Genomic DNA, 56,068 nt, shown 5'->3' on the forward strand with positions numbered 1-56,068 from the left:
GTCTTGAATTTATTTGTCAAGTGACTGGAAAACTTTTTGAACTTCTCAGTTTTGAGCAACTTGCTTTTGCTGAGATGTCCCGCTTTCCGGTGACTTGCTTCGCGTTTCAAACTTGTATTGGAGCAGCGAAGAAACAGAATTATGCACGATCTATTTCAGCCTGTCAAATCATTTGCCGAAAAAAGTCACTTTTACACACACTTTTTGTCGCTTTTTTGTTGTTTTATCAACTAAAGCAAGCGATCTACTTCAGTAACTCTTTGAAATTTAACACGGTTTTATTTATTTTTGGTTTTATCACAATTTGGCAATATCCTTGCCCTGGATAGTTCTCGTAGTATGCATGATGTATTTTTTCAGCAACCCAGAACGTTTCTACCGGTAAAACCTTAGTCACAATCGTCTGCTCATACTCACCAGAGCGATTAAGTGCTTCTATCTTATGAAGCGCCTTCTGTTGTTGCTCGTCATTTTGCGCAAAGATCACGGATTGATACTGCGTTCCAACATCGTGGCCTTGTCGATTCGGCGTGGTTGGATCATGTGTTGCAAAAAACACATCTAACAAAGTGTCATAAGAAACAACATTTGAATCAAACTGGATTCGGATGACTTCTATATGTCCTGACTCACCACTGCAAACTTCTTCATAGGTGGGTGAAGCACTTTGGCCTCCACAATAACCAGGCTCAATCTCGACCACACCTCGTAGGCAATTAAATACGGCTTCTGTGCACCAGAAGCAACCGCCGCCAAATATTGCTGTTTCCATCTTTGCTTCCATAAGTCGCCTATTTTTATTTCTTATTTGCCTTCCTCTATATAGATGCTCCGATTAAACACATCTACTTAAGGCGATAAATTCAAAATCCATTGCGCGAGTTTTCTAGCATCTTCTTCTGTCACCCGTCGCTGTGGCGGCATAGCCACAATTCCCCAACGACCACGCGATCCCTGACGAATCACCTGCGCCAGATCGGCAACAGACGCCTCTTCATTTGGGTGTTTTTCTGCAATTGCTTTAAATGAAGGGCCAACTCGTTTGCTTTCCATTTGATGGCAAGACAGACAGACATTGCGCTTAGCAAGCGCAATGCCTTCTTCAGTACTTAACGCGGTGTCGCTGGCCAACGCCCATAAAGGCAGCCAGCACAACACCCAAGTTGCGATTGCCTTATTCGTCAAACGCATCCGTCACAGCACCTTTACTTGCAGAACTTGCCAAACGTCCAAACTTGGCCAGCACACCGCGCGTATAACGTGGGGATGGTTGACGCCAGTTTGCCTTACGACGGGCCAACTCTTCATCCGACACATTCAACTGCAACAACAGCTGATGTGCATCGATCGTAATGGAGTCACCTTCTTCCACTAATCCGATCGTACCGCCGACATAAGCTTCCGGTGCAACGTGCCCAACGACCATGCCCCAGGTTCCACCTGAGAATCGACCGTCTGTGATCAAACCAACGCTTTCACCCAAACCTTGACCGATCAATGCACCCGTTGGGGCCAACATTTCACGCATACCTGGGCCGCCTTTTGGACCTTCATAGCGAATCACAACCACATCGCCCGCCTTAATCTGTTGATCCATAATGGCAGCCATCGCCAAGTCCTCAGAATCAAAGACCCGTGCGGGACCCGTAATCACAGGATTTTTAAGACCTGTGATTTTTGCAACAGCACCTTCCGTTGCAAGGTTGCCCTTGAGAATAGCCAAGTGACCGTGGTTATACAGAGGGTTGTCCATCGTGCGGATGACATCTTGATCCGTGGGTGGAAGATCAGGCACGTTCTCCAGAACCTCACTGATGGTCTGACCCGTGATCGTCATGCAATCGCCATGCAACAGACCTGCGTTCAGCAAGATCTTCATCACTTGCGGAATCCCACCCGCTTTATGGAGATCAACCGCCAAATATTTACCTGAAGGTTTCAGATCACAAATCACAGGCACGCGTTTACGGATACGCTCAAAGTCGTCAATCGTCCAAGGCACCTCAGCGGCATGCGCAATCGCCAAGAAGTGCAACACCGCATTGGTTGAACCGCCTACAGCCATAATCACTGAGATTGCATTTTCCAATGCTTCCTTGGTGATGATGTCACGAGGACGACGATCGGCTTTCACGGCGTCAACGAGAACTTGAGCTGCACGGCGAGCGTTTTCAACGGCCTCACCATCTTCATTCGAAGCGGTACTGGAATAAGGCAAGCTCATTCCGAGTGCTTCAAATGCCGAGCTCATGGTGTTGGCGGTATACATACCACCACAGGAACCCGAACCTGGAATTGCGTTTTGTTCGATGGCTTTGAAATCTTCTTCACTCATGCGTTTCATGGTGAATTCGCCCACTGCCTCAAACACAGAAACAATGTTCAGATCCTGACCTTTGTAGCGTCCGGGTTTAATTGTGCCGCCATAGACATAGATACCGGGCACATTCATACGTGCTAACGCACTCATACCGCCTGGCATATTCTTGTCACAACCACCGACAACCACAACACCATCCATCCACTGGCCTTGAACAGCCGTTTCAATACAGTCCGCAATGACTTCTCTGGAGACGAGGGAATATTTCATTCCCTCTGTTCCCATCGACATCCCATCTGAAATGGTTGGCACCCCAAAAATCTGTGGGTTTGCCTTAGCTTCTTTAATCGCCTCAACCGCTGCATCGGCTAAACGCTGCAAACCACTATTACAAGGCGTAATCGTGGAGTGCCCATTGGCCACACCGATCATTGGGTTTTCAAAGTCACTTTCTTTATAGCCCATGCCATAGTACATGGCGCGATTTGGGGCTCTGGCCACACCGTGAGTGATATGGCTTGATCTTTCGTATTTCGACATAAATCCGTCCGACAATAAATTTACGAGTGTGCAAAGGTTAATATGACACACCTTGAGCATAACGCCTATAAAGACTATGTTGCAGCATCCACACTTTGATCCTGTCGCCTTTACCCTCGGTCCGCTTGCGGTCCACTGGTATGGTTTGATGTATATCGTCGGCTTTGCAGCCGCATGGTACCTTGGTCGGTGGAAAATTCAACGAGGTCTTTCCACCATCCGTTTAACCGATTTTGAAGATCTGTTGTTTATCTGCATGCTCGGCGCTGTCTTTGGTGGCCGTTTAGGTTACGTCTTTTTTTACAAGCCTGCCCAATTTCTCTCTGACCCACTGACAATTTTCTACTTATGGGAAGGCGGCATGTCTTTCCACGGCGGTCTGATCGGTGTCCTTCTGGCAATTGCCTTGTACGGCTATGCACGCAAATATTCTTTTTTCGTACTATCCGATTTTCTGGCGCCACTCGTACCACTGGGCCTAGCCGCAGGCAGACTGGGCAACTTTATTAATGGTGAATTGTGGGGTCGCACAACAAATGTACCTTGGGGTATGGTGTTTGCAGGACCGCAAGATGGTTTAGCCCGACATCCCTCACAGCTTTATCAGTTCGGGCTAGAAGGCATTGCGCTCTTTATTTTTCTATGGTTTTACGCTCTAAAACCTCGCCCTACCGGTCGGATTAGTGCTTATTTTCTAATGGGCTATGGTGTCGCACGCTTTATAGCTGAATGGTTTCGCGAACCCGATGACTTCCTCGGCTTGCTAACCGCTAATCTCAGTATGGGGCAGTGGTTAAGCCTGCCAATGATACTGGCAGGCGTGATTCTCTATCGTTTTAGCGCAACTCAATCTCGCCACGCACAGTAACTGCCACGGTCTGCTGACCTGGCTCAAAGTTCAGATGAGGCTCCGACGCCACAGCCGCATCGGATGCCATCATCGCCATCATACGAGGGGCAGGCATTTGTCCGCCCTCATCCACACTCAGCTTCTTGATGTTAAATCCTGAATAACCAAAAACACGTGCGACTGTGTTGGCCTTATCTCTGAATGCCTGTGCCACCGAATCCATCAAACGACCCTGCTCAACTTGGCGCGCTTGATCTGACAAAGAAAAACCGACACTTGAAATCGCCAAGAGATCAGTCACTTGATCTGCTGCAGCCGCGGTTGCGGCTATGTCTTTGGAACGCAACACCAGTTCTGAACGACCTTGCCAGCCTGAGATCTTGCCTTGTTTGTCATACTGGGGATACGTTTGGATGGCACCTGTACTGATGCGAATATCTTTTCTATCGCCCAAACGTTCACGGGCAGTCTGCATCACCTTGGTTAATTCTTGATTGACAACTGCCGACGAATCGCCTTGCACCTGAGCAGACAGCACAACTTGAACCTGATCCTGGTCTACTTGAGACTGTACAGTCGCGGACAATTCAACCAATGGTTTCTTTGAATCAGCTTGTGCCACACCGTTTAGGCCCAGCAACAATCCAGCTGCTACCAACAGTCCTACCGTGCGAACTTGCGCGAACTTAGCAATCATCGCCAGTCACTCCATGAAATAGTTTCGAAAATGAAATTGTATAGAAGCAGACAATCATGCCGACTAAAACGTGTCAATCAAAGCATGCAAATCAATTGGTGCGTATGCATTTTTGATTTGATTTTCTGATGTTTGTCTGTAAGGGATGCCCCCGCGTTTGCCGTCAAGACCGGCATCTCGAACCCAAAGGTTCAGATTGGTGACTTTGCGACTGATTTCGGGTACATCCAACGAGGGATGCGCTCACCTGTCAATCGACTCTGTCACCTGTATGCCATAAGCATCGGTTCAGAGACTTTAAGGTCGAGTCACGAACAACGCAGGGACAAAACTGATTCAGCGGCTAAACCGCCTATAAATTCTTCAATCAATCCAGAGTTTCTGTTACGACTGCATCGTATCCAGCACTGCATTGATACTGTCAATTCTACGCTTGAATTCACCAACCGACAAATCGGCTAGATCGCCACTCGGGACTTTCATATCCAAAAGCTCAGCGGCAACCTGAATCGCAACCATGATGGCGATGCGCTCATTGCCCACAACTTTACCTGATGCTTGAACGCGATCAGTCAACTGAGTGACATGGGCAACCGCACTTTCCAAAGTCTGCTTACCTTCAGGCGGACAAGCCAGCGAATACTCACGACCAAGTATTTTTGCTTCCACACGTTCCATCATCATTACTCCTGTGCGATCGCACCCGGCAAGCGCTCGAGCACATGATTAATACGGGTCTGAGCTTGTGAAGCCACTTCACGCAAACGCTGCACTTCCTGAGTTTTGTTTTGTAAATCTGATGTCAATGCAGACTTCTCAGCCACAAAAATATCCAGCGTTCCCTGTATTCGCGTCACTTCTTCTTTTGCAGCTAGCATTTCCTGACTGGCCTGCACTTGTGCAACTGTTGCTTTTTGGCGCAACTGCCCAAGCTCTGCGTCCACGTCAGAGAGGTTTTTAATTAATCCATCGCGTTCGTTAGATAACACCGTCACCTGGCGGCGCAAGGCATCGCGTTCGTCACGCACGGCCTGTACTTGCTGTGCGAGCACACGGATTCTTTGTTCGAGTTGATCAAGTTCTTCAAGCATGGTCACAATAGTATTTGAAAAAGACGCTGTCGTCAGCGTAAAAGTTGCGATTCACAAACAATACGCACATTCAACCCCACATTCTATGCCCGAATACACACTTTCATGCAATCACATGCGACGATCTGCTCAGTGATAAATTCGGTACACTGAATATCATTTCTAACCATATTACTCTGACACAGGAGCAATTTTCGTGAATACAGAAATCATCGCAACACGTTCTTATGAAACCGTCGCACCCATGAAAGTTGCGTTTCTTGGACTGGGCGTCATGGGACTCCCCATGGCTGGGCATCTAGCGCGCGCTGGACACCAAGTCGTGGTTTACAACCGCACAGAATCGAAAGCAAAGAATTGGTGCGAAGTCTTTTCAGGCCAGTATGCAAAAACGCCCCGTGAAGCTGCCAAGGACGCTCAAATCGTGTTTTGTTGCGTTGGTAATGATGAAGATTTGCGCAGTGTCACGCTTGGCGAGGATGGTGCATTTGCCGGCATGGCACCAGGCACAGTTTTTGTCGACCACACGACGGCTTCCGCTAGCGTTGCTCGTGAGCTTGCTGAGATCGCTGCTAAAAGCAACATCGATTTCATTGATGCACCGGTATCTGGTGGACAAGCGGGCGCTGTGAATGGCAAGTTAACCGTCATGTGCGGCGGCAAACCAGAGGTTTTTGAACGCATCCAACCACTGGCGATGCATTTCGCACAAGCCGTCACACTCATTGGTGAAACAGGTGCCGGACAGCTCGCCAAGATGGTCAATCAGATCTGCATCGCAGGTTTGGTCCAAGGCCTCTCAGAAGGAATTGCATTTGGTCAGGCCGCCGGCCTAGATATGAAGCTGGTTCTAAACGTCATTGACAAAGGTGCAGCACAAAGCTGGCAAATGGAAAACCGTGGCACCACCATGGTCGACGATCAATTTGATTTCGGCTTTGCGGTTGATTGGATGCGCAAAGACTTGAGTCTAGTGCTCGATGAAGCGCGTAAAAATGGCGCCCGCGTCCCTGTCACTGCGTTGGTAGACCAGTTTTATGCAGACGTGCAGGAAATGGGAGGCGCCCGTTGGGACACCTCCAGCCTCATTAAGCGATTGCGCTAAGAGCGGCGACGGGTATTCGTCCCGGACGGCAATTGAGTAATCACCCGTCCGGGCTGCGAACGCTCTGGTGACTTTGGAAATAGAAGAGGCGACAATTCGCTCAAGGCACGACGATAAACATCACGCTTAAAGTCAATCACCATATCCAGTGGTCCCCAATAATGGCTCCAACGCCATGCGTCAAACTCCGGTTGAGCGCACGCCTTTAGAGCCACATCGCTATCGCGACCCACCATTCTCAACAAAAACCAGATTTGTTTTTGCCCTTTGTAAATTCCACGCGAATCACGTCGAATATAACAATCAGGCACGTCATAACGCAGCCAATCCCGGGTTCTACCCAGTATTTTGACATGCTCCGGCAACAAGCCAACCTCTTCATGAAGCTCACGAAACATGGCTTGAGCTGGTCGTTCCCCATACTTGATACCACCCTGGGGAAATTGCCATGCATGCTCACGAATGCGTTTGGCCCAAAACACCTCATTTTTTTGGTTCACCAGGATAATACCGACATTGGGGCGGTAGCCTTCACGATCAAGCATAACCATACCCACAGAATTCAATACAATGTCATCAATTATACGTACTCCTCTTAACTGACAACCTGCGAGATAACCCCAAGCCATGCGAGCCAGTCAATTTCACATCCATACCACCAAAGAAGCACCGAGTGACGCGGAGATCGTCAGCCAACAACTGATGATTCGCACCGGAATGATCCGCAGACTCGCTGCAGGTCTCTATTCTCACATGCCCATCGGCTTGCGCGTCATTCGCAAAGTTGAAAAAATCATCCGCGAAGAAATGGATGCGGCCGGTGCAATTGAATTGCTGATGCCCGTCGTACAGCCCGCTGAACTGTGGGTCGAAACCGGTCGTTGGACAGAATATGGGCCTGAGTTGTTACGCATGAAAGATCGCCATAATCGCGATTTTGTACTGCAACCCACTTCAGAAGAAGTGATCACCGACATTGCACGTAGTGAGCTCAAAAGCTGGCGACAACTGCCAATGAACTTCTATCACATCCAGACAAAATTCCGTGATGAGCGTCGCCCACGTTTTGGGGTGATGCGTGCACGCGAATTCACGATGAAAGATGCTTATTCCTTTGATCGCGATGCACAAAGTGCACAAATCAGCTATCAAAAGATGTACGACGCATACCACCAAATCTTCAATCGCCTCGGTTTAACGTTCCGTTGTGTCGCAGCAGACACTGGCTCCATCGGCGGTTCAGCAAGCCACGAGTTCCAAGTCATCGCCGACATCGGTGAAGACTTAATCGTTTATGACCCAAACTCCGATTACGCCGCCAATATCGAGCTAGCCCAAGCACCCAACCTGATTGCACAGCGTAGTCCCGCATCTGAAGCCCTACAAAAAGTTCACACGCCAGACTGCACATCGTGTGAGGCCGTTAGTCAATTTTTAGAAATTGATCTCAGTCGAGTTCTTAAAACTCGTGTTGTCGCTACAGACAGCGAAGACGGCCAAACCACACTTTGGCTCTTATTAGTTCGCGGTGACCATGAAGTCAATGAAATTAAAGTCGGTAAATTGCCAGGCTTTGAGCACGGCTATCGGATGGCCACTGAGGACGAGATTCGCGAACACATTGACACAGAACCAGGTTCTTTAGGCCCAGTCGGCATCAGCAAAGAAATTCGCGTCATCGCTGACCTAACCGTTGCCAACATGCACGATTTTGTGTGTGGCGCCAATGAGACAGGCCACCACTTAACCGGTGTGAACTGGGAACGTGATCTGCCAGAACCCGATTTAATCGAAGACATTCGTAACGTCGTAGAAGGTGATTCAAATCCTGAAGGTACTGGCACTCTCTGCATTCAGCGTGGAATTGAGGTTGGGCACGTCTTTTACCTCGGCACCAAATATTCTGAAGCGATGAAAGCCACGTTCTTGGATGAAACTGGCAAACCCGCCATCATGGAAATGGGCTGCTATGGCATCGGTGTCACCCGGATTGTGGGAGCTGCCATCGAACAAAACCACGATGAGCGCGGCATTATCTGGCCTAAAAGCATGGCACCCTTTGAAGTTGTCATCTGCGCCGTCGCCTGGGGCAAGAGTGAAGCTGTGCGCAACGAAGCACTGGCACTCTACGAAACACTGAAGTCACAAGGAGTCGATGTCATTCTGGACGATCGTGACCAGCGTCCTGGCGTCATGTTTGCCGACTGGGAGCTCATCGGTGTGCCTGTGCGTGTCACGGTCGGAGAGCGTGGTCTTAAAAACGGCGAAATTGAAGTATTAAATCGCGCTGAGAAAACACCCAATACTGTGCCCGTTGCCGATGCTGCTCGTGTTATTTGTGAAACGCTGGCAACTTTAGCGTAGATTTCTGGTCGTAGATACAATCTGACTTTCCATATCGATCTGACATCCCCCTTCGTTAAATTCCGAAGGGGTCCGGAGCACACAATGACTTTTGACTCAGCAGCACCCAAACATCAGTTACCTGTCCGTGTTTATTATGAGGACACTGACGCTGGTGGTGTTGTCTACTACGCAAACTATCTGAAGTTTTTTGAGCGCGCCCGTACCGAGTGGTTACGTGACTTAGGCGTATCTCAAACACAACTTGCAGCAGACAAAGGAATTTTGTTTGTTGTTGCTGGATTAACGATAGAGTATCGCCAGGCAGCTAAACTCGATGATTTATTAACCGTTGAGAGTATGATCAGCCAGATCGGCAAAGCTTCGTTACACTTTGACCAACGTGTGTTGCGTGATGGAATGTTATTGGCAAGCGCAAACGTGCGTTTATGCTGCGTTCATGCTGAAACATTCCGGCCAACTGCCATACCCGACGCCTTACGTAACCAGTTTATTTCTAACTAATCAGAGAAAAAGATGCCCGTAGCCTCTGCAGACATGTCACTAATGTCGCTGATTCTGGAAGCCAGTTTACCCGTGCAGTTCATTATGCTGCTTTTGGTCGTTGCTTCCATTGTTTCCTGGACATACATTTTTTCAAAGCGACTCTTATTACGAAAAGTTCGCGTACAAACCCGCGATTTCGAAGATGATTTCTGGTCAGGTGGCGATTTAGCCCAATTGCACCAGACGGTCAGCAAACGACGCCAAGAACAAGGCCCGTTGGCAAGAATCTTTGATGCCGGTATGACCGAATATTTGAAAGCTCATCGCGTCTCCACTGGCACAGGCATCGATGGTGCCCGACGCGCCATGCGCGCATCCTTTCAGCGTGAGCTCGATGAGATGGAAACACACCTAGGATTTCTTGCGTCCGTCGGATCCGTCAGTCCTTACATCGGCCTGCTGGGTACGGTCTGGGGCATCATGCATGCCTTTATGGGACTGTCGAACGTCGAAAACGCCACGCTTGCAGCCGTTGCACCAGGGATTGCTGAAGCCCTGATTGCAACCGCCATTGGTTTGTTTGCAGCCATTCCCGCCGTCGTGGCGTACAACCGTTACACAGATGACATTGACCGAATCGCCACACGATTTGAAACGTTTATTGATGAGTTTCTGAATATTCTGCAAAGGCAATCCCGCTCATGAGATCTCTGCGCGCAGGCCGTCGTGGCTCTAGCAGACGGCTTAAAAACGAAATCAACGTCGTGCCATACATCGACGTGATGTTGGTGTTGCTGGTCATTTTTATGGTGACCGCACCCTTGATCACACCCGGTGTGATCGATCTGCCGCGCGTCGGGCAAGCCACGAGCGTACCGGCTGCACCCATCGAAGTTCAAATCGGACAAGACGGTGAAGTCGCTTGGCGCGTGCGCGAACCTGGTGTGCATTTTGAGCCTGTTGCACGCGACGCGATTGCACAAACACTGTTGTCAGTCCGTCAAGATGATCAACCCGTCGTGATTGCAGCACACGGCAAGGTTCCCTATGAATCGGTTGTAGAACTCATGGATAGTTTACGTGCCAACGGAATTGACCGCCTCGGACTCCTTGTTGAACAGCGCCAGGGCGAACAACCTGTTGATGTCACCCCAAAACCTGAGAAATAATGGCCTCGCGTTCTTTTCGCTCACTTCTTAAAGCAGATCGTCGTCGCGATGAACCACTCGCACGCAGCTTTGCGATCGCGTTGGGTTTACACGTCGCTTTGTTGATTTTTTTCATCTTGAGTTGGAGTTGGTCCGTTGAGAAGCCTGGTCCCGTCATGGTAGAACTTTGGATGGAAGGCGAAACGCAACAAATCCCACGCTCTCCTGACGCTCAAGAGTCCCCGGAGCCAGAGCCCGAAGTAGAACCTGAGCCGGAACCCCAGCCTGAACCCGAAGTAGAACCTGAAATCGAGCCAGAACCGGAGCCAGAGCCAGAACCGGAGCCGGAGCCAGAACCGGAGCCGGAGCCAGAACCGGAGCCAGAGCCAGAGCAGTATCTAGATCCTGAGCCGCAGCCAGAGCCAGAAACACCCTCAACGCCAGCCATCACACCTGAGCAACAAGCTGCGATTGACGCTGAAATTGCATTGGAAGAAAAGCGCAAAGAAGAAGCGCTGGAAAAAGAACGTCTCGCACAACTTGAACAGCAAAGACTCGAGAAAGAACGTCAAGACCAATTGGAAGCCGAACGACTTGAGCAAGAGCGTCTAGCCAAGCTGGAAGAGGAACGTCTCGAAAAAGAACGTCTTGAGCAAGAGCGGATTGAACAAGAACGACAAGCTCAACTTGAAAAAGAGCGGTTGGCGAAACTAGAGGAAGAACGCCTCGAAAAAGAGCGTCAAGAGAAAGAGCGTCAAGCCAAACTCGAAGCTGAGCGCCTCGAGAAAGAAAAACAAGAGCAAGAACGACTAGCTAAACTAGAACAGGAGCGTTTGGAAAAAGAAAAGCAAGAAAAAGAACGCCAAGCCAAACTCGAAGCTGAACGACTCGAGAAGGAAAAACAAGAAAAGGAGCGATTGGCTAAGCTACAACGAGAGCGGCTGGAAAAAGAAAAGCAGGAAAAAGAACGCAAAGCCAAGCTTGAGCAAGAGCGCTTAGAAAAAGAGCGACAGGCGAAATTGGAAGAAGAGAAGAAACGCAAACAGCTTGCAGAACAAAAAGCACGTGAAGAGGCCGCCAAAAAAGCGGCTGCTGACAAAGCTTTGCGTGATGCGTTCCGAAGTGACGTGATGGGTGCAACTGGCGTTGCTGGCGGTAAAGCGGCACAGAATCGTGAAGGCGGTGGCGCCGATGCCGTGTATGCTGGCATGGTGCGCGCTTGCATTCGACCCAACGTGTCATTCCCAACACCATTGCGTCAAGGTAAGGCAAATCCTGCCGCACTCTACCGAGTACAGTTAAAATCAGACGGCAGCGTCATGAGCCTGAACCTGCGTCGTAGTTCTGGAAACCCTGGCTTTGATCGAGCAGTAGAAATTGGTGTGCGTCGTTGCTCACCCTTCCCTAAACCACCTACAGGTAAGTATCCGTCGTACATTGATGTGAACTACCACATGTATGACTAAGCGGAGAGACAGCCCATGCAAACCGTTGTCACAAATTTATCACCTACATCATTATCTGAAACCATAATGAAAAAACTAACTCAGTGGCTAAGTGTATTTCTGACTTGTTTTCTAGTTTTCTCTGCGCCCTCTGCCAACGCACAATTACGGGTAGACATTTCAGGAACAGGTGCCAAACAATATCCGATTGCAATCGCTGACTTTACAGGCGACTCAACCGGTCGTTTAATTGCAGAAGTGATTCGCGCAGATCTAACGCGTTCAGGCCAGTTTCGCTTAATTAACGCAACAGGCGCAAAGTTAGAAGTGGACACCCCTATTGCCTACGAAGAGTGGCGTACCCGTGGGGCTGACTACGTCGCCTATGGCACAGTCACAAAAGAATCTGGTGATCAATACGAAGTCCGCTATCGATTGGCCGATACAATTAACGACACCAATCTCGATGGTGTTGTTTTCACGGGATCCGATCGTGAACTGCGTCGCATTGCCCACCAAATTGCCGATCGTATCTATGAGCACATCACTGGCATTCCCGGTGTTTTTGCAACACGCATTGCCTATGTGCTCAAACACGGCAACACTTACGAGCTTCAGATTGCCGACTCTGATGGTCAAAACCCACAAATCGCCTTACGTTCGCGTGAACCTATCATTTCCCCTGCCTGGTCACCTGACGGCTCTAAGCTGGCTTATGTAAGTTTTGAAACAGGTAAGCCCGTTGTCTATGTTCACGAACTGTCATCGAGCAAACGCACCCCTGTAGCTAATTTCAAAGGCAACAACTCAGCGCCCGCGTGGTCACCTGATGGCAATACCCTCGCAGTCGTCCTGACGCGTGAGGGTTTATCTCAAATCTATTTAATTAACGCACACGATGGCTCCAACTTGCGCCGTTTGACACGCTCACCGCTCATTGACACAGAACCCGTCTTTAGCCCTGACGGACAAAGCATTTTCTTTACAAGTGATCGCAGTGGACGTCCTCAAATCTATCAAATTCCCGTCAGTGGTGGGGAAGCTCGCCGCGTCTCCTTTAATGGCGATTACAATATCAGTCCACGTATTTCTCCGGATGGCAAAAGCTTGCTGATGGTCACCAGACGTGGTGGCGCGTTCCGCATCGCATCCGTTGATCTTGAGACCGGTACGGAAACCCTACTCACTCAGGGTCCCGATGATCAGTCACCGAGTTTCGCACCGAACGGCAAACAAGTTCTTTACGCTTCACGTCAGGGTGGTCGTCATATGCTCGCCGGCGTATCCAGTGATGGAAGAATGCGTCAGACCCTTTCGATCCATAACGGTGAAATCCGTGAACCAACCTGGGGGCCTTTCAATCAAAATGCGCAAAGCCCTCAGACAACAAACCCTTGATAATTTAAGGACTTAATATGAATTCCCGCCTTGCCCTATCCATAACAGCCATCTTTTTAGGTTTTGGGCTAGCTGCCTGCTCCTCTGTTGCACTTGACGACGCTGGTGCTGATTCGTCCGGTGCTCACGGTTCTGCGATGGATCCTTTCAATCCCAATAGTGTTCTATCCTCTGATCGATCGGTGTATTTTGAGTTCAACAAATACAATGTGGACGAGCAATACCGCCCAACTGTTGAAAACCACGCAAACTATTTACGTAGTCATCCGCAACAAAACATCGTCATTGAAGGCAACACTGACGCTGTTGGCGGTTCCGAATATAACTTGGCGCTTGGTCACCGTCGTGCAGAAGCGGTTCGTCGTGTTATGACGCTCATGGGTACGAATGACCAGCAAATCGAGACCATCAGTTTCGGTAAAGAAAAGCCACGTGCGCTTGGTTATTCTGAACAAGATCATGCAGAAAACCGTCGTGCGGATATTGTGTACGAACGTCGTTAAGCTTTTCAGTCTGTCACTGAGATAGAACTCGCAGGAGAAATTCATGAAGTGGTATGTAATGTGTGGCGCTTCACTCGCGCTGTCAACCTCGTTAGTTTCGGGCGCCTTTGCATTTTCCGCCGACAATGAGGCTCGCCAGGCGATCAACGAAGTGCGTCAACAGATGAAAGTACTGACCGATACGACTCAACGCATCAACATGCAAATGTCAGACCGTATCGACACACTCGAACTGGAGATTTCACGGCTTCGCGGCATGATTGAAGAGCTCGGTGGACCAAGCTACAACCGTTCTTCAAGTACACCTGAACAGGCTGGCAGCTCCGTGGAGCAAGATGCTTATGAAGGTGCGCTTGACATGTATCGTCAAGGCGATGCACAGGGTGCAATCGAATCTTTTCAAGCATTTCTAACAGTCTATCCGGACAGTGCGCTTGCACCTGCGGCTAAGTTCTATCTGGGCAGTAGCTTGTATGCCAATCGCAACTATAAGGAGGCCAACACCACATTACAAAATCTGGTGAAGGCCAATCCTGAGCATCCACGCTCACCTGATGCGCTTTTAGTGTTGGCAGCTAGCCAATACGAACTCAATGATCGTGCGGGTGCCAAAGCCTCTTTGCAAAAAATCACAAAAGATTATCCAGGCTCTGAAGCTGCCCAAACAGCTGAGCAACGCCTGAAGATGCTCTAATCGATTTTTAAACTAGCTCAACACCAAGGTGATCAGAGTCAATCTGATCACCTTTTCTTCTTTTTAAGAGTTCTGGTACAAGTCGTAGTCAAAAACGTTCAACGTTGCAACCATAGAAGCGCAACGACACCCAAGACGATCAGGAGCATACCAATACGTTCCTGACGAGACGTACTGCCATCAAAGAGTCTCTTTGAAAGCATTTGTGCAAAAAAGACTTCAACCAAGCCGAGCGTACGCACATTGGCTGCCGTCGTTAACGCAAAACCAATAAACCACCCTTGCGACGCAGCTGCGCCTAAAAAACCACCTGCAAGCGAAATCTTCCAAGCAGAAATACAACGTTGCCAGGCTGCAGGGTCGGTGATGCGCATCCAAACAGCCAGAACGAATGCTTGGATAAACAATCCACACACTAACGTCCAAGAAGCGCGAATGAGGAAGTTTCCTTCTGGCAAAGACAAAATGGCACCTCTGAAACCTACCGCAGCCACTGCAAAACATGCGGCCGCCAAAAGTCCAAAAAAGACTGGGCCATAGTCTCTTTTTGCACCTGATGTTTTTGAAACAGGCTTATAACCCATCCAAACCACTCCTAGAGTCGCCAGAACGATTGCTGTGGCCGTTCCTAACCCCAGCGGATCACTAAGCACCAAGACACCAAATAACGCTACCTGTACGGGCTCTGTCTTTGTCCAAACAGTCACCACCACAAAATCTCGAGATTTCATCGCCGCTAGCATTAAGGCCGTTGCAGCAATTTGTGCCAATGCACCCAACGTTACAAAGCCCAAAAACTTAGCATCTACGCTCGGCATCGCCGAATCTGTCGCAAACCACGCAATCAAAAAGAATAGACACGCAAACGGAAAGCCAAACAGGAAGCGAACTTGAGTCGCCCCCATTGTGCCCAGCTCTGCTGTCAAACTTTTTTGTATTGCATTTCTTCCCGCTTGTGAAGCAGCCGCAAAAATTGTTGCTGGCACCCAAAACCACGTCCAATCTGTCTCCACTTCGACCCCTTTTTATTTGACGAGCAACTCACAAACATTCAGTTTAAATAAAAAACAACCCCTGACCGTCTCCAGCCAGAGGTTGTTGTACTCAGGGGAATAATCCCCCGTGTGTGTGACACTGGGTTTCGATTAGAAGCCCATACCGCCCATGCCACCCATACCGCCCATGCCACCCATGTCAGCAGGCATTGCAGCCGGCTTCTCTTCAGGGATTTCGCACACAGCGACTTCGGTGGTCAACAACAGACCAGCCACGGAAGCGGCGTTTTGCAATGCGCTGCGGGTCACTTTCGTGGGATCCAGAACACCTTGCTCAACCAAGTTACCGTATTCGCCAGTTGCGGCGTTGTAACCAAAGTTACCTTCGCCTTCGGCCACTGCGTTCACAATCACGCTAGGCTCTTCACCAGCGTTTGCAACGATGGTGCGCAGCGGTGCTTCAATTGCACGCTGGATCAAACGGATACCGGCGTCTTGATCGGCGTTGTCGCCTTTCAGGTCAACGATCGCGGTACGTGCACGCAACAGCGCAACACCACCACCAGGCACAATTCCTTCTTCCACAGCAGCGCGTGTTGCATGCAGCGCATCTTCAACGCGAGCTTTCTTTTCTTTCATTTCGACTTCGGTAGCAGCACCCACGCGAATCACGGCAACACCGCCAGCCAACTTGGCTACGCGCTCTTGCAGTTTTTCACGATCGTAGTCGGAAGTGGCTTCTTCGATTTGTGCACGGATCTGCTTCACACGTGCTTCGATGGTTTCGGCTTGGCCAGCACCATCAATAATCGTTGTGTTTTCTTTGGCAACTTCGATGCGTTTTGCTTGACCCAGATCTTCGATCGTGGCTTTTTCAAGTGACAGACCGGTTTCTTCGGAGATCACGGTACCGCCAGTCAACACAGCAATGTCTTCCAACATCGCTTTACGGCGATCACCAAAACCAGGTGCTTTCACAGCGGTGGTTTTCAGGATGCCACGGATATTGTTCACAACCAGTGTTGCCAATGCTTCACCTTCAACGTCTTCTGCAATGATCAACAGAGGACGGCTGGATTTCGCAACCGCTTCGAGGATTGGCAACAGATCACGGATATTGCTGATTTTTTTGTCAAAAATCAAGATATATGGATCTTCCAGAGCAGCCACTTGCTTTTCTGGGTTGGTGATGAAGTATGGGGAGAGGTAACCACGGTCAAACTGCATACCCTCGACCACGTCCAACTCGTTATCCAGTGACTTACCGTCTTCAACAGTAATCACACCTTCTTTACCCACTTTGTCCATTGCATCAGCAATGATCTTACCGATGGATGCATCGCTGTTTGCGGAGATTGAACCCACTTGAGCGATTTCTTTGGTTGTGGAGCAAGGCTTGGACAGCTTGCGCAGCTCTTCAACGGCGACCACAACAGCTTTATCGATACCACGCTTGAGGTCCATGGGACTGATGCCAGCGGCCACGTACTTCAAACCTTCCACAACAATGGCTTGTGCCAAAACGGTTGCGGTTGTTGTACCGTCACCCGCTGTATCGGATGTTTTAGCAGCAACTTCTTTCACGAGTTGTGCACCGATGTTCTCAAAGCGATCTTTGAGTTCGATTTCTTTTGCAACAGACACACCATCTTTCGTCACGGTTGGGGCGCCAAAGCTGCGCTCCAGAACGACGTTACGACCTTTAGGGCCTAATGTCGTTTTAACAGCATTTGCCAATGTATTGACACCGCGCACAACGCGTGAGCGGACGTCTTCACCAAAATAAACTTGCTTTGCAGCCATGTAATTTACCTTTATTTATTCAATTCAACTTCAGATAACAGTGATAAGGTCAGTCAAATCAGACAACGACCGCGAGAATCTCTTCTTCGCGAATCACGAGAACCTCTTCACCATCCACCTTGACTGTTTGGCCAGCGTATTTGCCAAACAAAACTTTGTCACCAACTTTGACATCAAGCGGCTGAAGATTGCCATCATCACTACGCTTACCGGGACCAACCGCAACAACTTCACCTTGATCAGGTTTTTCTGCGGCGCTATCCGGAATAACAATTCCTGAAGCGGTTGTACGCTCGTTGTCCAGACGTTTGACGATCACACGATCGTGCAGGGGACGCAAGGCCATGTATGACTCCATTAACATAAAAGAGGTTGTACAAAAATGTGCGAGCGTTGCACTTGTTAGCACTCGCCCGCCTTGAGTGCTAATTATATGGGCTCTTTCTCTGATTTCAAGAGCAAGTACAAAATAATTTGTGTTTTTCTCGAAATAGCGCAGTAAATCAATCCTCTTACACTTTTAAATGAGGACTCATTGAGCCCCTTACCACCTAAAAACTCCTGCAGACCTAAACAACCTGCTCACTTCTTGCATTGAAACAATTCAATCAATCGGTATATACAATAATATATTGATGCGCATGCCTACCTAGAAGTTGACAAATTTTTTTTGTTTCTAAAACCGATGAGAGTGGAGTTGAACAATGAAAATCTTAATTGTTTTCAATCGTGAGCCCCATGACAATACCGACGTGACATGGAACGGTCTACGTCTAGCCGCTCAGCTTTTAAAGGAAGGTAGCGAAGTCAGGATTTTCCTGATGAATGATTCTGTCGATATGGCGCGCGACGTGTGCACGCCCCCAGAACACTACGATCAGGATTTAAGTCAGATGCTCAAAGATCTCATTGCACGCGAGATTCCGGTCAAAGTTTGTGGAACATGTATGGCTCGCTGCGGGATCTATAAAAACCATCCCTATTTCGATGGTGCACAAGAAGCAACCATGCCAGAACTTGCTAAATGGGTGATCGACAGTGACAAAGCACTCACTTTCTAACGAGTTACAAACATTTGAAGAATCCCGGATTTATTGGGATTCTTCATTATCTGTTCAAATCAAAGCGGTTTATTAACGCCCGGCCGCTGCCGCCGTGATACCGCCGGCGACGCCCAGATCTGTTTTAGGCGCATCCACAACCATAATCCGCGTATCTTGCTGTGACACACCGATCACTTTCTCAATCGTTTGCGCCAAAGCCTTGATCACTGCCGCTTTGGCCTCAGCCGTTCGACCTTCGATCAAAATCAGTTCAACAAACGCCATCGAATGTCCGAGCGTTCCACCCACAATCGTATCTGCAGGCGCAACTTCTTCCAAAGTGACTCGCACGTTTGCAAGTGGCGCTCCAATCGTCTCCACAACATCCTGACTTAAGGACTGAAGTAACGTAGTTTTTTGTTCTTGACTGGATCCGGTCGGAATCCGTGTGTGCATAATGGGCATGCTAGTGTGCTTCCTCTAAAAATGGTGATTGAATCAATCCAGTGTATTTTTGTTTCTTTCGACAGACTAACAAACTTTTTCACTTCGTAGCACAGACACCCGAAACATCGTGCGTCATCGATGCCACCTTCAGAACACCTTATCCACACACAGGCTGAAGTATGATGAGGATTCACTCATTTCTCACACGTCGATCCGAACTCCATGACAACCTCGTTTTTAGACAAACTCAAATATCGCTGGCAACAATCTGACTCACTCTTGATGGTCGGCCTTGATCCGGATCCCAAACGCATACCGGCCATCTTTGGGGATTCTCTAGAAGGACTTCGGGACTTCTGTTTAGAAGTTGTGCATGCAACCGCGCCTTACACCTGTGGTTTCAAACCTCAAATCGCTTATTTTGCAGCGATTCGAGCCGAACATATCCTTGAAGAAGTTTGTCACGCCATTCGTCAACAATACCCTGAACATGTTCTCGTCCTCGATGCCAAACGAGGTGACATTGGCAGCACCGCTCAACAGTACGCGATCGAAGCGTATGACCGCTATCAGGCCGATGCTGTCACCATTAATCCATACATGGGTTTTGACTCTGCCGAACCTTATCTAGAGCGTGGCGACAAAGGTGTCATCGTGCTTTGCCGCACATCCAACCCCGGCGGATCGGATTTGCAGGCGCTCGAAGTGAAAGATGAACCCTTGTATTTGCATGTTGCCCGCATGGTGGCCGAAGAATGGAATACGAACAATCAGTGTGCGCTTGTGGTCGGCGCCACATTCCCTGATGAACTGGCCAAAGTTCGTGCTGCTGTAGGCGATTTACCTCTATTAGTCCCTGGAATCGGTGCACAAGGTGGTGATATTGCGGCAACCTGCCAAGCGGGTTGCGACAGCCAAGGCATGGGCATGATGATTAATTCATCACGGGCCATTCTGTATGCCAGTCAGGATGCAGACTGGGCACAAGCCAGCGCTTTAGCCGCAAAAAACACACGCGACCTGATCAACCAGCACCGCAACAAACCGAGCTAACTATCTAATTAAGCAGTCCGACTATCCGTCAATTGCAGTACATGCTCAATTGCAAATCGGACTGCTTGCATTCGAACAGCTTCACGGTCACCAGTAAAAACCCGATGCTCTGCCGTCACCACCACGACATCATCTAAGCGTTGTGCAAAACCAAACCAAACCAAACCAACCGGTTTGTCGGCTGTTGCCCCACCAGGACCTGCAATACCTGTGGTTGTGAGTGAAAGCGTGGCTTCAGGCGCCATCGCTAGAACACCTGCCGCCATTTGTTTAGCAACCTGTTCACTAACCGCCCCAAAAGCTTGCAAAATTTCTGGAGACACACCCAGCTGGGTCGTTTTAGCGGCATTGGTATAGGTCACCCAACCCTGATCAAACCAGGCACTGCTCCCAGAGACCGATGTTAAAGCCCCTGCCAGTAAGCCACCCGTGCAAGACTCAGCTGTTGCCACAAAACGTGACTGAGCAACCAACTGTTCACCTAATTCAGCGACACGCTGCTCTAAAGTCTGGCTAACATCCATTTTGCTTCAAGCTCCTATACCGGCACAAACGCCAAGATGATGGCAATAACCACCCAAGCGTAAATGGCAGCCACGACGTCATCCACCATCACGCCTACGCCACCTGGCATCATGGCCTCTAGCTGATGAATGGGATAAGGCTTTGCAACATCAAAAACGCGAAAGAAAACAATCGCCAGAATAAAGGCTAGACACGTTTGCGGCAAAATCCATAACAAAAGCCACAAAGCGACCATCTCATCCCAGACCATCCCCACGTGATCGGCGGTCCCTAAACGACTGCCCGTGCGTTCACAAATCCAGCAACCAAACACAAACGCGACGGCAAGCGCAATCCCCAACCACACGGTCGGTTCAGGTTGTACTGCCCACCAAATGAGCGCAGCCAACAACGTACCCCATGTGCCTGAACCCGGTCGAACCAGTCCAATGCCAAAGCCAAAGGCCACAAACGCAGCGGGATCGCGCACTAATTCTGATAATGTCGGCCAGCGAACCTTATGACGTTGGCTGACTGACAAATGTGTCGCATCATCTTTTTTCATGATCTTTAAAGTGGTCAAAACCACCGTATGAAATTTTTATGGGCTGCGCAAACTGATCTAAAACTCGAAGACCAGAGGTTTGCTCAATAGCACCCACTCGGGTGACTTGAATATTCAATGCCTTACCAAGCGCTAAAACAGCGGCACGATTTGACTCGGGTGCTGTGAAACACAGTTCAAACACATCCCCTCCACTAAGCACCGCTTCTTGTTGCAACGCTAAGGGTATATCTAACAAAGCAGGATGGATCGGCATGGCTGCATAGTCAATCGTCGCACCACACACACTGGCCGTCAAAACATGACCCAAATCTTGCACAAACCCATCGGAAATATCGATCGCACTGTGTGCAAGATTTAGTAAACCCTGACCCAACGCCAATCGCGGCTGTGGCTTTTCCAGTGCATGACGAGTCTGCTCTAGACGTTGCGCAGAAATACGGTCATCACCTTGCAAGCCAAGTAGTGCGATATGGGCTGCACCCAAATAGCCACTCACCCAGATATCGTCGCCCACTTGCGCACCCGAACGCAACAGACCGGTCTGACCGCTTGGCAAAGCGCCCAACGCTGTCACACTAATGATCGCTAAGTCTTGCGCACGGACTGTATCACCGCCGACCAAGGGGCATTGAGCCGCTTGTGACAAGGACAAAAAGCCTTCTGAAAAACCTTGCAGCCAGACAGGATCAGCCTTCGGAAGGCCCAAGCCCAATAAGCAACCAACTGGAGTTGCTCCCATGGCTGCGAGATCCGATAGATTCACCGCTAGGCTTTTATATCCCAAAGATAATGGCTTCACATTCGGAAAGAAATGTTGCCCTTCAATGAGCAAATCTTTGGTGACAACAAGTTGCGCACCCAGTGGCATGGGCACGCGCGCGGCGTCATCACCGGGCCCAAGGACATTGGCTGGCATAGACGCCGTAAAAAACTGGCGGATCAGAGAGAACTCATCGAGCGCCATGGCAGAAACTCCGTAAAACGAATTAGCGTGAATGAACGCAAATCAACGTTTACGCCTTATTTCTGGCTCACGCACTTGCGCAGCGACCTTATCCAGCACTCCGTTAATGAACTTGAAACCATCGGTCGCACCAAACGATTTGGCCAACTCGACAGACTCATTGATTGCAACGCGGTAAGGTACCTCTTGCGCATGCACGAGCTCATAAGTTCCTAAAAGCAAAATCGCATGTTCCACAGGCGACATTTCATGCAAGCTACGATCCACATACGGCATGAAGAGTTCACGCAACGACTCGGCCTCGTCTTGCGCAGTCACGCCTCGCCAAATCGATTCAAACCACTCGGCATCGGCCTGTTCAAATTCGGCATCATCACGCACATGGGCTTCAATCACACCCAGCTCACCGATCCCTTTGGGCGCATTCAGTAACCAAGCGTACAAGGCCTGAACAACATATTCACGCGCACGACGACGGCTTTTGGGGCGCGAGCCCGTGCGCGCGCCCTTCACTTCAAGCGATTCGCTCATGGTTTGTCTGTTTCATCCTCTTCGTCTTCGAAGTCCACGAACTCGAAATCAGAGTCATCGAGCTCGGGCTCCAGTGCGATGAGCAGATTACTCATTTCAACGGCAGCTTGGGCACAATCTCGACCTTTGCCTTCGGCACGCTCATCCGCTTGCTCAAAGTCTTCCGTCGTCAACACACCGTTGATCACCGGCATGCCAGTTTCCAGCGACACACGGCTGATGGCAGACGCACTTTCATTACTGACCACTTCGAAATGATAGGTATCACCGCGAATCACCGCACCCAAAGCAATCAGGGCATCAAACTCACCTGTTTCAGCCAGATGTGCCAAGGTCACACCCAACTCAAGTGCACCTGGAACGGTCACAACCATGATGTCTTCTTCTTCGACGCCTAGCTCAACGAGCTCACGCACGCAGGCATCCAGTTGCGCCAAACCAATAGGCTCGTTAAAACGTGCCCGTACGATACCGATATGCAGATCTTCACCATTGAGATCCGGTGTAATTGTGTAGAGGCTCATGACTCATCCTGTTGTGTGTGAAATTGCGAACCGTCGTCATAAGAGACGACTTCAAGACCAAACCCTTGCATGATACTGGGCATTTTGCGTGGACGCGCCAGCAGGCACATTTTACCCACACCCAGATCTCGTAATATTTGCGCACCAATCCCGTAAGTACGAAGATTCGTGCGTGGCGGTGTTTTGCTGACAGGTGCTTCTTTTGCATCCTGATTGACAATATCATCAAACTGGCTGACTAGGTTTTGTGCATCCGTGTTTGCATTCAGAAATACGATTACACCTGAGCCAGCAGCTTTCAGCGATTGCATCGCGCTCTCAATACTCCAAGTGTGCCCACCGGGCTGATCACAAATAAAATCCAGCACCGTCGTTGGTTCGTGGACTCGCACCAGCGTGGGGGCCTGCGCATCAATCTCTCCGCAAGACAAGGCTAGATGAATGTGTCCATCCACCGTGTCTTGGTAGCCAGTCAACAAGAACTCACCCCAACGCGTGGTGACTTGTCGTTCACCAAGCTTGTCGACAACCGATTCTGTCTGACTACGATATTGAATTAAATCAGCAATCGTGCCAATTTTAAGTTGATGTTTCTGCGCGTAGGTCACCAAATCAGGCAAACGTGCCATCGTGCCATCATCTTTGAGAATCTCACAGATCACAGCGGCCGGTTCTAGACCCGCCATGGCGGTCAGGTCACAGCCCGCTTCTGTGTGGCCAGCTCGCACCAACACGCCGCCAGGCATCGCCTGAACCGGAAAAATATGTCCTGGTTGCACGAGATCCTGTGGTTTGGCATCTGGCGCAACCGCAGCTTCAATGGTTCGCGCGCGGTCAGCCACAGAAATTCCGGTGTGAACACCATGAGCGGCTTCAATTGAGACCGTAAAATTGGTTTCAAATACCGTCCCATTGCGGCTTGACATCAGTGGCAGGTCCAGCTGTCGGCAACGCTCTTCAGTCAATGTCAAACAAACTAAACCGCGCGCATGGGTCACCATGAAGTTAATGGCTTCGGGCGTGACAAACTCGGCCGCCATCACCAAGTCGCCTTCATTTTCTCGGTCTTCTTCGTCAATCAGAATGACCATTCGTCCTGCCTTGAGCTCTTTTACAATCTCTTCGACTGAAGAAATCGCGCCAGAAAAGTCTTGGCTATCTGCACTTGACTGCCCAAGCGCCTGTTCACTTGCTGCCATGCTTTTGCACCTCTGTCATTCTATTAATTCCTAATAGCATGGCATTATAGAGCCACGCGCGACACAACACCCACGATCTCCCTTAGTAAAATCCGATGAGCACACTTTCCGAACTTGAATTGCGACTTTACATCCCACCACAAAGCCAAACCAGCCTGTCCAATGCCGTCAATCAGTTGCCTGGACATCTGATTCATTTGCAAGCAAAATACTTTGATACGCCAGAACGTGATCTCGCTAAACGCAGCATTGCCATTCGGATCCGACGAGAAGATCAACAATGGGTACAAACCTTGAAAGCACCCGGCTCTCACGCAATTGAGCAACTGGAGCTAAACCATCCATTAAACACACCTGAACTCGATCTTGAGCTCTACAAAAACCAGCCTATTTACGATTTATTAAAACCCTTACAAGCAACCTTACAGATCCGCTTTGAAACCGACGTGCAGCGACGCATCGCCTATTTGCAAACTCACACAGGATTGGTTGAGCTTGCCCATGACACTGGCTTCATTCGCGCAGGCGCACATCAAACCTCAATATCAGAAGTCGAGTTTGAACTCAAAGAAGGCGACATCAGTGCAGTGCTTGATTCGGGTCTGCAATGGCTGACTCAACATCAATTGGCTTTGGAGTTTCGTAGCAAAGCCGAACGAGGCGATCGACTTGCCCGCTCAAGCTCACACAGTCAAGAAGTAACTACACGAGTCAGCAAAGGGACGTCTGACACACGCACACCATCGCACACGCCACCCCACAAACAAGCACTTCAGATCATCGAGCAACTTGCGCGAAGCAGCTTGCAGCAAATCCAATCTGATGACCCCAAAGCGCTGTATCCGCACACCCCTGAGATTGAACAGCAACTCATTCGTTTACAAACACTCTTGGCAAACACCAAAGACCTTTCTGCAGTGACCAACCAATCAGACCAAGCGCTGATAGAACGAGTATTAAAGCAGCTAGAGCAGTTAAAGGAATCCGATACTCATCAAACAAATACCGCAGACACACACAGCACACACAATATGCAAAGCCTCGTTGTCAGTACTGAGTTTCAGGGCTGGATGCTGTCATTATTTGCTCGATTGCTCACGCAACACGCTGGATCCAATCTCTCATGAGCCGAGCTTAAATTTCATTGGTGTGTTTTTAATCGGAAACAAGATGGACACAAAGCTTATAAAACCAGACAAAGATTCACACATTTCGAATTGTTATGTGCCCCATCAAGTCGTATCCATGATGATTGATTACGAATGGGGCATTGCTCGCGCTTGGCGAGAGCACTTAGGGATCAGCCAACAAGAATTGGCGCAGCGGCTGGGTGTTTCACTATCTACCTATTCACAGCAAGAACAGAGACATTGCCTGTCTGAGATAAATCGTCAAGAAATTGCCGCTGCACTCGGAATCATTCCTGAACAGCTCGATGTTTAAGCGGACGAGCCCTCACCCACCAGTGCTTGTGCAAATTCACGCGCTACAAATGGCTGCAAATCCTCAATCTGCTCACCCACACCCACCCAATACACAGGAATCGGACGACAGCCCTGTGCACCGGCTGCCAGTGCAGCAAGTACTCCGCCTTTAGCCGTTCCATCCAATTTAGTGACGATTAAGCCAGTGAGCGTCAAAGCCTCATCAAATGCTTTGACTTGTGCCAAAGCGTTCTGTCCTGTGTTTCCGTCCACGACCAACAAAACTTCGTGCGGGGCTTGCTCATCGGCTTTACGAATCACGCGTGCAATCTTTTTAAGCTCTTCCATCAAATGCAATTGCGTTGGCAAACGACCCGCAGTGTCCACCATCACGACATCCATGCCGCGCGCATGTCCAGCATGAACCGCATCAAAAGCGACAGCGGCGGGATCACCTCCAGTTTGCGCAATCACAGCCACGTTATTGCGTTCACCCCAAGCGACCAGCTGTTCACGGGCTGCGGCCCGGAAAGTATCTCCTGCAGCCAACAGCACTTTCTGGTTACTTTTTTGTAGGGAGAAAGCCAATTTACCAATGGAGGTTGTTTTACCCGCACCATTGACCCCGGCGATCATCATCACCAAGGGCTGCACATGGCCGACATCAAACGGCTTCTCTAGGCAAGCCAGATGCTCAGTCAGCACATCCACCAAAGCTTGACGCACTTCTTGTGGGGTTTGCAAACGTCGTCGGCCCACTTCTTTTCTGAGCTTGGCAATCAATTCAACTGAAGCCTGAACACCGGCATCTGCCATAATCAAGGCAGACTCAAGGTCTTCGTACAACGACTCTTCAATCCGACTGCCCACAAAAATGCCGCCAATGCTGCGACCTGTACGTGACAGGCCTTGGCGCAAACGCGACATCCATGATTTCTTGGCCGGTGTTTGTTCCGATGGGACCGACTGTTCTAGAATGACAGACGTCTCGTTCTCGGACGTAGAGTCTGACGTAGGCTCAGGCGCAACAGAAGGTGGGGATTCAAGCGGCTCAACAACCTCTGCCGAAACAGGTTCCGATGATTCTGCGACCGGAGATGGTTGAAGTTGAGGCTCTGGTTCTGGTTCTGACTCAGGCTCTACAACTGGAGCAGGCACCACATCCGAAGTGACCTGAACGGTCGACTTCTCCGTGATAGGCTCACTAGTTAACTGCGCTGAGACTTCAGTCTCATCCGTCGTATTCTGATCTGCTGTTTGCAACGATTCATCAACAACAACTTGTGTATCTTCAGTCTGTTTATCAGCCCGTTTTCTTCTAAAAAATCTAAACATGGTCAAAAAATCAATCCGGATCGTCGGTGGTCAATATCGCCGCAGCCGCATCGAAGTCCCCGACGGGCCTGGGCTTCGTCCCACGCCCGATCGAGTGCGTGAGACGTTATTTAACTGGTTGTCACACTTCTGGAACACTGATTATGCACAAAAGCGTGTACTAGATCTTTTTGCCGGGACGGGCGCACTGGGTTTTGAGGCGGCATCGCGAGGTGTCTCGCAAGCCGTTCTGGTTGAAAACAACCCGGCAGCCCTGCGCTGCTTACACAAAACACGTGAGCGGCTCCAAGCATCCCACGTGCAGATCATACGCGCAGATGCGATGAGTTTTCTGAACCGGCCTTCACCCCAGTGTTGGGATCTCATTTTATTAGATCCCCCCTTTGAAAACACCTGGTTCCCAGATCTGATCGAGAAAACCACCCCAATTCTGTGCGACGATGGTCTTGTGTACGCAGAAAGTGATCAAGCACTCAATGCACCGACAGGTTTTGTTACATTACGTCAGAATCGCGCCGGTGGCGTACACTATCATTTATTTCACCGTTCACCTTCTGAGTCAAGATGATTACTGCCATCTATCCCGGAACTTTTGATCCAATGACCCGTGGCCACGAAGATTTAGTTCGTCGCGCATCAGGTTTATTTGACGAAGTTGTCGTGGGCGTTGCGCACAGCCGCGCCAAACGTCCCTTTTTCACGGTCGAAGAGCGCGTGGAGATTGCCCGCGAAGTTCTCGGCCACTACTCCAATGTGCGAGTTGCCAGTTTCGCAGGGCTACTCAAAGACTTCGTTCGCGAACAAAACGGCCGTGTCATCGTCCGCGGTTTGCGAGCTGTCTCCGACTTTGAGTATGAGTTCCAAATGGCTGGCATGAACCGCCATTTGCTGCCGGATGTCGAAACTTTGTTTATGACACCTTCTGACCAATATCAGTTTATTTCCGGCACGATCGTGCGGGAAATCGCGATTCTTGGCGGAGATGTGAGTAAATTTGTATTTCCATCTGTCGAACGCTGGTTACAAGCCAAGTCGTTGGAACGACAACAAAACCCACAAAGCTAAGTCAGCCATGACCCATCGCTGGCTTTGCTGAACAAATCAAATCCAGGAGTTACATCATGGCACTCAGAATCACGGACGAATGCATTAACTGCGACGTTTGTGAACCCCAATGCCCCAACGAGGCGATCTCGATGGGTGAAGAGTTCTATGTGATTGACCCACACGCCTGTACAGAATGTGTGGGCCATCATGGCGAACCACAATGTGTGGTCATCTGTCCCGTGGACTGTATTGAACTAGATCCACAATGGAAAGAAGGCCAAGATGCGCTCATGGCCAAATACCACCGTCTCACTGGCACAGAGCCCGTAGAGCAGTCTTAACTCTCAGTGCCTTAAACCTTAAAATCGGGCATAGACGCATCAGGGCGCACCTTCATAAGTCGGCAGGGCCGCCCCAACACATGGCCAAACCATACCGCCGCTAAATCGCCCTCATCGACCACATCAGTCGATTGACCTGCGACTGTCGCAGTCATCCAGACGCTTTCATCATCTTCAATCACATCCAGTGGAATATCCATGCGCAGCATGCCCGGGGCTTTGAGCACTAGCATGCCGTGGCGCAAGTCAATCTCAATGGTGGATAAATCTGCGTCAGACAACCAAACTTGCTGCTCATCCACGACAAACCAGCGATTGGCATAATCAGCCGCTTTAGGGTGATCAATCTGTGGTCCGCCTGCAATAGGGCTACTCATAAAAACATCTCCTGAATTCCGCATTTCAAACAATTACTGGTCAGTTTCTGATGGCAAAGCGCGCGCGGATTCGCCCGCCTGAACCGAAGGTTGATTCCAAGATCCTGATATTTGCACTGGTAGCGTTCGCTCACGCAGTTGAATCTGAAATCCTGAAGCTGACGTCGATTGATTGAGCAATTCTGCATCTAGCTTGAACTGTAAAGACAGTGTTTGATCTTGCAGATTGGCCCAGCCTTTAAAATCTTCGGCTTGAACATTACCACCAATCAAATCAATCTGCCCAATCTGCACGACATTGTCCTCAACTGTCAGATCAGCCCGCAAGGTTTGAGCAAATAGCGCTGTCATCGAAGCCAAATCCCACTGTTGAACAAAAGGCGTCTCTATGCGCACATCATCAAAAATCATATTCAAGTCAGTAGCCTGCGAATCAGGATCAGCCTGAATCATCAAACGCAAGCGCCGTGCTGCAATCAACGGTTCGGCTTCAGAGCTTTGTTGTATCGAACGTATTTGAATGTTTCGCAAATCAGCAGCGTCAAGACTGACAGAACGATTGACCAATCCATCCTGAAACCACGTGAAGCCATTGTGTTGTTGGCGCTGCGCAGACGTTTGTGTCTGCCTTGAAACGTGATGCGCATCACCCACCAAGACATCTAATGCACCCAGCCCCAGCCAGTTCACCTGTATGTCACGATCCAGCAATCCGCCCCAAGTCGAGACAAACTCGACATCCGCGGCATGAACCTCATGGATAGACGCGACTTGTTCAAGCTGAGCACAGACCGATCGATTTTGTCCACACAGATGCAGCGTCTCAACTTGTAGGCGTATCTGAGGCCAAAGGTCCACTTTTACTTCACCTTGCGCTTGCACCGGTACCGACCACAGTCCACCTAAGCCTTGACTTAACACCCAAGCTGCACTCACAGACCACTGCAAACTGAGCCATAACGCGCCCAGCACGATCAGCAGTACTGCGAGGACTGTCCCCAATAAGCGCCTCAACCACCTCATTATTGATCTCCGCAAAACGCCATCTGTCACAACATCCATTCAAGACATTAACAATGTATCAGAACACGGGCATGGACAAGTGAACGGGCGTTTAAGGGTAATATGACCCCCTTGTGCACATTCTGTATCGTCGCTCTCTGATTTTTACACATGAATACACCCGCTGCTGCTATCCATCCATCGGTCGCATCCTCGATCACACCTTTGACGCGTCTGGACCGAGTTATTGGAGATTTGCGTCGTGGTGACTGGGTTCAGGTTCAATCAGACAATCAAGTTGTGTTGATTGCCAGTGCAGAGAACCTTGCGCGCAACACATTGCGCAGCCTCCAGGACTTTTCTGACGAATCGCCCAAACTGCTCATCACTGGGCAGCGTGCCAAACGACTGGGCTTTAAGGGGGAGGCGCATCAAACCGTCTGCATTTTGGAAAGCCAAACACCTTTATCGGCACAGACCATCACACGGCTGGCCAATCCGGTGGACAACACCGTGCTTCAAGATACAGATTTAGAAGGTTTGCACATTCAACCCTATACGCACGATGTACCCATGGCCACCGCGGTCATTGCGATGCTCAAACAAGCGGGTCTACTCCCCGCAGCTGTCATTGCAGCGGCAGATTTGACTCGTACCGACCCTGATATGCTAGCAATTTCGGTCGCTGACATTCAATCCGGTTTGGCACAAGCCACAACGGGTCTGAAAGTTGTGGCACAGGCTCAAGTGCCTCTGCAAGACAGCGAACAAACTGAAATCATTGCTTTACGACCACGCGACGGGCGTACAGAACATCTGGCCATCGTTGTTGGAAAACCAGATCTCAGTAAACCAGTACTGATTCGAATTCATTCGGAATGCTACACGGGTGATCTTCTCGGATCACTACGCTGCGACTGTGGTCATCAATTGCGCGGCGCCATCTCTCTGATGGCAGGCTCAGGGGGCGGAATCGTGCTTTATCTGGCCCAAGAAGGTCGAGGCATCGGCCTCATTAACAAACTACGTGCTTACGCGCTGCAAGACCAAGGGCTAGACACTGTGGATGCCAATCTGGACCTAGGCTTTGAAGAAGATGAGCGTGATTATCAGGTTGCGGCCGACATGTTGAACATGTTGAACATTCCCCAAGTTCGTCTACTCACAAACAACCCAAACAAGGTCGAGGCACTCAAGCGATTCGGCATTGATGTTGTTGAACGTGTCGCCCATGTTTTTGCGGCCAATCGTCACAACCGTGGATACCTGTATACCAAGGGTGCACGTAGTGGACACTTGTTTGATTTGAGCTTATTCGAAGAATCACAAAACGAACAAGAATAGGCCTGACTTTCATAGGTCCAACTTTCGTAGACTTTTTATCGAGTCATCGATCGAGCAGACATCAAGCGCATCCGTACTTTAGGAATTGGTCTCTACGTCGTGTGGTTGCCGAGGCACACATAATGAAAACACCATATCCGGCCCATCAATCTCACAAGTCAATCGACCACCTAAGATTTGTGTCAGCTGCCCACTCAGATACAAGCCTAAGCCTGAACCGGACAAGCCAGACGAAGACGCATCACGTGCGTATTTCTCAAAAAGCTTGCTGCAATCCGGTGGTTGAGGCCCCACATAACGGTTACGCACAACCAACGTCACGCCGGGACATTCAACATCTCTGCCATTGTGATCAAACGATTCTAAATCCAAACCTTGTGGTGTCGTGAGTTTCATTTCGATCGCGCTCTCAGGCGGTGAGTATTTCAGCGCATTGTCTACAAGGTTATGCATAATGACTGACAAGAGTTGCCGATCGGTCTCCAACAAAACCCCATGTGCCTGAACAACGACTCGTGAAGGTGTCAAACAGCGATCAACCACCTCCTCAATCAGCTCCTCAAAATCAAAAAGCTCGGGGGAAGTCGAACTCGGTTTTCTTCGATCTGAGACGACAAGCGGCAACGGTCAATAATATCCAACATCGAGTTTGCGGCACGATCAAGTCGAGCCCGCTTTATCGCTGGCAAATCAACTGTATCGAGCGTAATCTGCATCACACTCAAAGGCGTTTTCAGCTCATGGGACAGCATATCCATAAACCGACTTTGCTCTTCAATTTTGAGCTTATGGTCAGAAAGGCGCTGCTCCACCAATTCAAGTCGCAATCGATTCTGAATGCTTTGCTCCCCCAAAGCGTACGAGCGCCAAAAAAAGAAACAAACCGATCACAATCGCACTAAACACACCTTGTAACACCGTGCCATCACGATAAAGCCACAAGTTGTCTGGTCGTTTCAAAACAATCAGCACAACGGCCATCAGCAATAATGCCAACGTATTGTGCGCACCACCAACATGATGGAGCGGGTGAACCGAGAGGTTAGACGCAGAGAGCGTGTCATTGGGATTTTTCCGAATGATGAATCAGCCTGGCGGCTGATCGGTGCATTGCTGGCCGAGCTCAATGAGAAATGGCAAGCTCGACGGTATTTAGACACGGATGAATACCGTGATTGGGCACAAGAACAGGCGCGCGCTGCAGCAACACTACGTAGTGTTGCTGCAGCCTGATGGCCTACAACGTGTCAGCCAACTGAAAGGAAACGAAATTACAGCAAATTTGGGACTTGACTCGAACGCAAGCTCAAGACATTCCCCTCTTCTGACCAAGATACCCATCAGCTGCCTGAGACTCGGTTGATTGTGCAAGAGTCAGACAAACAGACAAACGCATGCAGAAAACAATAGATTGATTCCAAAAATATAGGCTAGCATGCACAAACGCAAGCTAGCCCACATCAACGATCAGTCCATCATTCTTTATGTGGCTTAGAAGCTCGAAACCCCGAAACCTATCGGATCATTTAGCACAAACTGATTCGTTCAAACAAACGTCATATTACGAGGCAATTTTGGCCGCATAAGTCACTAAACGTTGCGTTTGATGACGAATACTATCCTTCAATGCATCGCTCAAAGGCTCACCGTTGGCTGTTGCAGAAGCCCCGTAGGGGTTACCGCCTGATGCGAAAATCACTGGATCCGTATAGCCCGGTGGCACAATAATCGAGCCCCAGTGCATGAACGTGGCGTACATACTCAACAGCGTGGCTTCCTGACCTCCATGCATATTCTGAGCGCTCGACATGGCAGATGCAGCTTTATTGGCCAACTCACCTTTTGCCCAGATACCGCCTAAGGTGTCAATAAACGCTCTCATTTGACTGGCCATCACCCCAAACCGGGTTGGCGCACTGAATAGATAAGCATTGGCCCATTGCATGTCTTCGGCACTCGCAACAGGCATGTCGGCGGTCTTGTCGGCCTGCGCCTTCCAAGCAGGTGTGTTTGCCACAACTTGTTCAGGCGCTGTTTCTGCGACTTTGAGTAACCGAACCTGTGCACCCATTTTCTCGGCAGCTTCTTGAGCAGCCTTGGCCATCGCGTAATTCGTGCCGTAAGTACTGTAATAAACAATGGCTAAACGAACTGAATCCATGAGTTTCTCCTGTTGACTAAAAATGCTGAACAATCGTCAGCGTGAATACATTCACCATACTCGCAACCGGTCAAAAAGCCTGGATAGACCCATCTGACAACATGATTTTCAATAACTATTCGACTGACCCATTGATTTATAAATCACAGGTTTTAGGAGCACTCGCAAACCCACACCACGCAAACCATTAAACGTTAGAAACGCTAGCCACAGACCATGGTTACCCCAAAGGGGCACCAACACCCAGGACAACCCAAAAAAGATCAGAGCACAGGCCAACATAATCCACATCAACGGTTGCGTGCGTGTGGCACCCATATAAACGCCATCGTACATGTAGGCGGGCATCGAGACAAAGGTCGCCAACACCAACCAAATCAGATACTGGCTTGCAAGCGTCGCAATATCAATCTGATCTGTCAACAATCCAATTAGCTGCATGCCTGCCACACCATAAGTTAGTGCATACAACGCCGAACCAACCAAGCCCCAAACGAGCGTAACGCGAATCACACGACTTAACCGAGCCTGATTCTGGCGACCAACAGCCTCTCCACTTAAAGTTTCTGCGGCATGCGCAAAACCATCCAATCCATAGGCAGTAAACGCCAGAAAATTCAACAGTACAGCATTGGCCGCAAGCAACGCATCGCCTTGTTGCGCCCCCATGTGCACAAACCAAGCCATCGTTGCTTGCAAACACGCGGTGCGTACAAACAGATGGCTATTAATCTGAAATAAACGTTGCAATGCCTTTGATTCAAGCAAGACACGCCAAGCGATTTTCTTGAGCTCAGCCTGATACCAACGCCAAATCAATGTCAAACCAACCAAGGTTCCACTGATGTCAGCAATTGCGGTGGCACGACCAATCCCTTGCACACCCCAATCAAAACCATAGACAAAGGTCAGCACCGTCACCAAATTAACGATATTAATCAGAATCTGAATAGCCAACGCGACACGCACGCGCTGCACACCCAACAGCCACCCGGCAATGACGTAGTTTGTCAGCGCAAACGGGGCAGCCCAGATTCGTCCATATGCATACAAGCGCGCTTGTTCCGTGGCATCGGCTGATGCGCCTAAGAGGGCAAGTCCACCCTCGATGATCGGAATTTGCAAGATCCACAAAAGAACGCCGATGCCCCAGGCAATCAGCATGGCTCGACCAATGGTCAGCACAACTGCTGTCGATTCTTGACTTCCAAAATACTGAGCCACCACACCTGTGGTACCCATGCGCAAAAACCCAAAACCCCAAAAGACAAAGTTAAATAACAAAGCACCAAGCGCCACACCCGCCAAATAATGCGCGCCCGGCAGGTGCCCAGCCACAGCCGTGTCGACCGCCGACATCAAAGGTTGTGTCAGATTCGCTAAAATGATAGGGATCGACAACCACAAAACGGTGCGATACGTCGGATTCTGAGCCGTGTTCATGAACGCTTTTGGAAATAAATGAACGCCCGCACGAGATCTCCTCCTAGACGGCAGTTTTGTCAGGACAGGTTTTTAGTCGAAAAGGTCTTATCCACATGATGGCACGCAACCTGAGTATTGTGAACCATTCGTAACTTTGGGCTTTCTTGCCGACAGCGCTCATCAGCCAGTGGACAGCGCGGATGAAAGGTGCAACCAGAAGGTGGATTCAAAGGGTTGGGCACTTCACCGGCCACGGGAATGCGCTTCTCACCACTGCCACTCATATCCGGAATCGCACCCAGCAGCATTTGCGTATACGGATGTAGGGGCTGGCTAAAGATGTCGTCTCTTGAGGCAACTTCCACAATACGCCCCAAATACATGACGCCAACCCGATCTGCCACGTGGTGCACAACAGCAAGGTTATGCGAAATAAATAGATAACTCAAACCAAGCTCACGCTGCAGATCTTTCATCAGATTAAGCACCTGCGCCTGAACCGATACATCCAGCGCGGAAGTTGGCTCATCACAGACAATAAAATCAGGGTTGAGTGCCAATGCACGTGCAATCGAGATCCGTTGGCGTTGTCCGCCCGAAAACTGGTGTGGGTAGCGATGCCGGTCATCTGCACTTAAACCCACCTGCTCCAGCAATTCTGCGACACGTGTCTGCTGTGCTTCTTTGCTCAGGTTAGTATGAGTTTGCAACGGCTCAGCAATAATACGAGACACGCGCCAACGTGGATTTAAGCTTGCATACGGATCTTGAAAAATCATTTGCAAACGTTTGCGCAGCGCCAATTGCTGTGCGCTATTCATGCTGGAGAGCTCTTGCCCCTCAAAACGGATCGAACCACGGGTTAATGGATACAGTCCTGCCAGCATTCTGGCGACCGTCGATTTACCACAACCCGATTCACCCACTAGGGCCAGCGTTTCCCCTTGATTCAGCGTGAAAGACACGCCATCGACTGCGCGCAACATCACTCTGGGCTTACGGTAAATGACTCGCTCTAGCCAAGATGGTGACACGTCAAACCAGCGTGCTGCATCCGTCACTTCTAACAAAGGCGTTGTCTTAGTCGTCATGATCGCGCCTCTTCATCCACATGCAGCCAACAGGCCACTTGCCCATTCAGATGGGGTTGTAATTCAGGGCGACGCTGCGAACAAATCGGCATCGCCTGCGCACAGCGCGGATGGAACGCACAGCCCTTCGGAATGGCATTTAAGCGCGGCATGCTCCCAGGAATCTGCTCAAGACGCTCAACACTCGCATCAAGCGTCGGGATGGATCGCATCAGCCCACTGCTATAGGGATGAGATGGTTTCCGAATAATATCGCGTACCGGACCTATTTCAACGATGCGCCCTGCATACATCACAGCCACCCGATCTGCAGTTTCTGCAATCACACCCATGTCGTGCGTGATGAGCATGACCGCCGTGCCTTTAGAACGACACAAGTCTTTCAATAAATCAATAATCTGCGCCTGAATCGATACATCCAGTGCGGTTGTGGGCTCATCAGCCACAATCAGTTCAGGGTCTGCCGCCAAAGCCAGTGCAATCACGACTCGTTGACGCATTCCCCCTGAAAACTGATGGGGGTAGTGATCAATTCGTTCACGTGCTGCAGGAATCCCAGTCGATTCCAATAAAGCGATGGCACGATCACGCGCTTGCGCACCCGAGAGTGGCAAATGCGTCTGAATAGTTTCTGTTAACTGTCGACCGACTGTGTACAGCGGATTGAGTGAGGTCAGTGGATCCTGAAAAATCGCCCCGATCCGTCGACCGCGAATCTGACGCATTTGTTTTTCATTGAGGCGATCAATACGTTCGTCCTTCAGAAAAATCTCACCATGAGAAATACGACCTGGCGGCTCAAGCAATCCAATGATAGAAGCTCCGGTGAGCGACTTACCCGCTCCCGACTCACCCACGACACCCAAGATTTCACCAGCATCAATGGAAAAAGACACTTCATCAAGTGCCTTGAGCACTCCGCGTCGAGTCGGAAACTCCACCGATAACTGATTGACGCGCAACAGACTGTCAGTCATTAATTCAACCTCGGATTTAAAGCGTCACGCAACCAGTCACCTAGTAAGTTCACGGACAACACCAATAGCACTAGCATCACACCCGGGAAAATCGTAATCCACCATTCGCCTGAGAACAGGAAATCATTGCCCACGCGAATTAAGGTTCCCAGCGACGGCGACGTCGGCGGCACGCCTACGCCCAGAAAGGACAGGGTTGCTTCTGTAATGATGGCTGTTGCCAGGTGTACCGTTGCGAGCACTAAAACGGGCCCCAACACATTTGGCAACACGTGGTGAAACATGATGCGATAGCGCGACACGCCAATCACGCGAGCCGCCTGCACATATTCACGGTTTTTTTCAACCATGGTTGAGCCTCGCACAGTACGCGCATATTGCGGCCAGCCTGCTAAGGCAATTGCCCCAATCAGCACAGGAAAAGCGATGACATCAAGTAGGTTTTGAGGGACTGCAGCGCGTGCCACACCGTCGATCAACAACGCAATCAAAATAGCTGGGAAAGACAATTGAATGTCTGCCACACGCATAATCACGGCATCCACACGCCCGCCAGCATAGCCCGCAATCAACCCCAGCACAACGCCAAACAACATGGCCAAAGCCACCGAAGCAAACCCGATCAATAACGAAATTCGGGTACCGTAGAGCAGCGCAGAAAACAAATCGCGCCCCTGACTATCTGTCCCCAACAAATAAGTGGATGTCCCTTCAGTCTCCCAGACTGGTGGCAATAAAGCATCCATCAAATCCACAGTCGCCAAATCAAACGGATTATGGGGTGCGACCCAGGGCGCACCAAACGCACCAATCAAGAGTAGTACCAAAATAATCGTCGCCAGAACGGCAATCGGGGAGTGGCGCCAAGACCAGGCCACATCACTATCCCACCAACGCGTCAATGCACTCATTTAGTGTCCTCCTGCCTTCCCAAGTCCCACGCGCAGGCGAGGATCCACCACAAAATACAACAAATCGACAATGAGATTAATAATCACAAACACAAGTGCAATCAAACACAAATAGGCTGCCATCACCGGCACATCCGCAAACTGGACCGCCTGAATAAAGAGTAACCCCATGCCTGGCCACTGAAACACAGTTTCCGTCACAATGGCAAATGCGATGATGCCGCCGAGCTGCAATCCGGTGATCGTAATCACCGGCACCAGTGTGTTTTTAAGTGCATGGCCAAAATGAATGGCCCGCTGACTGAGCCCACGAGCGCGCGCAAACTTAATGTAATCACTGCGCAACACTTCGAGCATTTCTGAGCGCACCAAACGCAAAATCAATGTCAGCTGAAAAAGTGACAAGGTAATTGCTGGCAAAATCAAATGCTTTAAGCCGTCCCAAGTCAGTAATCCACTCGTCCACCATCCAAAATGCACCACGGCTCCACGCCCATAGCTTGGCAACCAGCCCAATTGGACCGAGAAAATCAAAATCAACAAAATACCGATCAGAAAGGTCGGTAATGAAATACCCAGCAAAGAGAACGCCAGAACTGCCTGCGCGCCCAATCCGTTACGGCGTAACGCCGTATAAATCCCTAGCGGCAGACCAATGAACAATGCCAAACAAGCCGCCACCACAGACAATTCGACCGTCGCGGGCAAGCGACTCTTGAGCAATTCGCCAACGCTTTGTCCTTGACGTAAAGACAAACCAAAATCGCCCTGCACGGCTTGTCCCACAAAGCGAATGAACTGGACAAATGCCGACTGATCCAGACCTAGGCTTTGACGAAGTGCCGCGCGATCCGCATCCGTGGCATCCTGACCGAGCATAATCGTGACAGGGTCACCGATATAACGGAATAGAATAAACGCCAGCAAGCTGACAACCAGCATGACCAGAACAGCCTGCAACAAACGGCGAATAATGAATACCAACATGAGTGTTTATGCCACACCGACCGTTTATTCAACAGTCGGCGTGGCTCCTGTCGTTAGGATAAGGTTGTGAACAGTTCAGAATTAATGCACTGTCACCCATTGTGGTGTCAGACGGTTGTCTGCACGGTGCACTACATCCACATTCTTACCCATGGCCCAGGGAATGACCTGATCATGCAAAGGAATATGCCCAAAGTCAGCCGCATGCAGTTTCAGCACTTCTTGAATTTGTGCGGTGCGCTTGGCATCATCGGTTTCAGTCTTAATGTTGTCGATGAGCTCATCCACTTTGGGATTTGAATACTGACCAAAGTTAAATGAACCATCAGCACCCTCACCTTTACTGCGAATCAAGCTTTGCAAGGTGTAAAGCGCATCAAACGTTGGCACACCCCATCCAAACAAGTAAGCACTTGAATCATAAGACTGAACTTTGGGGAAATACGTTGCACGCGGCATGGCATTCAGGTTGGCTTTGACGCCAGCTTTAGCCCACATACCAACGATCGCCTGGCAAATGGCTTCGTCATTGATATAACGGTTATTTGGGCAGTCAAGCGTGAAATCAAGTTCACCAGGGCCATAACCTGCTTCTTGCAACAAGGCTTTCGCACGATCCAGATTGGCAGGAACACGCTCAGACAACGCTTCGCTCCAACCATTGACTTGAGGCGCAATCATTGTGCCGGTGGGTGATGAAGAACCGCGCATGACCGCACGTTTGATTGCATCGACATCAATGGCCAGGTACAGGGCTTCGCGCACTTTAGGGTCTGCAAACGGGTTTTTACCTTTCACTGAGCTATATTTCAACTCAGGGCTTGCCTGGTCCAGACCCAGATAAATCGTCCGGTATTCGTTGCCTTCAACGACTTTGGCTTGTTCGCTCAGTCGTTTCAGATCTTGTGCAGGCGGATCAAGCACAAAGTCCACTTCGCCTGACAGCAAAGCTGCGGTTCGTGTGGCGTTTTGTTTAATGGGGGTATAAATCACTTCGGTGACGTTACCCTGTTTATTAGCCTTGTTCCACCAATTTTCGTTTTCTGAATAGACTGTACGGACATCGACTTCACGGCTATCGAGCTTATAAGGTCCGGTGCCATTTGTATTGCGCGCAGAAAATGTTTCTTGTTTGGCAGAGAAATCCTGAGGCTGAAGCACATTGTTTTTCTCGGACCAGTCTTTATTCATGATGAAAACGTTGGTCAGCTGACGCAACAAAATCGGATTCGGACCAAATGTCTCAATCTCGACGGTGTAATCATCAATTTTCTTGGCACCCTTGACGCCATTCACATAGGCTTTAAAGTTAGAAGTCGGTGCCATGGCGCGTTCAATCGAGAACACCACGTCATCTGCGGTAAAAGGTGCACCATCGTGGAACTTCACACCTTCACGCAGCTTAAAGCGCCAAGTATTGGGATCTGGCTGTTCCCAAGCGACGGCCAGTGCTGGGACCAGATTAAAGTCTTTGTCGTATTCCACCAAGGGTTCGTACACATAGCTACTGGCAGCAATGGTCATCCCTTCGTTTTGTGCATGGGGATCCAAGGTCAGAATATCGCCCTGACTGGCCCATCGCAAAGTTTTAGCTTGTAGCCCAACGGGCACCAACAGCGCAGCCGCTAACGCTGCTGTAAGTAATTTTTGACGCTTCATGACTAGTATCCTGTTCGTTTTCTTAGGAAAGATCGTTTGGTAATAGTGCCTGATGCGGATAGTACCCGTCAATCAACGCAAACACCAACCCCGATAAGCAAATATCTTTAAGCTATAACAAACGTTTTCTCACCAAATCGATGCCTATGTTCGCAACGCCATCAAAAGTCGCTCACGACTGTGGCGCGCATGAGCACGCATCAAATCTTCTGCACCATCTCCATCTCTGCGCTCAATGCAATCAACAATCTTCAGATGTTCATCATGGATTTCTGGACGGTCACGCCGTAGTTTCCCAGCTCGCATTCGACATAAGCGCATCAAAATATAGTAATCACGACACAGCAAATTAATAATCCACTTATTGCGACTCCCCAGAACAATCAAACGGTGAAAATCCTGTTGCGCTTCTACGCTAAAAATGGCTTCTGAAGCTTGAGTCCCTAATTGCTCCAAATCTTGAGCTGCCGCACGCAATTGCCGCACTTCATGTAAGGTCATATATTCAGCGGCCAAACGGGCGGCCATCCCTTCTAACGACTCCCGGATCGTCATCAGCTGCTCGATCTCATCAATGGATAAATCGACCACGTTAACCCCTGCGTTCGGCACACGAACCAGCAGGCCACGCCCTTCTAACGTGCGAATCGCCTCGCGCAAAACACCCCGACCCACGCCGAACGTATCGCAAAGCCTTTGTTCGGGCAGACGCATACCGGCGGTATATTCACCATGAAAAATCAAGTTTTCAATGCGATCAATTACATCATCGACTGACAGACGCATCATGCCCTCATCAATCGGTGAAAAACTCTGTGACATTCTGCATCTTCCTTCATCATTGACTTGTAATCGGATACACACTGTATTTGACGATTACCACTTAGATTTGTCTAAATACGTTCATGAAATTGGCATCTTGTGCTGTTTCAAACTGATAGCAATTTCAGGATAAAACTTGACGCCAACTTAGATAAATTTAAGCCAAACTCGCCCTTATGCCAACTTCCGTTTTAAGCACCAGAACAAGTCAGCGCCTTTTCATTGACGGCAAAATTGTTTGTCTACAATACTCCCAAATTGTCGACAATACAAAATAATTTTTCACAACCAATTCGGAGAGACACGCCATGACAATCAGCCGACGCCATTTCATCGCTTCATTGGGTGCACTTTCTTTAAGCGCAACAGCTCCTGCCATTCTGGCGCAAGGATTAGGTGATTATCCCAATCGTCCAATCAAAATCATTGTGCCGTTAGCCGCTGGCGGCGGTAGCGACCTGACCGCTCGCCAGATTGCCAAACTACTGACTGAACGCATGGGTTCACCTGTTATTGTTGAGAACAAACCTGGCGCGAGCGGCAGCATCGGTACTAACTACGCCTTACGCTCACCTGCGGACGGCTACACTTTGATCATGCTCTCGAGCAGCTACACCAGCAACGCGGCTTTACGCGAACTACCCTATGATTCGATTCAAGACATTGAGCCAATTAGTTTAGTGAACTACTCGCCGCTAAAGCAACGAGCTTCCAAAACAACAGCTAGGCTGCTATTTTTTCTTTTTTGACGCTTCTCTGGATGCTGCTAACATTGCTTTACGCTTTATTAGTCTGACGCTTTCCTCCACGTCCAGTATCAGAGAACGGAATTAGAACCCCTTTCTCTGACAACACCGTTCCAGTGTACTTAAATAACCTGATTGCTCTTTTCTTAATGACCATAGGTGCGTTGTTATCTGCACTGTCAGCGTATTCAGAGTTATCTGGATGAGTGTAGCCACACTGGGCGCACTCCTGACTGGTTTAGTTGAGAGCAATCTTAATTTACTAAGCATAATTTTATCAGAATAAAACCCATCAGTTGAAAACAAACTCGCTTGCTTGACTCGCGCATGAATGAACGAGGTTGCGCAAGCGGTTTGCTCAAACGTGAATCGCTCGTACTAGTCGGTCGAAACGGCTTACCCGTCAAAAACTTACCTGAATTACTTGAGATTGCCAAAAAAGATCCCGAAAGAATTACCTATGGCTCCTCTGGCGTCGGCGGCATTTCACATCTGAGTATGGAACGCATGGCCGACTTGGCTGGCGTCAAACTTAATCACATCGCATATAAAGGGACGGGACCCGCTTTGCAGGACATTCTGGGCGACACGATTGACCTGATGTTTTCTTCTGTTACAGCAATCGCCCCCATCATTAATGATCAACGCGCTCTCGGACTGGCGATCGCTGACCACCGAATTCCAGCTTTACCCAACGTTCCTACTTTTGAAGAAGTGGGCATACCCGAATTTAAATCAGACTTTTGGCATGCCATCGCCGGCCCCAAAGGCATTCCACGCGAAATCGTGCTCAAACTCAACGCTGAATTGAAAGCTGTACTCGAGACGCCTGAAATGCAAGAGCGTATTGCTGCAGAAGGCAGTCAAGCTGTCGGAAGTTCTCCAGAAGAACTTCAGCAAACAATTGAACAAGGCATTGCTCAATGGAAAGATGTTGTTCAAAAAGCCGGTATTAAAGCGGAGTAAGAGACACCCATGAACGATCACATCACGCCCATAACATCAGCCGAACTTCAAGCGTTTTGTGATCGCCATTTTCAGATTCCTCCGGGGAAGTTCGGCTGGCGTCATGATGCGCCAATCCAGAACGTAGCACTGGAATAAGTCACCGCCTTTTTATTGACGATAAAAAGTTTTGTCTATAATGTTATAAAATTGTCGACAAAATAAATAAATCCTCACAATCCAACTGGAGAGACAGCCATGACAATCAGCCGACGCCATTTCATTGCCTCACTCGGTGCACTTTCTTTAAGCGCAAAAGCACCTGCCATTTTGGCGCAGGGGTTGGGTGATTATCCAAATCGCCCTATCAAGATTATTGTGCCGTTAGCAGCCGGCGGGGGAGGCGATCTGACCGCCCGTCAGATCGCCAAGCTGCTGACCGAACGTATGGGGTCACCTGTCATTGTTGAAAACAAACCAGGCGCAGGCGGCAGTATCGGCACCAGCTATGCCTTACGTACGCCCGCAGACGGCTACACCTTACTCATGCTCTCCAGCAGTCACACCTGCAATGCAGCTTTGCGTGAATTGCCCTACGACTCGATTAAAGATGTCGAACCGATTAGCCTACTCAAGCGTGAATCACTGATCTTGGTAGGTCGAAACGGTTTGCCCGCCAAGAACTTACCTGATCTGCTCGAAATTGCTAAAAAAGAACCCGGAAAAATCACGTATGGATCGTCTGGGGTCGGCGGCATCACACACTTGAGCATGGAGCACATGACCGACTTGGCAGGCGTCAAACTCAACCACATCGCTTACAAAGGCACGGGTCCGGCACTACAAGATGTTCTGGGTGGCACAATCGATCTCATGTTTTCTTCAGTCGCGATTGTTGTTCCCATCATCAATGACCAACGTGCCGTGGGTCTAGCCATCGCCGATCACAGGATTCCGGCTCTACCTGATGTACCGACATTTAAAGAAGCAGGCGTACCTGAATTTAAATCAGACTTATGGCATGCCGTTGCGGGTCCCAAAGGAATTCCACCAGAAATCGTGGCCAAACTGAATGCTGAATTGAAAGCAGTCCTTGAAATGCCTGAAATGCAAGAACGCATTGCCGCGGAAGGCAGTCAAGCTGTCGGAAGCTCGCCAGAAGAGTTTCAACAAACAATTGAGAACGACATTGCGCAATGGAAAAACGTCATTCAAAAGACTGGGATTAAAGCGGAGTAAGTTAGGCACATGAACGATCAAACCACGTCCATCACACCAGCTGCACTTCAAGCGCTTTGCTATCGTCAGTTCCAGACTTCGCAAGGACAGTTCGGATATTACGATTTAAATATCTTGGCCGATCAGGCAAGCGCCCCTTTGTCAGCTATGCCCTATGCCATCCGCATCATTCTAGAAAACTTGTTGCGTCACGCGCAGCGCGATGATGTGGGTACAGAACTACCGATACAAATTCTGCAAAACTATGCGCAACGTGTTGGTAAAGACAATATCCCGCTCATGCTGGCTCGTGTGATGGCCCAAGACGTCAGTGGCATTCCTGCTCTGATCGATTTGGCGACCATGCGTGACGCCATGGCTCAGGCCGGCGGCGATCCAACCACCATCAACCCTCGAATTCCGGTTGAACTCATTGTGGATCACTCATTAGAAGTGGATTATGCCGGTCGTCATGATGCGCCTATTCTGAATGTCGCTTTAGAGCACAAGCGCAATCGCGAACGCTATACCTTCTTAAAGTGGGCACAAGGCGCCGTCAAAAACTTATCAATTGTGCCGCCCGGCGCAGGCATTTTGCATCAGATCAATCTTGAGGCACTGGCCCGCGTCGTGTTTGTTGATGAAACACAGAACCCACCGCTTGCTTACCCAGACACTTTGGTCGGCACAGACAGCCATACCGCCATGATCAATGCGATTGGTGTTTTAGGCTGGGGTGTGGGCGGCATTGAAGCTGAAGCCGCTATGCTTGGCGAACCTTTGCCATTCATTTTGCCGGCAACCGTTGGTGTGCGACTCATTAATCGTCCTAAACCTGGCGTCACCGCAACCGACATTGTGCTCACTCTGACACAACAGTTACGCCAAGCCAAAGTGGTTGAAAGTTTTGTCGAGTTCACAGGACCCGCACTAGACACTGATGCGCTGACCTTAGAAGACCGTGCGACGCTCTCCAACATGTCACCCGAATATGGTTCGACCTGTGGTTTATTCCCAGTCGATGCCACTACAATCGATTATTTACGCCGTTCAGGTCGAGACGAAGCCACAATTGAACTTGTCGAAACGTATTGCAAACTCCAAGGTTTATGGCGTGACGCAAACTCACCCGAACCTGCTTTTTCTCGCGTTATCGAGTTAGATCTTTCCACCATCGAACCTAGTGCAGCTGGTCCCCGCAGACCACACGAGCATGTCAACCTGTCGGGCATTCCAGCATCGTTTCTGTCAGCCTGTCCTGCAGCAGAAGATACACCTGCCCCAACAGCAAAGACAGTTCAACTGGATCATGGTGCAGTCATCTTGGCCGCAATCACCAGCTGCACAAACACCTCGAACCCCAGCGCCATGATTGCCGCTGGGCTGCTCGCCAGAAAAGCTGTCGCAAAAGGACTTAATGCACGTCCTTGGGTCAAAACCTCTTTCACACCAGGCTCGCGTGTTGTCAGCGACTATCTCGCTGCGAGCGGCTTACAAGACGATCTGGATCAGTTGGGCTTTCATTTAGCAGGTTATGGATGCGCCAGTTGTGGTGGTGGATCAGGCCCTCTGGCACCAGAGATTCAACAAGACATCGAAACACGCAAGCTCACCGTCTCCGCAGTGCTATCAGGGAACCGGAACTTTGAAGGGCGCATTCACCCACTCGCCAGAGCCAATTATTTGCTTTCACCTGCTCTAGTGGTTGCTTATGCGATTGCAGGTAGTGTGCGAATCGATCTCACCAAAGATCCGCTAGCTTACACCCCTGATGGTGCGCCAGTCTATTTATCAGATATCTGGCCTAGCAACACTGAAATCAAAGCCATTGAAAAACAGTGCGTCACTCCCGATCGATTCCGAACGCAGTATCAAAACATCACCGAGGGCGATGAAGGTTGGAATGCGCTACCCAACGAACGTGGCACGCTCTATGACTGGGATGCTGACAGCAGTTACGTACGGCGCCCGCCCTATGTTGAACAACGTCCACCCATCACAGGTCGCAGCCTACAAGGTGCACGCCCGCTTCTGGTTTTAGGTGACAGCGTGACGACAGACAACATTTCTCCGGCCGATGGTATTCGCCCAGAAACACCTGCAGGGCAATACTTACTTGCCAGTGGTGTGCCCAAATCCGCCCTACACACCTTCATTGCTCGCCGTGGCAATCATGAAGTGATGATGCGCGGCACATTCACCGGAGGACGTTTACACAATGAGTTGCTGCCACAGGGTCCAGAAGGCTGTACGCTCATCGAACCGCAAGGACAAGTCGCCTCGATTTATGATGCGGCAATGCACTATCTTGCGATCAAACAACCTGTTGTCGTCGTCGCTGGGATGGAATACGGCACAGGTTCATCACGCGACTGGGCCGCAAAAGGCACTCGTCTGCTCGGCGTACAAGCGGTTTTAGCGGGTAGCTTTGAACGCATCCACCGCTCCAACCTCGTCAACATGGGGGTTTTACCTTTGCAGTTTGAACCCGGTGTGACAAGGCAAAGTCTGGGCATCACGGCACACAGCACGTTTGATATAGAAATCCCAGATAAGCTCGCACCACAGAGCTGGCTGAACTGTCGTATACAAACCGATGGACAAACGCAAGACATCAAACTCTTGGCCCGTCTGAACACAGCGCATGAAGAAGCCGTTTGGCGTAAAGGTGGCATCCTACCCACCATGCTTGATCGCATCCTTCACGCTTAAAACTGAAGCCTCTCTACCCTAGTTGCAATTAACATCAAGCAATCAGGGTGAGAGACCCCCAGATGAGTTTCAGTATTTTCAGGCTAATGCCTCGATAACTGCCTTTGGATTTCGCTCAATGACGTTAAGCAATACCAATGCGGGGCCTCGGTGATTCCGATCACCACGTTCCCATTGTGTGAACTACTCGCCGCTAAAGCAGCGAGCTTCCAAAACAACAGCTAAGCTGCTATTTTTTCTTTTTTGATGCTTCTTTGGATGCGGCTAACATTGCTTTGCGCTTTGTTAGTCTGACGCTTTCCTCCACGCCCAGTATCAGAGAACGGCATTAGAACCCCTTTCTCTGACAACACCGTTCCAGTGTCCTTAATTAACCTGATTGCTCTTTTCTTAATCACCATTGATGCGTTTTGATCGGCATTGTCAGCATGCTCACATTGACCGCATTGAAACTTTGATTGAGTTTTGCGGTTGTCTGGGTGAGTGTAGCCACACTGGGCGCACTCCTGACTGGTGCTGTGGGGAGCAACTTTAAAAACTGCTTTACCTTCTTTGTGTGCTTTGTAGCTAATGCAGACTTCGATTTGATGCCAGCCGACGTTTAAGATCGCCTGATTTAAGCCGGCTTTTTGACTGGCATGATTCGGCAGATATTGACCGGCTTCATTTTGCTGAGGGCTGGTCTGCGAGTCATGTTAGAAGTTTTTAAGTCCTCTAGCACAATCACTGTTTCTTTTCCATCGACGATGGCTCTGCTCGTTTGATGCGCAAAGTCATTGGGAACGGCTAAAGCCGCTAACAAACCAAAAACTAATGAGCTTGCTTGACTCGCACATGAATGAACGAGGTTGCGCAAGCAATTCGCTCAAACTCACGGTAAGCTCGCAGTAAGGCAACCCAGAAGTAATTAAGCCAGGACTTAACGTCGTGCCGCCCCAGGTGCCATCCTTGCGAACTGGCTTCCAGCGCCCGCCCGCCTGCGGCATATAGCGGTACAGGAGGGTATGTAATTGCAGCACAACACCCTCGCTGAAGGGCATGTGCGTGGCGGACTCGTGGATCAGCGCCAGTGCATCACGGTAGCCGGCGATCTCCTGTTCGGAACGGCTCTTTGGTGTTGCGTTGCGGATGATTAGAGACTTCAGCCGCGAGGGCGCCACGACAACACCTTCCAGCCGATTAGACGACTCAGTGGACTCCACCACCGCGATCTGGCGTAGACCCTTGAGGGCTTCGGGCGACTGCACGACGTAGAGTTACTGCTTACCTTAATACTCACCCAGTGTGCGCAACGTGGCGGCCTGAGTGCCATCGAAGCGAAGTGCGGCAAGGTACTCGGGTGTGAGCGAGTGCATGGAAATGCAATCCTAAACCGTATAAATGAGGTATTCATAGATTATAAATGGGGTATTGTCTCTAAAAATACCTCTTTACCTATGTTTGACTACCTCATTTCCTGATCATTGGATCAGTCGTGAGAGGCTCGTATAGCCGACCAAGAAGGAAATGAGCGACATGAATCTCAAAAGGGGCAATCAATTCACAATTACCACATTTAATCCATTGTTTACCTCATTCCCCAGCAATCATCCTCGGGCAAAGGAAATGGCCTGCGTCGACAGCGGACTGACATGGTCACGCCTCGCTTTCATCTTCGCCGCAGGTCGACGCCAGAGTGCATCCTTAAAGTCGAACTCATCCCACTCGGCATCCGTCGCTTCGTCTGGACGGCAAGCGCAGCAGCCCGCGCAGACTGGGGGTCGGATTGGTCTCGACCAAACCACGCACCACCGCGAACTCGAAGATGGCCGAATCTGCTTGACGACAATGTCGCTCATCAGCATCCCATCGAACTTCGGCGACACGTACTTCCTGATGCGGGACTCTTTCGTGCGGTAGGATCTGAGCGCAAAGACTGGCTTGATCAGCAGGAACAGGCCCCCCGCCGTCTGAAAGTTTCCAATCTCGATCAGTCGATTTCGCCGACCTGATCTTGGCGTCGGTGAGTAGATTCTCGGGTATCGTTGGACTCCACTGTGGGGAGATGTACCCCCACGGTTGAACACGAGCACCTCCAACGCCCTCCGAATTTTTCAGACCTCGATAAACAATAGGAATGCTCAGCAGACCGTATTATTTATGCAACCCATTGATTTAAAACGGTCTAATCTGTCCACCAAGCGCTACTGAGCGTCACCGAGATCCAGCAAAAATCGTCAGACGTTAAACAAGAAGTTCAGTACATCACCATCTTTCACAATGTACTCTTTACCTTCAGAGCGCATTTTTCCGGCTTCTTTGGCTCCCTGCTCACCTTTGCAAGCGATGTAATCGTCATAACCGATTGTTTGCGCGCGAATAAATCCACGCTCAAAGTCTGTATGAATTTCACCAGCCGCTTGTGGTGCAGTGGCACCCACCGGAATGGTCCAAGCACGGACTTCTTTGACACCGGCGGTAAAGTACGTCTGTAAGCCTAAAAGACTGAAAGCTGCACGAATCAAACGGTTCAAACCCGGCTCTTCCATACCCATATCCTGTAGGAAGATGGCTTTGTCGTCATCATCGAGTTCAGCAATTTCAGCTTCAATCGCTGCACAAATTGCAACAACCGGTGCGCCACGCTCTTTGGCATAGGCTTCTAAGCGCTCTAAGAGCGGATTGTTCTCAAACCCGTCATCACTCACGTTCCCCACGTACATTGCAGGTTTTGCGGTGATCAAATGCAATTGTGACAACATGTCACGATCATCGTCGCTCAAATCCAATGCACGGATGGGCAACCCTTGATCGAGATGTTTCACGCAACGTTCGAGCACCGTAACCAATTTCTGTGCTTCTTTGTCGCCAGAACGAGCTGTTTTTTGATAGCGATGAAGCGACTTCTCAACAGTTTGCAGGTCGGCCAGCGCAAGCTCTGTCTCAATGACTTCGATGTCAGCAATCGGATCGATGCGCCCAGCCACGTGTGTCACGTTTTCATCTTCGAAGCAACGCACCACATTCACAATGGCGTGTGTTTCACGAATATGCGCCAAGAACTGGTTGCCCAATCCTTCACCCTGGCTAGCACCAGCCACAAGACCTGCAATATCCACAAACTCAACTGTCGCTGGCAACACACGCACGGGCTTTACGATTTCAGACAAAGCATCCAATCGTGGATCGGGCACTTCCACAATCCCGACGTTGGGTTCAATCGTGCAAAAAGGATAGTTCTCTGCCGCAATCCCTGCTTTGGTCAGGGCATTAAACAAAGTGGACTTACCGACGTTAGGCAAGCCAACAATACCGCATTTCAAGCTCATTCATTTTCCTTGGAAATTCGACATCAGATGCACATCTTGACTCGAAGGTGGGCACATCCGATGAACTGCGCTCAGACGCTCAAAATTACACAATTCATATAGATTCGTGGCATTTCGCGTATTGAACGGCGCACATAGATTATTTTTGATGGCTGTATTGTAACCAAGGCAATCCTCACGAACGGGAATCAGATGTGGCATTTGTAACGATCATGCTGCTTTTTCTAGTCAGCCATCGTGTTAACTTGCTCAAAGCTCAATTTAACTTCACCCACAGAGGTCGTTTCATTCGTCATGCCCATGAAGATGCCTATTGAAAATCGTCTAGAAAATGACTTTCAGGCTTTGCCTGAGCTTTTAAAGCTCGCCGCACTTGCGCGCCCCGAGCATCCTGCTATCCGTCAAAACGACACCATGATCACTTACGGAGAGCTCGACCCTCTAGTTGATGCAATCGCAGCTACGTTACAGCACGAGGGACTGACACCTGGGCAAGCTGTGGCAATTTGTGCCGCCTCCACGGTTCGTTATGTCGCTTTGTACATGGGGATTGTCCGGGCAGGTGGTATCGTGGCACCCTTACCAATCACCGCAAAATCCGCTCATCTAGATGCCATGCTCGACAACAGTCAAGCGCAATGGTTATTTCTCGACCAGTCTTGTGATCAAGCCTGGCCTGAGCAACGCCATCACGCCAATCTTCACCGCATTGCCATTGATGATTCTTCCGTGGCCACTCCTTGGTCACAGTGGTTGCGCACCGGCACCGAGCCCGAACCGTATCAGCCCCAACCAGACACGCCGTTTAATCTGATTTACTCCTCCGGCACAACAGGTGTCCCCAAAGGCATTGTGCAACCACATGGTATGCGTTGGTCTCATACGCAAAGAGGCTGGATCAATGGCTACCGTCCTGATTCAGTGGTTATTACCGCAACCCCGCTTTATTCGAATACGACACTCGTTGCCGTTTTGCCGTCGTTGGCCATCGGTGCCACGGTCATTGTCATGGACAAGTTCGATGCCCAAACTTTTCTGGAGCTCTGTCATCAATACCGAGCAACCCACACTATTTTGGTACCGATTCAATATCAGCGGATCTTAGATCACCCAGCGTTTGATCAATACGATCTGACGAGTTTTCAGTGTAAAACCAGCACCAGTGCCCCCTTCTCGCCCGAACTCATGGCGCGCGCCCTGAAACACTGGCCAGGCAAACTCATTGAAATCTACGGTATGACTGAGGGTGGTGGCCGTTGTGAACTCCATGCGCACGACCATCCAGACAAACTACACACCGTGGGCAGCGTTGCACCGGGCAGCGACATCCGCATCATTGATGATGAGGGCAATGAATTGCCGCAAGGTCAAAGCGGCGAGATCGTGGGCCGCTCTGCGGCCATGATGAATCAATACTATCGACAGCCTGAACAGACCCGAGATGCGTTCTGGTTTTCCAGTGATGGGCATCGATTCATTCGCACAGGTGATGTCGGTCGTTTCGATGAGGATGGTTTCCTCATTCTCGGTGATCGTAAAAAAGACATGTTGATTTCAGGCGGGTTTAATATTTATCCAAAAGATCTTGAAGCAGAACTCATCGAACATCCTGATGTGCTTGAGTGCACAGTGATCGGTGTTGCCTCAACACGCTGGGGAGAAACACCTGTCGGTTATGTCGTTTTAAAGCCCAATTCCAATCTAGATGAAAACACGTTGCTTCAGTGGGTGAACGCGCGTCTCGGTCGAATGCAACGTTTGTCACAAATTGTTTTTATTGATCAGTTGCCACGCAATCCGATTGGTAAAGTGCTTAAACGCGAATTACGTGACATCTTTGCGCAAACCTATGGTGTCTTGCATCAAGACGGCTGAACACAACCGATTCAGGACAAATCTGGCATAGAACGCATCATCCACCAGACCAGCACCATCGGACCGGCGTTAAATAAGCTATGCAACAGGATCGCCGGTCCGATTCCTTTCATCACCCGAAACCAGCCCAACACCAAGCCGGTCACCCATTGGGGTAAAACAAGTGCCGGCAACATCCACCACTGCACACTACTGAACGTAAAGTTTGAGAGATGTACGGCGGCAAATAAAAGAGTCGCCAGATGAAAAATCCACCAAAACTGCGCTCGATACATTCGTAGCCAGCGACGTGCCCGGGGCGATGGCATCACCGTTTGTTTGGCTGTGCGAAACACCAGAAACAGCGCCATCACAAAAAGCATGACCTGAACCCAGCCAGCCCCCTGCCAGATACCTAAAACCAGCAATGGCAGTAGCCAAATAACTGTTGCTGGTCGGCGCAAACCGTATCGAAACAGCATTTCTTCAAAAAACGGAGCCCAAAATATGGCTAAAAACCACGGCAAGGCTTTTGGGTTAATGGCATGTGTTGCCCCTGATTTGGCAGCGACCATCAACACCAAAGGTCCGATCACAAAAAGATTGATGATCCACAGCGTCGTGGCCCATTTCAAGGCATCCATCCAAATAGGACCCGCTACCCAATCCCGATACCAACCCGCACCCGTCGAGATCTGGCGTACACGAGGATTAAGGTGTGGGTGTCGGCAAAATTGAATAAACAATCGCCACTGCTGAGCCCAGGTCAGCGCCTTCTGACCCTCTCGGCCATTCATGACTCGTCCTGTGCCATCGGCGTATCACGGTGCAATTCAGACATGGCTTTCTCCATCTCCGAATCTAAAATCCGATCAATCACTTGTTCACTACGGTCGATCGCTTTAAGTAGCGCTTCTAATTCTCTTTGGCGAGGTCTATGTAATACAAAATCCACCACGTTTTGTTGCAAGCCTAAGCTGCGCGGATGACCGATCCCAAGGCGTAACCGCCAAAACCCGGGGCCACCCAGCGCGGACTGAATATCACGCAATCCATTGTGGCCCGCATGGCCACCGCCAAACTTCAAACGCACCTGACCGGGTAGCAAATCCAACTCATCATGAATAACGAGGATTTCTTCTGGTTTGAATTTGTAGAATTTAGCTAAGGCCGACACGCTTTGACCCGACCGGTTCATAAAGGTCTGAGGCTTGAGCAACCAAATCGCTTGTCCCCGATGGCGTGCCGAACCTGCTTCACCAAAAAAGTTCTTATTGGGTTGTAAAGAAGCACCTAAACGATCCGCCCAACGGTCAACCGCCCAAAAACCCGCGTTGTGACGTGTTTGCGCATAGTCCGGGCCTGGATTACCCAAACCAACGATTAAACGAATTCGACTTTCACTCATGTTTGCCCTAAAAAAACAAAACCCCACCAACAGATCGTCAGTGGGGCTGGGATGGTCTTGGGTTGCGCTAAAGAAACACAACCCAACTGATTCAGCGAATCAGGACTCGTCTGAAGAATCCTCACCCGTGCTTTCTTCATCCCCATCTGCTTCGACATCTTCGTCATCTGCACCGCGTGCAGCTGCTGGCAAGATAGCCTGAGCCAACAGTGGGTTTTCATCACCACCACGTGACAAGTAGGTCACGCCTGCAGGCAATTCGATGTCAGCCAAGTTGACTGTGCCACCGACTGTCAGGTTACCCAGATCCACTTCGATCGATGCGGGCAGATCAGCTGGCAAACATTCGATTTCCAACTCGGTCATCACGTGGCTGATCACTGCAGATTCAAGTTTGACTGCAGGTGACTCGTCACCGTTGATGAATTGCAGAGGCACTTTGGTGCTGATCGCTTGTTTGGCGCTAATGCGCTGAAAGTCAACGTGCAAAACCAGTTGTTTGTAGGGGTGCCATTGCACGTTACGCAGAATGACTTGCTCTTTCTTGCCATCAAGCAACATGCTCAGGATCGATGCATGAAACGCATCTTTACGCAGTGCATGGTAGATCTCGTTGTGATCAAGCTCAATGTTTAAAGCTGGTGCTGTGCCACCGTAAACGATCGCAGGCACACGTCCGGCGCGACGCAGGCGGCGGCTCGCACTCGATCCCTGAACGGCGCGTTGGGTTGCTGTAAATTCCATTTAAAAATACTCCAATAAAGGTCTTCTCGACCCGAAATTTGCCAGATCTGCCTTCAGACCCAGCATCGAGCACATGCCGCGACCAGCATGCACTCAGATCCTAGTTATTCAACAAATAATGAGCTGACAGATTCGGCGTGTGAAATACGTAAAATCGTTTCGCCTAACAAGGCGGCGCAAGACAGCTGACGGATTCTACCACTAGCCTGCGCTTCTTCAGACAACGGGATCGTATCCGTCACCACAAGCTCATCCAGCTCAGACTCATTCACCCGCTCAACGGCACCACCTGACAGAACGGCATGTGTACAGTAGGCATAGACAGCCCCTGCACCTTGTTCTTTCAGAGCCGATGCGGCTTTACACAACGTACCTGCGGTATCCACCATGTCATCCATGATCAGGCAAGTTCTGCCTTGCACATCACCGATGATGTTCATGACTTCGGACACATTGGCGCGTGGACGACGCTTATCAATAATGGCCAGATCCACTTCCAATTGTTTAGCCAGCGCACGGGCCCGGACAACACCACCGATATCAGGCGACACCACCACCAGATCTTTCAAGTTCCGACGCCAGATGTCCCCCAACAAAATGGGACCTGCGTAAATGTTATCCACGGGGATATCAAAAAAGCCCTGAATCTGGTCAGCGTGTAAATCCATGGTCAGTACACGGTCAACACCCACCACCTGCAACATATTAGCCACGACCTTGGCTGAAATGGCCACACGGGCAGAACGGGATCGTCTGTCCTGACGGGCATAACCAAAGTAGGGAATTGCTGCTGTGATACGACCCGCAGAGGCGCGACGTAATGCATCGACCATCACCATGATTTCCATCAGGTTGTCGTTTGTTGGCGCACAGGTTGGTTGCAATACAAAAACATCCTTGCCACGGACATTTTCATTGATCTCTGCCATGACTTCGCCATCTGAGAAACGACCGACGGTCATTTTCCCCAACGACATATCGAGATGGTTTACAACATCAACAGCCAATCGTGGGTTGGCTGTACCCGTGAAGATCATGAAACTTTCAGAGGACATGATGAAAGTCGCTCACGTAAAAAAGACAAAAGCTGCTGAACTACACCTGACATTCCGGATTGTTCAACAGCTTAAAATTAGTATGGCTGGGGAGGAAGGATTCGAACCCTCGCATGCCGGAATCAAAATCCGGTGCCTTAACCGACTTGGCTACTCCCCAACAAGGTTTACACCCAATCATAAAGTGGATGCTGATCTAGTCCGTCACAAACATAAACTGACTCAAGCACATCACTAAACTCACGGTTGGATGCCGCGTTTTCTGCCTGTATTTTAACGAGCAATTCCTTAAATGCAAACTGTGCGCTCTCAGGGTTGTTTTTTTCACTAAAAAGACAAGATCCTGATCCTGTCATTCGTGTGGAAAACCCCCACTGACTCAGCTGATTTTTCAACTGACTAACTGCCACATGCTGCTTAAGAACCACTGCTTCTAGATCGTTGCGCCCAAAGCCTAATATTTTCTCAGACTTCGTATCGGTCGCGACAAATCGTTTACAACCAGAAAAGTCCATAATTTTGATTGATTTTGTATCTCTTGTCAAGCGCTCGTCCTGAAACACCGTCGCAGTCGAAATGCTGATGTGTGGTTTAAACAACAGATAACTACATTCTGGCAGCCGAGATTTAACGATTTTTTCACCAACACCTTGCACAAACCCAGTCTGCCCAAAGATAAAAAACGGCACATCGGCCCCAAGTCTGGCACCTATCGACATCAACGTTTCTCGGCTCAGGCCAGTTCGCCAAAGCTTATTCAACGCCAATAAGACCGTTGCTGCATCACTAGAGCCGCCGCCCAAACCCGCACCACTCGGAATTCGTTTCAAGACATGAATATGCGCCCCAAGCACCGTACCAGTCGCCGCGCGCAAGGCATGCGCTGCTCTCATTGTCAGATCG

General features: G+C 49.8%; 61 protein-coding genes, 1 tRNA gene, 1 other RNA gene and 4 pseudogenes (1 of these 67 cut by a window edge). 25 read left to right on the forward strand and 42 right to left on the reverse strand.

The features are described 5' to 3' along the window. Positions 1-244: 244 nt before the first annotated feature. The 3 genes from msrA to ilvD form a co-directional block, all read right to left on the reverse strand. Complete coding sequence (gene msrA, locus ACOI06_RS10555) at positions 245-772, reverse strand: peptide-methionine (S)-S-oxide reductase MsrA (protein ID WP_420662544.1); 528 nt, start codon at positions 770-772, stop codon at positions 245-247. 77 nt (positions 773-849) lie between these two features. Next, positions 850-1,191, reverse strand: coding sequence for a c-type cytochrome (locus ACOI06_RS10560; RefSeq protein ID WP_420662545.1), 342 nt, complete (start codon positions 1,189-1,191; stop codon positions 850-852). Further along, positions 1,175-2,860: a dihydroxy-acid dehydratase gene (gene ilvD, locus ACOI06_RS10565; protein ID WP_420662546.1), complete on the reverse strand. Its 1,686-nt coding sequence runs from the start codon at positions 2,858-2,860 to the stop codon at positions 1,175-1,177. Before ilvD ends, ACOI06_RS10560 begins: the two co-directional genes overlap by 17 nt. A 76-nt stretch (positions 2,861-2,936) precedes the next feature. Here ilvD and lgt point away from each other — a divergent pair, with 76 nt between their 5' ends. Beyond that, positions 2,937-3,728, forward strand: a complete 792-nt coding sequence (gene lgt, locus ACOI06_RS10570) for a prolipoprotein diacylglyceryl transferase (protein ID WP_420662547.1) — start codon at positions 2,937-2,939, stop codon at positions 3,726-3,728. On the opposite strand, the gene ACOI06_RS10575 is transcribed toward lgt, so the two are convergent. The 4 genes from ACOI06_RS10575 to ACOI06_RS10590 all read right to left on the reverse strand — a co-directional run bounded on the left by ACOI06_RS10575 (position 3,697) and on the right by ACOI06_RS10590 (position 5,498). After that, the gene (locus tag ACOI06_RS10575) at positions 3,697-4,407 is read right to left on the reverse strand and encodes an SIMPL domain-containing protein (RefSeq protein WP_420662549.1); all 711 of its coding nucleotides are present in this window, start codon (positions 4,405-4,407) and stop codon (positions 3,697-3,699) included. The genes lgt and ACOI06_RS10575 overlap by 32 nt on opposite strands. Before the next feature lie 144 nt (positions 4,408-4,551). Next, positions 4,552-4,736, reverse strand: a non-coding RNA gene (gene ssrS / locus ACOI06_RS10580) — 6S RNA. 55 nt (positions 4,737-4,791) lie between these two features. Then, a complete protein-coding gene (locus ACOI06_RS10585; RefSeq protein WP_420662644.1) occupies positions 4,792-5,085 on the reverse strand; it encodes a cell division protein ZapA in 294 nt (97 codons plus the stop codon). Positions 5,086-5,090: 5 nt separating this feature from the next. Then, entirely contained in the window at positions 5,091-5,498 is a 408-nt protein-coding gene (locus ACOI06_RS10590) for a hypothetical protein (RefSeq protein WP_420662550.1), read from the reverse strand. Between the two features lie 196 nt (positions 5,499-5,694). On the opposite strand from ACOI06_RS10590, the gene ACOI06_RS10595 reads away from it, so the two are divergent. Continuing rightward, a complete protein-coding gene (locus ACOI06_RS10595) occupies positions 5,695-6,603 on the forward strand; it encodes an NAD(P)-dependent oxidoreductase (RefSeq protein WP_420662551.1) in 909 nt (302 codons plus the stop codon). Here the strand turns inward: ACOI06_RS10595 and ACOI06_RS10600 are convergent. Then, the gene (locus tag ACOI06_RS10600) at positions 6,600-7,148 is read right to left on the reverse strand and encodes an RNA pyrophosphohydrolase (protein ID WP_420662645.1); all 549 of its coding nucleotides are present in this window, start codon (positions 7,146-7,148) and stop codon (positions 6,600-6,602) included. The genes ACOI06_RS10595 and ACOI06_RS10600 overlap by 4 nt on opposite strands. Positions 7,149-7,230: 82 nt before the next feature. Here ACOI06_RS10600 and ACOI06_RS10605 point away from each other — a divergent pair, with 82 nt between their 5' ends. From ACOI06_RS10605 to ybgF, 8 genes are all read left to right on the forward strand, one after another. Further along, the gene (locus ACOI06_RS10605) at positions 7,231-8,967 is read left to right on the forward strand and encodes a proline--tRNA ligase (RefSeq protein ID WP_420662552.1); all 1,737 of its coding nucleotides are present in this window, start codon (positions 7,231-7,233) and stop codon (positions 8,965-8,967) included. Between the two features lie 84 nt (positions 8,968-9,051). Then, the gene (gene ybgC / locus ACOI06_RS10610; protein WP_420662553.1) at positions 9,052-9,471 is read left to right on the forward strand and encodes a tol-pal system-associated acyl-CoA thioesterase; all 420 of its coding nucleotides are present in this window, start codon (positions 9,052-9,054) and stop codon (positions 9,469-9,471) included. A gap of 12 nt (positions 9,472-9,483) precedes the next feature. After that, positions 9,484-10,158 carry a protein TolQ gene (tolQ, locus tag ACOI06_RS10615; protein ID WP_420662554.1) on the forward strand — a complete coding sequence of 225 codons (675 nt, stop codon included), beginning with the start codon at positions 9,484-9,486 and terminating at the stop codon, positions 10,156-10,158. Then, on the forward strand, positions 10,155-10,622 hold the full coding sequence (locus ACOI06_RS10620) for an ExbD/TolR family protein (RefSeq protein ID WP_420662555.1): 468 nt from the start codon (positions 10,155-10,157) through the stop codon (positions 10,620-10,622). The genes tolQ and ACOI06_RS10620 overlap by 4 nt, the downstream gene beginning before the upstream one ends. After that, a complete protein-coding gene (tolA, locus tag ACOI06_RS10625; protein ID WP_420662556.1) occupies positions 10,622-12,067 on the forward strand; it encodes a cell envelope integrity protein TolA in 1,446 nt (481 codons plus the stop codon). Before ACOI06_RS10620 ends, tolA begins: the two co-directional genes overlap by 1 nt. Before the next feature lie 66 nt (positions 12,068-12,133). Beyond that, positions 12,134-13,444: a Tol-Pal system beta propeller repeat protein TolB gene (tolB, locus tag ACOI06_RS10630; RefSeq protein ID WP_420662557.1), complete on the forward strand. Its 1,311-nt coding sequence runs from the start codon at positions 12,134-12,136 to the stop codon at positions 13,442-13,444. Between the two features lie 17 nt (positions 13,445-13,461). Continuing rightward, on the forward strand, positions 13,462-13,947 hold the full coding sequence (gene pal / locus ACOI06_RS10635; RefSeq protein WP_420662558.1) for a peptidoglycan-associated lipoprotein Pal: 486 nt from the start codon (positions 13,462-13,464) through the stop codon (positions 13,945-13,947). A gap of 43 nt (positions 13,948-13,990) precedes the next feature. Further along, positions 13,991-14,641 carry a tol-pal system protein YbgF gene (gene ybgF / locus ACOI06_RS10640; RefSeq protein ID WP_420662559.1) on the forward strand — a complete coding sequence of 217 codons (651 nt, stop codon included), beginning with the start codon at positions 13,991-13,993 and terminating at the stop codon, positions 14,639-14,641. 98 nt (positions 14,642-14,739) lie between these two features. Here the strand turns inward: ybgF and ACOI06_RS10645 are convergent, their stop codons facing one another. From ACOI06_RS10645 to groES, 3 genes are all read right to left on the reverse strand, one after another. Continuing rightward, a complete protein-coding gene (locus ACOI06_RS10645) occupies positions 14,740-15,627 on the reverse strand; it encodes an EamA family transporter (protein WP_420662560.1) in 888 nt (295 codons plus the stop codon). A gap of 159 nt (positions 15,628-15,786) precedes the next feature. Beyond that, complete coding sequence (gene groL / locus ACOI06_RS10650; protein ID WP_420662561.1) at positions 15,787-17,439, reverse strand: chaperonin GroEL; 1,653 nt, start codon at positions 17,437-17,439, stop codon at positions 15,787-15,789. Between the two features lie 58 nt (positions 17,440-17,497). Beyond that, a complete protein-coding gene (gene groES / locus ACOI06_RS10655) occupies positions 17,498-17,785 on the reverse strand; it encodes a co-chaperone GroES (RefSeq protein WP_420662562.1) in 288 nt (95 codons plus the stop codon). 358 nt (positions 17,786-18,143) lie between these two features. Between groES and ACOI06_RS10660 the strand changes: the two genes are divergently transcribed. Then, a complete protein-coding gene (locus tag ACOI06_RS10660) occupies positions 18,144-18,500 on the forward strand; it encodes a DsrE/DsrF/TusD sulfur relay family protein (protein WP_420662563.1) in 357 nt (118 codons plus the stop codon). A gap of 72 nt (positions 18,501-18,572) precedes the next feature. Here the strand turns inward: ACOI06_RS10660 and ACOI06_RS10665 are convergent, their stop codons facing one another. After that, positions 18,573-18,947, reverse strand: a complete 375-nt coding sequence (locus tag ACOI06_RS10665; RefSeq protein WP_420662564.1) for a tautomerase family protein — start codon at positions 18,945-18,947, stop codon at positions 18,573-18,575. A 204-nt stretch (positions 18,948-19,151) separates the two neighbouring features. Between ACOI06_RS10665 and pyrF the strand changes: the two genes are divergently transcribed. Beyond that, on the forward strand, positions 19,152-19,982 hold the full coding sequence (pyrF, locus tag ACOI06_RS10670; protein ID WP_420662565.1) for an orotidine-5'-phosphate decarboxylase: 831 nt from the start codon (positions 19,152-19,154) through the stop codon (positions 19,980-19,982). An 8-nt stretch (positions 19,983-19,990) separates the two neighbouring features. Here pyrF and ACOI06_RS10675 read toward each other — a convergent pair whose 3' ends face one another. From ACOI06_RS10675 to ribBA, 6 genes are read right to left on the reverse strand one after another with little or no spacing between them, the layout of a single operon-like run. Further along, positions 19,991-20,506, reverse strand: coding sequence for a CinA family protein (locus tag ACOI06_RS10675; protein WP_420662566.1), 516 nt, complete (start codon positions 20,504-20,506; stop codon positions 19,991-19,993). A gap of 14 nt (positions 20,507-20,520) precedes the next feature. After that, positions 20,521-21,051, reverse strand: coding sequence for a phosphatidylglycerophosphatase A (locus tag ACOI06_RS10680; RefSeq protein WP_420662567.1), 531 nt, complete (start codon positions 21,049-21,051; stop codon positions 20,521-20,523). Beyond that, complete coding sequence (gene thiL / locus ACOI06_RS10685; RefSeq protein WP_420662568.1) at positions 21,038-22,018, reverse strand: thiamine-phosphate kinase; 981 nt, start codon at positions 22,016-22,018, stop codon at positions 21,038-21,040. Before thiL ends, ACOI06_RS10680 begins: the two co-directional genes overlap by 14 nt. 42 nt (positions 22,019-22,060) lie before the next feature. Next, positions 22,061-22,549, reverse strand: a complete 489-nt coding sequence (gene nusB / locus ACOI06_RS10690; RefSeq protein WP_420662569.1) for a transcription antitermination factor NusB — start codon at positions 22,547-22,549, stop codon at positions 22,061-22,063. Beyond that, a complete protein-coding gene (gene ribH, locus ACOI06_RS10695; protein WP_420662570.1) occupies positions 22,546-23,073 on the reverse strand; it encodes a 6,7-dimethyl-8-ribityllumazine synthase in 528 nt (175 codons plus the stop codon). The genes nusB and ribH overlap by 4 nt, the downstream gene beginning before the upstream one ends. Then, positions 23,070-24,272 carry a bifunctional 3,4-dihydroxy-2-butanone-4-phosphate synthase/GTP cyclohydrolase II gene (gene ribBA / locus ACOI06_RS10700; RefSeq protein ID WP_420662571.1) on the reverse strand — a complete coding sequence of 401 codons (1,203 nt, stop codon included), beginning with the start codon at positions 24,270-24,272 and terminating at the stop codon, positions 23,070-23,072. The genes ribH and ribBA overlap by 4 nt, the downstream gene beginning before the upstream one ends. 95 nt (positions 24,273-24,367) lie before the next feature. Here ribBA and ACOI06_RS10705 point away from each other — a divergent pair, with 95 nt between their 5' ends. Then, entirely contained in the window at positions 24,368-25,399 is a 1,032-nt protein-coding gene (locus tag ACOI06_RS10705; RefSeq protein WP_420662572.1) for a CYTH domain-containing protein, read from the forward strand. A gap of 43 nt (positions 25,400-25,442) precedes the next feature. Beyond that, positions 25,443-25,715 (forward strand): helix-turn-helix domain-containing protein, encoded by a 273-nt coding sequence (locus ACOI06_RS10710; protein WP_420662573.1) that lies wholly within the window; start codon positions 25,443-25,445, stop codon positions 25,713-25,715. Here the strand turns inward: ACOI06_RS10710 and ftsY are convergent. Continuing rightward, positions 25,712-27,031: a signal recognition particle-docking protein FtsY gene (ftsY, locus tag ACOI06_RS10715; protein WP_420662646.1), complete on the reverse strand. Its 1,320-nt coding sequence runs from the start codon at positions 27,029-27,031 to the stop codon at positions 25,712-25,714. The genes ACOI06_RS10710 and ftsY overlap by 4 nt on opposite strands. Between ftsY and rsmD the strand changes: the two genes are divergently transcribed. The 3 genes from rsmD to ACOI06_RS10730 are packed head-to-tail and all read left to right on the forward strand — an operon-like array spanning position 27,030 to position 28,419. Next, a complete protein-coding gene (rsmD, locus tag ACOI06_RS10720; RefSeq protein ID WP_420662574.1) occupies positions 27,030-27,599 on the forward strand; it encodes a 16S rRNA (guanine(966)-N(2))-methyltransferase RsmD in 570 nt (189 codons plus the stop codon). The two genes, ftsY and rsmD, sit on opposite strands and share 2 nt — an antisense overlap. Next, on the forward strand, positions 27,596-28,096 hold the full coding sequence (gene coaD, locus ACOI06_RS10725; RefSeq protein WP_420662576.1) for a pantetheine-phosphate adenylyltransferase: 501 nt from the start codon (positions 27,596-27,598) through the stop codon (positions 28,094-28,096). Before rsmD ends, coaD begins: the two co-directional genes overlap by 4 nt. 56 nt (positions 28,097-28,152) lie before the next feature. After that, positions 28,153-28,419 carry a YfhL family 4Fe-4S dicluster ferredoxin gene (locus ACOI06_RS10730; protein WP_420662577.1) on the forward strand — a complete coding sequence of 89 codons (267 nt, stop codon included), beginning with the start codon at positions 28,153-28,155 and terminating at the stop codon, positions 28,417-28,419. 11 nt (positions 28,420-28,430) lie between these two features. Here the strand turns inward: ACOI06_RS10730 and ACOI06_RS10735 are convergent, their stop codons facing one another. Together ACOI06_RS10735 and ACOI06_RS10740 are read right to left on the reverse strand one after the other, a co-directional pair. Continuing rightward, entirely contained in the window at positions 28,431-28,796 is a 366-nt protein-coding gene (locus ACOI06_RS10735) for a hypothetical protein (protein WP_420662578.1), read from the reverse strand. A 33-nt stretch (positions 28,797-28,829) separates the two neighbouring features. Further along, positions 28,830-29,819, reverse strand: coding sequence for a hypothetical protein (locus tag ACOI06_RS10740; protein ID WP_420662579.1), 990 nt, complete (start codon positions 29,817-29,819; stop codon positions 28,830-28,832). A 150-nt stretch (positions 29,820-29,969) separates the two neighbouring features. On the opposite strand from ACOI06_RS10740, the gene ribA reads away from it, so the two are divergent. Next, on the forward strand, positions 29,970-31,142 hold the full coding sequence (gene ribA / locus ACOI06_RS10745; RefSeq protein WP_420662580.1) for a GTP cyclohydrolase II: 1,173 nt from the start codon (positions 29,970-29,972) through the stop codon (positions 31,140-31,142). 78 nt (positions 31,143-31,220) lie between these two features. Here the strand turns inward: ribA and ACOI06_RS10750 are convergent, their stop codons facing one another. Genes ACOI06_RS10750 through ACOI06_RS10760 form a run of 3 tightly spaced genes read right to left on the reverse strand, consistent with a single transcriptional unit; the run spans position 31,221 to position 32,138 of the window. After that, positions 31,221-31,685: an ATP-binding protein gene (locus tag ACOI06_RS10750; RefSeq protein WP_420662581.1), complete on the reverse strand. Its 465-nt coding sequence runs from the start codon at positions 31,683-31,685 to the stop codon at positions 31,221-31,223. 8 nt (positions 31,686-31,693) lie between these two features. After that, complete coding sequence (locus ACOI06_RS10755) at positions 31,694-31,969, reverse strand: histidine kinase dimerization/phospho-acceptor domain-containing protein (protein ID WP_420662582.1); 276 nt, start codon at positions 31,967-31,969, stop codon at positions 31,694-31,696. Continuing rightward, positions 31,959-32,138, reverse strand: coding sequence for a hypothetical protein (locus ACOI06_RS10760; RefSeq protein ID WP_420662583.1), 180 nt, complete (start codon positions 32,136-32,138; stop codon positions 31,959-31,961). Before ACOI06_RS10760 ends, ACOI06_RS10755 begins: the two co-directional genes overlap by 11 nt. A gap of 6 nt (positions 32,139-32,144) precedes the next feature. On the opposite strand from ACOI06_RS10760, the pseudogene ACOI06_RS10765 reads away from it, so the two are divergent. Then, a pseudogene (locus ACOI06_RS10765) lies at positions 32,145-32,375 on the forward strand (transposase); the annotation flags it as partial. Positions 32,376-32,703: 328 nt separating this feature from the next. Here the strand turns inward: ACOI06_RS10765 and wrbA are convergent. The 8 genes and pseudogenes from wrbA to ACOI06_RS10805 form a co-directional block, all read right to left on the reverse strand. After that, positions 32,704-33,303: an NAD(P)H:quinone oxidoreductase gene (gene wrbA, locus ACOI06_RS10770; RefSeq protein ID WP_420662584.1), complete on the reverse strand. Its 600-nt coding sequence runs from the start codon at positions 33,301-33,303 to the stop codon at positions 32,704-32,706. Positions 33,304-33,522: 219 nt separating this feature from the next. Beyond that, positions 33,523-34,746, reverse strand: a pseudogene (locus ACOI06_RS10775) (MATE family efflux transporter); the annotation flags it as partial. Positions 34,747-34,805: 59 nt separating this feature from the next. Continuing rightward, positions 34,806-35,819, reverse strand: a complete 1,014-nt coding sequence (locus tag ACOI06_RS10780; RefSeq protein WP_420662585.1) for an ABC transporter ATP-binding protein — start codon at positions 35,817-35,819, stop codon at positions 34,806-34,808. Next, the gene (locus ACOI06_RS10785; RefSeq protein ID WP_420662586.1) at positions 35,816-36,796 is read right to left on the reverse strand and encodes an ABC transporter ATP-binding protein; all 981 of its coding nucleotides are present in this window, start codon (positions 36,794-36,796) and stop codon (positions 35,816-35,818) included. The genes ACOI06_RS10780 and ACOI06_RS10785 overlap by 4 nt, the downstream gene beginning before the upstream one ends. Continuing rightward, positions 36,796-37,707 (reverse strand): ABC transporter permease, encoded by a 912-nt coding sequence (locus ACOI06_RS10790; RefSeq protein ID WP_420662587.1) that lies wholly within the window; start codon positions 37,705-37,707, stop codon positions 36,796-36,798. Before ACOI06_RS10790 ends, ACOI06_RS10785 begins: the two co-directional genes overlap by 1 nt. Then, positions 37,708-38,694, reverse strand: a complete 987-nt coding sequence (locus ACOI06_RS10795; protein ID WP_420662588.1) for an ABC transporter permease — start codon at positions 38,692-38,694, stop codon at positions 37,708-37,710. A gap of 81 nt (positions 38,695-38,775) precedes the next feature. Continuing rightward, positions 38,776-40,353: an ABC transporter substrate-binding protein gene (locus tag ACOI06_RS10800; RefSeq protein WP_420662589.1), complete on the reverse strand. Its 1,578-nt coding sequence runs from the start codon at positions 40,351-40,353 to the stop codon at positions 38,776-38,778. A 144-nt stretch (positions 40,354-40,497) separates the two neighbouring features. After that, entirely contained in the window at positions 40,498-41,175 is a 678-nt protein-coding gene (locus ACOI06_RS10805) for a GntR family transcriptional regulator (protein ID WP_420662590.1), read from the reverse strand. A gap of 308 nt (positions 41,176-41,483) precedes the next feature. On the opposite strand from ACOI06_RS10805, the gene ACOI06_RS10810 reads away from it, so the two are divergent. The 4 genes from ACOI06_RS10810 (at position 41,484) to acnA (ending at position 46,796) form a co-directional block, all read left to right on the forward strand. Continuing rightward, entirely contained in the window at positions 41,484-41,924 is a 441-nt protein-coding gene (locus ACOI06_RS10810) for a Bug family tripartite tricarboxylate transporter substrate binding protein (protein WP_420662591.1), read from the forward strand. A gap of 324 nt (positions 41,925-42,248) precedes the next feature. Next, on the forward strand, positions 42,249-42,887 hold the full coding sequence (locus ACOI06_RS10815) for a Bug family tripartite tricarboxylate transporter substrate binding protein (RefSeq protein ID WP_420662592.1): 639 nt from the start codon (positions 42,249-42,251) through the stop codon (positions 42,885-42,887). 237 nt (positions 42,888-43,124) lie between these two features. Then, positions 43,125-44,105, forward strand: a complete 981-nt coding sequence (locus ACOI06_RS10820) for a Bug family tripartite tricarboxylate transporter substrate binding protein (protein WP_420662593.1) — start codon at positions 43,125-43,127, stop codon at positions 44,103-44,105. A gap of 9 nt (positions 44,106-44,114) precedes the next feature. Beyond that, complete coding sequence (gene acnA / locus ACOI06_RS10825) at positions 44,115-46,796, forward strand: aconitate hydratase AcnA (protein WP_420662594.1); 2,682 nt, start codon at positions 44,115-44,117, stop codon at positions 46,794-46,796. A 78-nt stretch (positions 46,797-46,874) separates the two neighbouring features. Here acnA and ACOI06_RS10830 read toward each other — a convergent pair. The 3 genes and pseudogenes from ACOI06_RS10830 to ACOI06_RS10840 form a co-directional block, all read right to left on the reverse strand. Further along, positions 46,875-46,970, reverse strand: a pseudogene (locus tag ACOI06_RS10830) (transcriptional regulator); the annotation flags it as partial. Positions 46,971-47,017: 47 nt separating this feature from the next. Next, entirely contained in the window at positions 47,018-47,446 is a 429-nt protein-coding gene (locus ACOI06_RS10835) for a zinc ribbon domain-containing protein (protein WP_420662647.1), read from the reverse strand. Positions 47,447-47,740: 294 nt separating this feature from the next. After that, positions 47,741-48,151 (reverse strand): annotated as a pseudogene (locus ACOI06_RS10840) (cell filamentation protein Fic); the annotation flags it as partial. Positions 48,152-48,311: 160 nt separating this feature from the next. Here ACOI06_RS10840 and ACOI06_RS10845 point away from each other — a divergent pair. After that, positions 48,312-48,695, forward strand: a complete 384-nt coding sequence (locus ACOI06_RS10845; RefSeq protein WP_420662595.1) for a hypothetical protein — start codon at positions 48,312-48,314, stop codon at positions 48,693-48,695. Between the two features lie 317 nt (positions 48,696-49,012). Here the strand turns inward: ACOI06_RS10845 and ychF are convergent, their stop codons facing one another. Next, positions 49,013-50,104: a redox-regulated ATPase YchF gene (ychF, locus tag ACOI06_RS10850; RefSeq protein ID WP_420662596.1), complete on the reverse strand. Its 1,092-nt coding sequence runs from the start codon at positions 50,102-50,104 to the stop codon at positions 49,013-49,015. A 300-nt stretch (positions 50,105-50,404) separates the two neighbouring features. Here ychF and ACOI06_RS10855 point away from each other — a divergent pair, with 300 nt between their 5' ends. Beyond that, positions 50,405-51,979, forward strand: a complete 1,575-nt coding sequence (locus ACOI06_RS10855; protein WP_420662597.1) for a class I adenylate-forming enzyme family protein — start codon at positions 50,405-50,407, stop codon at positions 51,977-51,979. A gap of 11 nt (positions 51,980-51,990) precedes the next feature. Here the strand turns inward: ACOI06_RS10855 and ACOI06_RS10860 are convergent, their stop codons facing one another. From ACOI06_RS10860 to ispE, 6 genes are all read right to left on the reverse strand, one after another. Next, the gene (locus ACOI06_RS10860) at positions 51,991-52,755 is read right to left on the reverse strand and encodes a type II CAAX prenyl endopeptidase Rce1 family protein (RefSeq protein ID WP_420662598.1); all 765 of its coding nucleotides are present in this window, start codon (positions 52,753-52,755) and stop codon (positions 51,991-51,993) included. Further along, positions 52,752-53,366, reverse strand: a complete 615-nt coding sequence (gene pth / locus ACOI06_RS10865; RefSeq protein ID WP_420662599.1) for an aminoacyl-tRNA hydrolase — start codon at positions 53,364-53,366, stop codon at positions 52,752-52,754. The genes ACOI06_RS10860 and pth overlap by 4 nt, the downstream gene beginning before the upstream one ends. Before the next feature lie 99 nt (positions 53,367-53,465). Further along, on the reverse strand, positions 53,466-54,110 hold the full coding sequence (locus ACOI06_RS10870; protein WP_420662600.1) for a 50S ribosomal protein L25/general stress protein Ctc: 645 nt from the start codon (positions 54,108-54,110) through the stop codon (positions 53,466-53,468). 104 nt (positions 54,111-54,214) lie between these two features. Beyond that, complete coding sequence (locus ACOI06_RS10875; protein ID WP_420662601.1) at positions 54,215-55,165, reverse strand: ribose-phosphate pyrophosphokinase; 951 nt, start codon at positions 55,163-55,165, stop codon at positions 54,215-54,217. An 83-nt stretch (positions 55,166-55,248) separates the two neighbouring features. Then, positions 55,249-55,325: transfer RNA gene (locus tag ACOI06_RS10880), tRNA-Gln, on the reverse strand. A 7-nt stretch (positions 55,326-55,332) separates the two neighbouring features. Then, on the reverse strand, positions 55,333-56,068 hold the 3' portion of the coding sequence (gene ispE / locus ACOI06_RS10885; protein ID WP_420662602.1) for a 4-(cytidine 5'-diphospho)-2-C-methyl-D-erythritol kinase. 197 nt of this gene lie beyond the right edge of the window; only the last 736 of its 933 coding nucleotides appear in the window; the start codon falls outside the window, past its right edge; it ends in the stop codon at positions 55,333-55,335.

It is taken from the genome of Orrella sp. 11846 (assembly GCF_048820935.1).
Classification (GTDB): Bacteria; Pseudomonadota; Gammaproteobacteria; order Burkholderiales; family Burkholderiaceae_B; genus Algicoccus.

Bases quoted from the DNA above. Each gene is read 5' to 3' on its own strand.
- msrA (WP_420662544.1), bottom strand. From the start codon at position 772: ATGGAAACAGCAATATTTGGCGGCGGTTGCTTCTGGTGCACAGAAGCC.
- ACOI06_RS10560 (WP_420662545.1), bottom strand. From the start codon at position 1,191: ATGCGTTTGACGAATAAGGCAATCGCAACTTGGGTGTTGTGCTGGCTG.
- ilvD (WP_420662546.1), bottom strand. From the start codon at position 2,860: ATGTCGAAATACGAAAGATCAAGCCATATCACTCACGGTGTGGCCAGA.
- lgt (WP_420662547.1), top strand. From the start codon at position 2,937: ATGTTGCAGCATCCACACTTTGATCCTGTCGCCTTTACCCTCGGTCCG.
- ACOI06_RS10575 (WP_420662549.1), bottom strand. From the start codon at position 4,407: ATGATTGCTAAGTTCGCGCAAGTTCGCACGGTAGGACTGTTGGTAGCA.
- ACOI06_RS10585 (WP_420662644.1), bottom strand. From the start codon at position 5,085: ATGGAACGTGTGGAAGCAAAAATACTTGGTCGTGAGTATTCGCTGGCT.
- ACOI06_RS10590 (WP_420662550.1), bottom strand. From the start codon at position 5,498: ATGCTTGAAGAACTTGATCAACTCGAACAAAGAATCCGTGTGCTCGCA.
- ACOI06_RS10600 (WP_420662645.1), bottom strand. From the start codon at position 7,148: ATGCTTGATCGTGAAGGCTACCGCCCCAATGTCGGTATTATCCTGGTG.
- ACOI06_RS10605 (WP_420662552.1), top strand. From the start codon at position 7,231: ATGCGAGCCAGTCAATTTCACATCCATACCACCAAAGAAGCACCGAGT.
- ybgC (WP_420662553.1), top strand. From the start codon at position 9,052: ATGACTTTTGACTCAGCAGCACCCAAACATCAGTTACCTGTCCGTGTT.
- tolQ (WP_420662554.1), top strand. From the start codon at position 9,484: ATGCCCGTAGCCTCTGCAGACATGTCACTAATGTCGCTGATTCTGGAA.
- ACOI06_RS10620 (WP_420662555.1), top strand. From the start codon at position 10,155: ATGAGATCTCTGCGCGCAGGCCGTCGTGGCTCTAGCAGACGGCTTAAA.
- tolA (WP_420662556.1), top strand. From the start codon at position 10,622: ATGGCCTCGCGTTCTTTTCGCTCACTTCTTAAAGCAGATCGTCGTCGC.
- tolB (WP_420662557.1), top strand. From the start codon at position 12,134: ATGAAAAAACTAACTCAGTGGCTAAGTGTATTTCTGACTTGTTTTCTA.
- pal (WP_420662558.1), top strand. From the start codon at position 13,462: ATGAATTCCCGCCTTGCCCTATCCATAACAGCCATCTTTTTAGGTTTT.
- ybgF (WP_420662559.1), top strand. From the start codon at position 13,991: ATGAAGTGGTATGTAATGTGTGGCGCTTCACTCGCGCTGTCAACCTCG.
- groL (WP_420662561.1), bottom strand. From the start codon at position 17,439: ATGGCTGCAAAGCAAGTTTATTTTGGTGAAGACGTCCGCTCACGCGTT.
- groES (WP_420662562.1), bottom strand. From the start codon at position 17,785: ATGGCCTTGCGTCCCCTGCACGATCGTGTGATCGTCAAACGTCTGGAC.
- ACOI06_RS10660 (WP_420662563.1), top strand. From the start codon at position 18,144: ATGAAAATCTTAATTGTTTTCAATCGTGAGCCCCATGACAATACCGAC.
- ACOI06_RS10665 (WP_420662564.1), bottom strand. From the start codon at position 18,947: ATGCCCATTATGCACACACGGATTCCGACCGGATCCAGTCAAGAACAA.
- pyrF (WP_420662565.1), top strand. From the start codon at position 19,152: ATGACAACCTCGTTTTTAGACAAACTCAAATATCGCTGGCAACAATCT.
- ACOI06_RS10675 (WP_420662566.1), bottom strand. From the start codon at position 20,506: ATGGATGTTAGCCAGACTTTAGAGCAGCGTGTCGCTGAATTAGGTGAA.
- ACOI06_RS10680 (WP_420662567.1), bottom strand. From the start codon at position 21,051: ATGAAAAAAGATGATGCGACACATTTGTCAGTCAGCCAACGTCATAAG.
- thiL (WP_420662568.1), bottom strand. From the start codon at position 22,018: ATGGCGCTCGATGAGTTCTCTCTGATCCGCCAGTTTTTTACGGCGTCT.
- nusB (WP_420662569.1), bottom strand. From the start codon at position 22,549: ATGAGCGAATCGCTTGAAGTGAAGGGCGCGCGCACGGGCTCGCGCCCC.
- ribH (WP_420662570.1), bottom strand. From the start codon at position 23,073: ATGAGCCTCTACACAATTACACCGGATCTCAATGGTGAAGATCTGCAT.
- ribBA (WP_420662571.1), bottom strand. From the start codon at position 24,272: ATGGCAGCAAGTGAACAGGCGCTTGGGCAGTCAAGTGCAGATAGCCAA.
- ACOI06_RS10705 (WP_420662572.1), top strand. From the start codon at position 24,368: ATGAGCACACTTTCCGAACTTGAATTGCGACTTTACATCCCACCACAA.
- ACOI06_RS10710 (WP_420662573.1), top strand. From the start codon at position 25,443: ATGGACACAAAGCTTATAAAACCAGACAAAGATTCACACATTTCGAAT.
- rsmD (WP_420662574.1), top strand. From the start codon at position 27,030: ATGGTCAAAAAATCAATCCGGATCGTCGGTGGTCAATATCGCCGCAGC.
- ftsY (WP_420662646.1), bottom strand. From the start codon at position 27,031: ATGTTTAGATTTTTTAGAAGAAAACGGGCTGATAAACAGACTGAAGAT.
- coaD (WP_420662576.1), top strand. From the start codon at position 27,596: ATGATTACTGCCATCTATCCCGGAACTTTTGATCCAATGACCCGTGGC.
- ACOI06_RS10730 (WP_420662577.1), top strand. From the start codon at position 28,153: ATGGCACTCAGAATCACGGACGAATGCATTAACTGCGACGTTTGTGAA.
- ACOI06_RS10735 (WP_420662578.1), bottom strand. From the start codon at position 28,796: ATGAGTAGCCCTATTGCAGGCGGACCACAGATTGATCACCCTAAAGCG.
- ACOI06_RS10740 (WP_420662579.1), bottom strand. From the start codon at position 29,819: ATGAGGTGGTTGAGGCGCTTATTGGGGACAGTCCTCGCAGTACTGCTG.
- ribA (WP_420662580.1), top strand. From the start codon at position 29,970: ATGAATACACCCGCTGCTGCTATCCATCCATCGGTCGCATCCTCGATC.
- wrbA (WP_420662584.1), bottom strand. From the start codon at position 33,303: ATGGATTCAGTTCGTTTAGCCATTGTTTATTACAGTACTTACGGCACG.
- ACOI06_RS10780 (WP_420662585.1), bottom strand. From the start codon at position 35,819: ATGACGACTAAGACAACGCCTTTGTTAGAAGTGACGGATGCAGCACGC.
- ACOI06_RS10785 (WP_420662586.1), bottom strand. From the start codon at position 36,796: ATGACTGACAGTCTGTTGCGCGTCAATCAGTTATCGGTGGAGTTTCCG.
- ACOI06_RS10790 (WP_420662587.1), bottom strand. From the start codon at position 37,707: ATGAGTGCATTGACGCGTTGGTGGGATAGTGATGTGGCCTGGTCTTGG.
- ACOI06_RS10795 (WP_420662588.1), bottom strand. From the start codon at position 38,694: ATGTTGGTATTCATTATTCGCCGTTTGTTGCAGGCTGTTCTGGTCATG.
- ACOI06_RS10800 (WP_420662589.1), bottom strand. From the start codon at position 40,353: ATGAAGCGTCAAAAATTACTTACAGCAGCGTTAGCGGCTGCGCTGTTG.
- ACOI06_RS10805 (WP_420662590.1), bottom strand. From the start codon at position 41,175: ATGTCACAGAGTTTTTCACCGATTGATGAGGGCATGATGCGTCTGTCA.
- ACOI06_RS10810 (WP_420662591.1), top strand. From the start codon at position 41,484: ATGACAATCAGCCGACGCCATTTCATCGCTTCATTGGGTGCACTTTCT.
- ACOI06_RS10815 (WP_420662592.1), top strand. From the start codon at position 42,249: ATGAATGAACGAGGTTGCGCAAGCGGTTTGCTCAAACGTGAATCGCTC.
- ACOI06_RS10820 (WP_420662593.1), top strand. From the start codon at position 43,125: ATGACAATCAGCCGACGCCATTTCATTGCCTCACTCGGTGCACTTTCT.
- acnA (WP_420662594.1), top strand. From the start codon at position 44,115: ATGAACGATCAAACCACGTCCATCACACCAGCTGCACTTCAAGCGCTT.
- ACOI06_RS10845 (WP_420662595.1), top strand. From the start codon at position 48,312: ATGAATCTCAAAAGGGGCAATCAATTCACAATTACCACATTTAATCCA.
- ychF (WP_420662596.1), bottom strand. From the start codon at position 50,104: ATGAGCTTGAAATGCGGTATTGTTGGCTTGCCTAACGTCGGTAAGTCC.
- ACOI06_RS10855 (WP_420662597.1), top strand. From the start codon at position 50,405: ATGAAGATGCCTATTGAAAATCGTCTAGAAAATGACTTTCAGGCTTTG.
- ACOI06_RS10860 (WP_420662598.1), bottom strand. From the start codon at position 52,755: ATGAATGGCCGAGAGGGTCAGAAGGCGCTGACCTGGGCTCAGCAGTGG.
- pth (WP_420662599.1), bottom strand. From the start codon at position 53,366: ATGAGTGAAAGTCGAATTCGTTTAATCGTTGGTTTGGGTAATCCAGGC.
- ACOI06_RS10870 (WP_420662600.1), bottom strand. From the start codon at position 54,110: ATGGAATTTACAGCAACCCAACGCGCCGTTCAGGGATCGAGTGCGAGC.
- ACOI06_RS10875 (WP_420662601.1), bottom strand. From the start codon at position 55,165: ATGTCCTCTGAAAGTTTCATGATCTTCACGGGTACAGCCAACCCACGA.